Raw genomic sequence first — 54,725 nt, forward strand, 5'->3', positions numbered from 1 at the left:
CTTTACCCGAGGATTACATTGTCACCGAATGGTTACCAAAGGGAACAAAGGGGCTGGTGGTGCGGATGTTGCATATCGGCACCGTGAATCCCGGCGTCGACCGGGGGATCCTGAACTCTGGGCCCCGGATTCCGGGGCTCGAACTTCACGATTCGACCGACCGGCGGCGCCCGCCTGTTCGACGGCACTCCGCCGCACCGTCTCGAGCCGCTCGAACTTCGGCAGTTTCCCAGCGGCGTGGCGCTCCACCGCTACCGCCTCGTCGCCTGAACGTGGAGTCCCGGCTCGGAACACCCGACGCCGAGACTCCACAGCGGGAACGGTCAGTCGCCCACCGTCACCGCCCGCGCCTCGTCGACGCTGTGCGGGGCGGGCTCGTGCTCGTCCACGTGGGCGAGGACGCGGCGGCCGGTGGACAGCACGCCGATCGCCAGGACGGTGCAGGCCGCGCCGATCCAGAACGGCAGGGACGCATGGCTTTCGCCGAGCTTGCCGGCCAGGTACGGGGCAGCGGCACCGCCGACGAAGCGGACGAAGCTGTAGGCCGCGGACGCGGTGGACCGCTCGACGGGCGCCGACACCATGACCGTCTCGGTGATGAGGGTGTTGTTGACGCCGAGGAAGAGTCCGGCGAGGACCACGCACACGATGAGGACCGGCTTGGACTCGGTGAACGCGGCCATGACGGCGAGGTCGGCGGCGAACAGTGCCAACGCGGCCATCATCATCGGCAGGGTGCCGAAGCGGCGCTGCAGTTGCGGGGCGAGAAAGACCGACGCCACGGCGAGGGCGAGCCCCCACCCGAAGAAGATGAACCCGACGGCGTAGGTGCCGAGGTCGAGCGGGAACGGCGTGTAGGCGAGCAGGGTGAAGAAGCCGTAGTTGTAGAGCAGCGCGGTGATGCCGACGGTCAGGAGTCCGCGGTGCCGCAGGGCGCGGAACGGATCGGCCAACGACGTGCGGTGGGCCGGTGCGGGCGTGTCGGGCAGCATGACCACGAGCAGTATTACCGCGACGGCCATGAGGACGGCGACGCCGAAGAACGGTCCGCGCCAGGAGATGCTGCCGAGCAGCCCGCCGACCAGCGGGCCGGTGGCGATGCCGATGCCGAGGGCTGCCTCGTACAGGATGATGGCCCGCGCGACGCCGCCGCTCGCGGCGCCGACGATGGCGGCGAGGGCGGTCGCGATGAACAGCGCATTGCCCAGGCCCCATCCGGCGCGGTAGCCGACGATCTGTCCGATGGTCGACGACGAGCCCGCCAGCGCGGCGAACACGATGATGATGGCGAGCCCGGCGATCAGCGTCCGCTTGGGCCCGAAGCGCGAGGACACGACGCCCGTGATCAGCATGGCGATGCCCGTGACCAGCATGTACGACGTGAAGAGCAGTGACACCTGGCTGGGCGTCGCGTCGAGCTGCTCGCCGATGGGCTTGAGGATCGGATCCACGAGACCGATGCCCATGAAGGCGATGACGCTGGCGAAGGCGACGGCCCAGACCGCCCGCGGCTGCTGCAGCAGGCTGCCCTGCTGCTCCTGATTCACCGATCCGTGCACGACGGCTTCCTCTCTCCTCGATCGACGGGACGAGACGGCATAACGTTACCGACGCTAATGATATTCCTCCGCGTACGGTGACGCCATGCCGGACCGCGCCGCCGTCGGACACGTCACCGCCCTCGCGTACGTCGCCGCCACCGCCGCCACGGTGCTCGGCGCCGTCACCCACCGCCCGGCGCTGCAGTACGTCGCCAAGCCGGCGATGATGCCGATCCTCGCCCTGCGCGTCCTGGCGCACGACGATCCGGCCCTCGCGATCGGGCTCGCCGCGGCCACGCTGGGCGACGTCGCGATGATCGAGCCCGACGACGATCGACGGGTCCGCCTCGGCGCGTCCGGCTTCGCGGTGATGCACGCGGTGTGGTCGACGCGGTTGTGGCGCACCGGTTCCCGTGTCCGCCCGGTGGTGGCGGCGACCCGCGCGGCCGGGTGGGCCGGCGGTGTCGCGATCGCCCGACGACGCGCTCCCGGCATGCTGCCCGTCACCGCGACGTACGGCGGGCTGGTGGCGACGACGGCCACGCTGGGGGCCGACGGCACCCGCGACGCAGCCGTGGGCTCGACCCTGTTCCTGATCTCCGACGCCCTGGTGTTGGCTCGCCGGGCCGGCTCTCCCCGCTGGGCCGATGTCCTCGAAGCCGCGGTTCTGGTGACCTATGCCTCGGCGCAATGGCTGCTGGTGCGGGGCTTGTCGGAGCCCGTCAGAACAGCCGGTCGCCGCTCTCGAGGTCGAGGAGGAACCGCTTCCGGTCGAGACCCCCGGCGAACCCGGTGAGCGAGCCCGACGCACCGATCACCCGGTGGCACGGCACCACGATCGACAGCGGGTTGCGACCGTTGGCCGCCGCGACGGCGCGCACCGATCCCGGCCGACCGACGGCCGTCGCCACCTCGGTGTAGGTCCACGTCGTGCCGTAGGGGATGGTGCGCAGCGCGCCCCAGACGTCGACCTGGAAGTCGGTTCCCGACGGCGCGAGCTCGAGATCGAAGGCGTGGCGCGTTCCGGCGAAGTACTCCGTGAGCTGGGCGCGGAGGTCGTCGAACCCGGTGTCGTCACGCTCGCCCAGCCGCGCGGGCGCGGGGGCGGGTGCGTGGGCGGGGAAGTAGAGACCGGTGATCGCGGCGCCGTCGCGGACGGCGGTGAGCGGACCGATCGGGGACTCGACGACGGTGTGGACGGGCACTCGTCTCCTCCGGTCGTGGCCGGTGCTACTCGGCAGTAAGTTTTCTCGGGCCGAGCTCTGTCGCCCGTGCCGCGCACCCTCTATTGTTCGGAACCATGTCCCAACCTACTGTCTTCATCACCGGCGCAGCAGCCGGAATCGGCCGTGCCACCGCGCTGACGTACGCCGCCGGAGGCTTCCACGTGGGGGCGTACGACATCGACGAGACGGGCCTCGCGTCGCTGGCGAAGGAGATCGCCGCCAAGGGCTCGACGTCCACCACGGGATCGCTGGACGTGACCGATCCGGAGCAGTTCGCCGCGCGGCTGAAGGAGTTCGACGAGGCGTCGGGCGGTCGGTTGGACGTCCTGATCAACAACGCGGGGATCCTGCGCGCGGGCGAGTTCGCCGACCAGGACCTGAAGACCCACCGGCAGCAGGTGGAGATCAACGTCATGGGCGTGATCCACGGTCTGCACGAGGCGTTTCCGTACCTGAAGAAGACTCGGGGCGCGCAGGTGGTCAACCTCTGCTCGGCGTCCGCCATCTACGGCCAGCCGGAGCTCGCCACCTACGGCGCCACCAAGTTCGCCGTGCGCGGCCTCACCGAGGCGCTCGACCTCGAGTGGCACAAGCACGACATCGCCGTGAAGGCCATGTGGCCGCTGTTCGTGCAGACGGCCATGACCGAGGGCGTGACCACGGGCACCACCGGATCGTTGGGCATCAAGCTCACGGCGCAGGACGTCGCCGACGCCATCTTCAAGTCGACGCAGCCCGCCAAGCGGATCTACCACAAGGTGCACTTCCCGGTGGGCCTGCCGTCGAAGGCGCTCTCCATGGGGTCTCGCTTCTCGCCCGTCTGGCTCACCCGCGAGGTCAACCGCCGCCTCTCGCACAGCTGATCGGTGGACTCGGACACCCCCGACTCGAACGGTCCGGACACCGCCGGCGCCACCGAGTGGGGCGAGCATCCGCGCGGCGCGCCGCCGTGGGACGAGGCGCGCGACGGCCCTCGTCCCACCGATCCGCGCTACGACCCGGAGTTGCTCGACGAGGGTGACCGCCGCAACGTCGTCGACGCCTACCGGTACTGGCGTCGCGAGGCCGTCGTGGCCGACCTGGACTCGCGTCGTCACCCGTTCGAGGTGGCCATCGAGAACTTCGAGAACGACGCCAACATCGGCACGGTGGTGCGCACGGCCAACGCGTTCGGCGCCGCGGCCGTCCACATCGTCGGACGACGACGATGGAACCGCCGCGGCGCGATGGTCACCGACCGCTACCAGCACCTTCGTCATCACGACGACGTGGCGAGCGTCGTCGCGTACGCCGGCGAGCACGACCTGGCGGTGGTCGCCGTCGACAACGTGCCGGGGGCCGTTCCGCTCGAGACGACGGATCTGCCGCGGCGGTGCCTGCTGCTCTTCGGACAGGAGGGCCCCGGGGTCACCGACGCCGCACGGGAGGGTGCGCGACTGACGGTGTCCATCGCCCAGTTCGGCTCGACCCGCAGCATCAACGCGGGCGTCGCCGCGGGAATCGCGATGCACGCCTGGGTTCGGCAGCACGCCGACCTCGGCCGCGCCTGGTAGCCGACCGACCCCGTCCGGGCTGCTGGCAAGATCGACGGCATGCACGACAGTTGGTCCCTCCGCGCGGACGCCGCCGAGGAGGCCGTGATCTCCCGCCACGTCCGTCGGCTGTGGGGACTGCCGGGTACCGCGTTGGGAGTGGTCGCCTGGCCGCCCGTCCGTCGGGAACGCGTGTTCGCCCGGTGGCACTACTGGTGGCAGGCACACCTGATCGACAATCTCGTCGACGCCGAGGAGCGAGCGCCCACCGCGCGCCGCCGTCGTCGTCTCGCTCGCGTCGCGCGGGCGCATCGCGTCCGGAACATGACCGGCTGGACCAACTCCTACTACGACGACATGGCGTGGCTCGGCCTCGCCCTCGAGCGCGCCCAGCGGCTGCACCTCGTCGACAACCGCCGCGCCATCGCCGATCTCGAGACCGAGCTGTTCGAGGCATGGGACCCCGCCCACGGCGGCGGGATCCGCTGGTCGAAGAAGAGCGACTTCTACAACGTCCCCGCCAACGGCCCGGCCGCGATCTTCCTCGCCCGCACCGGGAAACCGTGGCGCGCCCAGGCGATGGCCGACTGGATGGACGCCACCCTGATCGACCCGACGACCCATCTGGTGCTCGACGGCATCCACGCGGACGGGCGCCTCGAGACTCCCGTCTACAGCTACTGCCAGGGCGTCGTCCTCGGCGCGGAGACGGAACTGGCCGTACGCGTCGGCGACGACCGCCACCGCGAGCGCGTGCACCGACTGGTCGACGCGGTCGCCGACCACCTCACCGAGCGAGGCGTGATCACCGGCGGTGGCGGCGGCGACGGGGGACTGTTCAACGGCATCCTCGCCCGCTACCTGTCCCTCGTGGCGACGTCGCTGCCCGGCGACACCGACGACGACGAGCGGGCGCGCGCCACCGCGAAGGACATCGTGCTCGCCTCCGCGGACGCCGCCTGGCAGAACTGCCTCTCCATCGAGGGGCTACCGCTCTTCGGGCACGACTGGACCTCGGTGGCGACGCTGCCGTCCTACGGTGCGCCGATCGCGCGGTTCGCCGGTGGCACCGTGCTGTCGTCCGGCGTCCCCGAACGCGATCTGTCGGTCCAACTCGGCGGATGGATGGTGCTCGAGGCCGCAGCCCGCGTGGAACCCTGACGACCCGTCACGCGTCGGCAGCATCACGACGCTCACGCGTCGGCAACATCACGACGCTCACGCGTCGGCAACATCACGACGCTCACGCGTCGGCAACATCACGACGCTCACGCGTCGATGTCGTGGACCTCGGTCGTCACCGCCGGCCGCCGCATCTCCTTGCGGTACTGGTAGATCCCGAACGCCGTGCCCAGCACGATGGAGACGATCATCAGGGTCAGCACGGTCGGGAACAGCCACGGCACCCGGTCGAGCCACGATCCGAAGTAGAAGCCGAGCAGCAGCAGCACCGGCGCCCAGATGAGGGCGCCGAGAGTGCTGGCGACGGTGTAGCGACGGTGGTTCATGTTGCCGGCGCCCGCGACCATCGGGCACAGCGTGCGCACCCACGGAATCCACCGCGCCACCAGCACGGCCCAGAACCCGTGCCGCTCGAGCAGGCGGTTGACCTTCTCGAGGTTCTCGACGTTGATGTACTTGCCGTTCTTGCGCGCGACCAGCCGGTGACCGGTGCGTTTGCCGATGACGTACCCCACCTGGTTGCCCACGATCGCCGCAAGGAACGCACCCGCCGACAGCCCCCAGACGTGCGAGACACCCGAGGCGTGCCCGGCCAGGCCGATGCCGGCGGTGATGAGCAGCGAGTCGCCGGGCAGGAACAGGCCCAGGATGACCGCGCACTCGAGGAACACGAAGGACACCACGATCAGCCAGACCAACGTCGGGCCGGCGGACTCGAGGAAGCCGAGTCCGCCCGAGGCGAGAACGTCCTGCGTCATCGACCCGGTCAGCTCGCGCCGTCGGGACGGGCGGGCGACTGCGGTGCGGCCGGAGTGGACGGCGCCGAATCGGTGGACGACCACGTGGAGGGCTCGACCTTGCCGTCGAGCTTGCCGTCGAACGCGTCGACGGCCTCACCGAGCGGGGTGCGCCGCGAGGAGATCAGGCGTTTGCCCACCTCCCACGCGATGGGCAGCACCGAGACGGCCACGATGAGCAGGAAGATGATGTCGACGTTCTCGCGGATGAACGCGATCTGCCCCAGCAGGTAGCCCAGCAGCGTGACGCCCGCGCCCCAGACGATGCCGCCGACGACGTTGTAGGTGATGAAGACCCGGTAGCGCATGGCGGACGCGCCCGCGACCACCGGGGCGAACGTGCGCACGATCGGGACGAAGCGGGCCAGGAAGATGGTGATCGGGCCGTGCTTCTCGAAGAACGCGTGCGACTCGTCGATGTACTTCTTCTTGAGGAAGCGCGCGTCGTCGTGGAACAGGCCGGTGCCGGCCTTCCTGCCGATGAAGTACCCGGCCTGATCGCCGAGGATCGCGGCGATGGGAATGGTCACCATCAGCACCCACAGGGGTGCGAACGGCGCCACCTCGGTGGACTTCGACGCCGCGATGAGTCCGGCCGTGAACAGCAGTGAATCGCCCGGGAGCAGCGGGAACAGCAGTCCCGACTCGATGAAGACCACCAGCAGCAGACCCACCAACACCCAGGTACCGAACGAGTTCAGCAGGTTGACCGGGTCGAGGAACCCCGGCAGCAGGGCGAGGTCGGTCGTGGAGGCGGCCAGGGTATGCACGGCGACAACCCTACCGGCGTGCGCGACCGACAGCGCCCTGCGCGTGGACTCACAGCGGACTCTCAGCGGGGCTCGCAGCACCCCCGCGCGCTCTACCGACGGGTAGGTCGGGCGCAGGGCGAACCCGCGTCGGCCGGTCTTGCCATACTGCTACCGAGGCACCCGACCCGAGGTGCTCCCGCTCACCGTGGAGGTTTCTTCCGTGCCGATCGCCACTCCCGAGGTCTACGCCGAGATGCTCGGCCGCGCCAAGGAACATTCGTTCGCCTTCCCCGCCATCAACTGCGTGGGATCCGAGTCGATCAACGCCGCCATCAAGGGCTTCGCCGACGCCGGGAGCGACGGGATCATCCAGTTCTCCACCGGTGGCGCGGAGTTCGGGTCGGGCCTCGGCGTGAAGGACATGGTGACCGGTGCGGTGGCGTTGGCCGAGTTCGCGCACGTCGTCGCCGCGAAGTACGACGTCACCATCGCGCTGCACACCGATCACTGCCCCAAGGACAAGCTGGACACCTACGTGCGTCCGCTCATCGCGATCTCGCAGGAGCGTGTCGACGCCGGTAAGAATCCGCTGTTCCAGTCCCACATGTGGGACGGCTCCGCGGTCCCGATCGACGAGAACCTCGAGATCGCGAAGGACCTGCTGGCCAAGGCCGCGGCCGCGCGCATCATCCTCGAGATCGAGATCGGTGTGGTCGGCGGTGAGGAGGACGGCGTCGAGGCCGAGATCAACGACAAGCTCTACACCTCGAACGAGGACTTCCTGAAGACGGTCGAGGCGCTGGGCGCCGGCGACGCCGGGTCGCGCTACCTGCTGGCCGCCACCTTCGGCAACGTCCACGGTGTGTACAAGCCGGGCAACGTGAAGCTGAAGCCGTCCGTGCTGGCCGACGGCCAGAAGGTCGCCACCGACAAGCTCGGCCTGCCCGCCGGCTCGAAGCCGTTCGATTTCGTCTTCCACGGCGGATCGGGCTCGGCCAAGAGCGAGATCGAGGAAGCCCTCGAGTACGGCGTCGTGAAGATGAACGTCGACACCGACACCCAGTACGCCTTCTCGCGCCCCATCGCCGGGCACTTCTTCACCAACTACGACGGCGTCCTCAAGGTCGACGGCGAGGTCGGCAACAAGAAGACCTACGACCCGCGCAGCTACCTCAAGAAGGCCGAGGCCGGTATGACGGCGCGCGTCGTCGAGGCGTGCAACGACCTGAAGTCGGCCGGGCGCAGCGTGTCCGCCTGAGTCAGGCGCAGACCTTCCAGGTCTCGTCCTCGAGGGCCAGGTCGAAGGTCCGCGGGGAGGGAGCGGTCTCGTTCCCCCCGCGGGCCGTCACCTGCGCGATGGCGGTGGTGACGTCGGGTGCCTCGGCCGGCGTGATCTGGATGGTGTCGACGCTCAGGACGTCGGGAATCGATCCCGACGCCACCGCGGCGTCGTGCGTCGCGGCGAAGTCCTCGTCGGAGATGCCGCCGTAGAACGACGCCAGGGGTCCGCAGGTGCCGGACCGCAGAGCGGCGAGATCGCCGTCGCGCAATGCCGTCGTGAAGTCGTCGATCGCGACGCGGATGCGGTCCTCGTCGGAGGCCCCGGTCGTCGTCGACCCGCCGCGCAGCAGGGCGAACGCGACGACGCCGCCGATCGCGACCGCCACGACGAGCAGCGCCGCGACCCATCGGCCGATCGGACGACGCGTCCGCGGCTCGCGGGCGGGCTCGCGCGGCGGAATGTACTGCGGCCGGGCCGGTGGTGGGGTACTGGACGACACGCCCCGCAGCTTAACTTTCACGGTGCCGCCGGCCGTGCACGCGCGCTCGTCGGCGACGGGTGTCGTGGGAGACTGCACCCATGACGTCCTTCGGAGATCTGCTCGGACCGCAGCCCACCTTGCTTCCCGGTGACGACGAAGCCGAGTCGCTGTTGCTCAATCACACCGCCCCCGAGGAGGTGGCGGCCGCCCACCCGACGGCGTCGATCGCGTGGGCGTACCTCGCCGAGGCCGCGCTGGCCGACGAGCGCACGATCACCGCCTACGCCTACGCCCGCACCGGGTATCACCGTGGCCTGGACCAGCTCCGTCGCAACGGGTGGAAGGGCTTCGGTCCGGTGCCCTACAGCCACGAGCCGAACCGCGGATTCCTGCGCTGTGTCGCGGTGCTCGCCCGTGCCGCGCAGGCCATCGGGGAGACCGACGAGTACGCCCGCTGCCTCGACCTGCTCGAGGATTGCGATCCGCGCGCCGCGGACGAGCTCGGCGTCGGCTAGGTCGCGCTGCCGCACATGAGACTGTCATCGCCGTGAGTCCGCTCGGCCTGCGCCGGGGCGCACGGTCGCCGTTCGAGACCGCGCGGCTGCGTCGTCGTGGCCGGTCGCGGTTCCAGGCGTCCGTGGACCGGCTGAAGCTCTCCGGCCTGCCGGTGATCCAGTGCGCGCTCGCGGCGGGCATCGCGTGGTTCGTGGCGACGGAGATCGTCGGGCACGTCACGCCCTTCTTCGCGCCGATCGCGGCCGTGGTGTCGCTCGGGGTGTCCCTCGGCGCCCGGATGCGGCGGTCCGTCGAGCTGGTCGCGGGCGTGACCGTGGGCATCGGCGTCGGCGACGCACTGATCGCGCTCATCGGGACCGGCCCGCTGCAGATCGCGCTGGTGGTCGCGCTGGCGATGGGGACCGCGGTGTTCCTCGACAGCGGCGCGATCATCGCGATGCAGGCCGGATCGTCGGCGGTGCTGGTGGCCACCCTGCTCCCACCCGGCGACGCCGGGGGCTACAACCGCATGGTCGACGCGTTGGTGGGCGGCCTGGTGGGTCTGGCCGTGGTCGCGGTGGTCCCGACGCATCCGGTCCGGCGCGCCCGCGGCGACGCGGCGACGGTGATCGAGACGGCGGGACGGGTGCTCGGGCTCGTTGCCGAGGGGCTGTCCGCGCAGGATCCGAAGTCCATCGAGAAGGCGCTGAAGGCGGCGCGGGCGACGCAGCCGGCGATCGACATGCTGCGGACCGACCTTCGGGGCGGCCGGGAGATCAGCCGGATCTCGCCGCTGTACTGGAACTCACGGCAGCGGCTCGCGCGGCTGGCCGCGACGGCGGATCCGTTGGACAACGCGGTGCGCAACATCCGCGTCCTGGCCCGGCGGTCGCTGTCCCTGGTCCGGGACGACGAGATCCTGGACCCGCGGCTGGTGAGGTTGGTGGAGCAGCTGGCCGAGTCCACCGAGGTGCTGCGGCAGATGATGCTGGCGGATCCGGGCGAGCAACCGGATCAGGCCGAGGCCGCGCGGGTGCTCCGGCACGTCGCGGTGGGCGCGAAGGCGGAGTTGATGCGCGACGCCGGTCTGTCGGCGACGGTGGTGCTGGCACAGATTCGCTCGATCGTGGTCGATCTGCTGCAGGTCGCCGGGCTCTCGCGGATCTCGGCGATGGCGACGTTGCCGCCCACCGTGCCGAATCCCGCGGTCCCGCCGGAACGGCACGACTGACGGCCGTCGACTACACACATGCAGAACTGCGCATGTATGGTCGTCGGCATGGGAGCGGGGCACGGGCACGGTCAGGTGCCGACCGGGGGCGAGGCGCCGACGCGCGGTCGACTGCGCCGCATGGGCATCGCGTGGCTCGTGCTGGTCGCGTTCTTCGCGCTCGAACTCACCGTCGGCCTGGCGATCGGCTCGCTCGGCCTGATCGCCGACGCCGGTCACATGCTCACCGACATCGTCGGGATGAGCATGGGTCTGGCGGCGCTCACCCTTGCCCAGCGGGGCTCGTCGTCCGCCGCCCGCACGTTCGGATGGCATCGCGCCGAGGTGCTCACCGCCATCGTCAACGCCGTGCTGCTCCTCGGGGTGGCCGTGTTCATCTTCGTCGAGGCGATCCGGCGCATCGGGGATCAGCCCGATCTGCCCGGCGGCATCATGATGGCGACGGCGGCCGCCGGACTCGCCGCGAACGTCGTCGTCATGCTCCTCATCCGCGCCGACGCGAAGGACTCGCTCGCGGTCCGGGGCGCGTACCTCGAGGTCCTCGCCGACACCGTCGGCAGCGTCGGTGTCCTGATCGCGGGCGCTCTCACGCTGGTCGGGTGGTCGTGGGCGGACATCGTCGTCGGTGTGGCCATCTCCATCTGGGTGGTCCCGCGCGCGGTACGCCTCGCCGGGGCGTCACTGCGCATCCTCACCCAGGCCAGCCCGTCGTCCGTCGACGTCGTCGCCCTCGACGCCGACCTGCGCGCCCTGCCCGGTGTGGAGGACGTCCACGACCTGCACGTCTGGACTCTCACCACCGGCATGGACGTCGCCACGGTCCACCTGACCTCGCACGGGTCGAGTTCCGTGCTCCTCGCTCGGAGCAAGGAACTGCTCTCCACCTACGGCCTCGACCACGCCACCGTGCAGATCGAACCCGCGGCGCACGGCGCGGTGTGCCGAGACGAGATGACCTGGTAGTTCTGCGGCAGGACGTTCTGTGCCACGATGACCGCGCAGGACCGAACCCGGCCCTGCGCCGTGCTGGTGCGGGAAACCCGGTGCAACTCCGGGACGGTCGCGCCACCGTGAACGACGGAGCCCCTCGGCGGGCGCCGGTCGTGAGTCGGATCGCCGCCCCGGCACGCCTCCCGTCGACCTCGGACGCGTCATCCGAGAAGGGCCCTGTTCATGCATATCGCCGAAGGTTTCCTGCCGCCGGTGCACGCTGCCGTCTGGACCTGCGCCGCGGCGCCGTTCGTCGTCCACGGCGCCCGCGCCGTCGTCCATCAGGTGCGGGAGAACCCCCGTAGCCGACTCCTCCTCGGCGCCGCCGGGGCGTTCACGTTCGTCCTGTCCGCCATCAAGATGCCTTCGGTCACCGGCAGCTCGTCCCATCCCACCGGCACCGGACTGGGCGCGGTGCTGTTCCGACCTCCGGTCATGGCTTTCCTCGGGACGGTGGTCCTGCTCTTCCAGGCGTTGCTGCTGGCGCACGGGGGTCTGACGACGCTCGGCGCCAACGCGTTCTCCATGGCGGTGGTCGGGCCCTGGGTCGGCTACGGCGCGTTCGTCCTGGTCGGGCGGCTCGGCGGCGGCATCTCGCTCGCCGTGTTCTGCGCGATGACCCTGGCCGACCTGGCCACCTACTGCACGACGAGCGTGCAGATCGCCCTGGCGTTCCCCGATCCGCAGAGCGGCATCGCCGGCGCGGTGGTGAAGTTCCTGTCGATCTTCGCGGTCACCCAGATTCCGCTCGCGATCGCGGAGGGGTTGCTCGGGGTGCTGGTCTTCCGCGTCCTGCGGTCGGTCGCAACGCCGGAACTGCGGGAGCTCGGCGTGTTCCGCTTCTTCGCTCGGAAGGAGGCCCTCGATGTCCGGTGAGTCTCGGTCCGGTGAGATGCAGGCCGGATCTCGGCGCAACCGGTGGGTGAACCTGGCCCTCGTCGCGGCCATCGTGGCGATCGTCGGCATCGCGCTGGCGATCGACTCGGGCCGCACCGTCGAGGGTGACCGCTTCGTCGGGAGCGACACCGCGGCCACCGAACGCATCGAGGCCGACCATCCGGACTACCAGCCGTGGTTCGAGTCGGTGTTCGCACCGTCGTCCGGTGAGGTGGAGTCGGGGCTGTTCGCGCTGCAGGCGGCCCTCGGCGGCATCGTGCTCGGGTACGTGATCGCCACGTTGAAGGCCCGTCGCGCCGTGGAGCGGGTGCAGGCGCCACCGGACGGTTCCTGAGGTGCAGGGTCTCGCCGTCGACGACGCCGCCTGGGCCAGTGCGTGGCGCGGACGCGCGGTGGCCGACAAGGCGGTGCTCGCGCTCGGGCTGGTGCTGTGCGCGGCGGTGCTGCCGGCCTGGCCGGGGTCGTTGCTCGTGACGGTGGTCGCGCTGACCGCCGCCACGGCGTTCGCGCGCACCCCGTGGCCGCTGCTGCTGCGCACTCTCGCGGCGCCGGCCGCCTTCGTCGTGCTCGGCGGCGTGTCGGTGGCGATCACGGTGCGCGGCGCGCCGGACTGGGGTGTCGGCGCCACCGACGAGAGCGTGCGTCGGGCGCTCGAGGTGACCGCGCACGCCGTCGCGGGCACGTCGGCGATGATTCTGCTCGCGGTGACCACGCCGATGGTCGATCTCCTGGCGGGCCTGCGGCGAGCCCGTGTCCCGCAGGCGTGCGTCGACGTCGCGGGGTTGGTCTACCGGTTGCTGTTCGTCCTGCTGACGTCGCTGCGATCGGTCCGCCGATCCCAGGTCGCCCGGCTCGGGTACTCCACCCCGCGCCGCTCGATGCAGTCCGCCGCGCTGCTCACCGCGGCCGTGCTGACCTCGGCCTGGGATCGAGCGTCCCGGCTCGAGGACGGTCTCGCGGGTCGGGAGTTCGGGGTGGCCGATCCGGTGGATGCCGTTCCGCCGCCGCGTAGTTCGCCGAGGTTCCTGGCCGGGGCGATCGGGGTGATGGTGGTCGTCGTCGTGGTGTCGGTGGTGGTCTCGTGAGTCATCGCTCGCTCGCGGCGCGGGCGATCACGGTCGGCTACGACGGCCGCGACGTCCTGCGCGGCGCGAACCTCGACGTCCCGGCCGGGCGTCGGACGGCGATCCTCGGCGCCAACGGGTCCGGCAAGACCACACTGCTGCGCTGCCTCGCCGGGGCCGTGCAGCCCGCGTCGGGTGCGGTGGAACTGGACGGCACCGCGTTGCGTCACACCAGGTCCGCGCTGCGCGCCCACCGTCAGGAAGTGCAACTGGTCCTGCAGGATCCGGACGATCAGCTGTTCTCCGCCGACGTCTACCGCGACGTCGCGTACGGGCCGGCCAACCTCGGTCTGCCCCTCGCGGAGGTGCGCGAGCGGGTCGAGTCCGCGCTGACGCTGCTGGGCATCGACGGGCTGAGTCGCCGCCCGGTGCACCAGCTCTCCTACGGCGAACGCAAGCGCGTCGCGACGGCCGGTGCCGTGGCCATGCGTCCGTGCGTGCTGCTGTTGGACGAACCGACGGCGGGCCTCGATCCGCGCGCGGAGGTCGAGATGTTCGACGCCGTCGCTCGGCTCGAGAGCGCGCACACCACCGTCGTCCTCTCGACGCACGACGTCGCCCTCGCGCTCGACTGGGCGCACTCGGTGGCCGTGGTGGTGGACGGCACCGTGGTGCAGGGCGATCCCGTGACGGTGCTGTCGGACGCGGAGTTGTTGTCCCGGGCCCGGTTGCACGTGCCGTGGCCGTTGGCGTTGGCGGCCGAGCTGGCGGCGGACGGGGTACTGCCCCCGGACGTCCGGCCCCGCAACGCCGCCGAGCTGCGCCGCGCCCTCACCGCCGATCGTGTGCAGTAGTCCGCGCTCAGCGCGGATTTCTGCACAGGATTCTCAGCGCACCAGCAACCACTGTTCGTGGTGGCGGTAGATCGTCGAGCGGACCGCGTCGCGCGTCGACGCCACTCCGTCCTTGGTGAGGCGGGCGGCGGGTGTGCCCAGCTGCATCGCGCGCCCGGCGACCCACTTGGCGCGGAACAGTCCGCGCCGACCCTGTACTCGCGCGCGCAGTCCCGGCATCTCGAGCGTGGGGGCGACCTCGACGCCGGGGACCGAGCCGGAGAACAGGCGGGTGTCGTCCACGTACGCCTCGCCCGTCAGCACGCCCGACGGTCCGGTCAACACCGCGCGCCCGACGACGGCGGTCCCCAGATCGTCGCGAATCAGCGGCACCGGCGTCGCGGTACCGGACAGGGCGACCTTGGCGGCGCGGGAGCCGGTGCCGATGCGGTAGAGGTGACTGGCCTCCGACGCCGTCTCCGGGACGTACGCGAGTTCGACGTCGAGACGGTCCTTGCGCATGAGGCGGGTGAGCACCGCGGCCAGGGCGGCGTCGGTGCCGAGCACGACGATGCGGGCGTCGGCGATCCCGTCGATCTCCGACAGCGCGGCGTCGCAGTCCGATCGCGTGGGGACGACGGAGGCCGTGATCAGGGCCAGCGACGACAGTGCGATGGGGACCAGGGTCTGGCCGCACTGCAGGACGAACGGAGTCACGCGGTGGTTTCCTTGTCGGTCGGGCAGGTGCGTCCACCATAGATGCGCACCCGGTACGTCGAGGGACCGGAAACAGGGCGTGGTGGTCTCGATTGCGTGTCGCTTCGACCCGAGCGCCGCGACAGAAGACCGCGGGGTTGGAAAAACCGGGGCGGCTACACTGTGTCACCGGCCACGGTCGGTGGAGCCTGCGTCCTCGCGGCACGCTCCTCGCTCGACGGCCGCAGCCCGGGACACCCGGCTGCACACCCGAGATCGTAGGAGCACACATGCCGGCAATCGTCCTCATCGGCGCCCAGTGGGGCGACGAGGGCAAGGGCAAGGCCACGGACCTCTTCGGTGAGCGTCTGCAGTGGGTGGTCCGCTACCAGGGCGGCAACAACGCCGGCCACACCGTGGTGCTCCCCAGCGGCGACAAGTTCGCGCTGCACCTGATCCCGTCGGGCATTCTCTCGCCCGGTGTGAACAACGTGATCGGCAACGGTGTGGTGGTCGACCCGGGTGTGCTGCTGACCGAGCTCGACGGGCTCGAGAAGAGGGACGTGGACACCTCGCGGCTGCTGCTCAGCGCCGATGCGCACCTGATCATGCCGTACCACGTGGCCATCGACAAGGTCACCGAACGCTTCCTCGGCGCCCGCAAGATCGGCACCACCGGCCGCGGCATCGGCCCGTGCTACCAGGACAAGATCGCCCGCGTCGGCGTCCGCGCGGCCGACGTGCTCGACGAGAAGATCCTCACTCAGAAGGTCGAAGCCGCACTGGAATTCAAGAACCAGGTGCTGGCCAAGATCTACAATCGCCGGGCGCTCGACCCGGCACAGGTGGTCGACGAGGTCCTCGGCCAGGCGGCCGGGTTCCGGCACCGCATCTCCGACACGCGGCTCGCGCTGAACCAGGCGCTCGAGCGCGGGGAGACCGTGTTGCTCGAGGGTTCGCAGGGCACGCTGCTCGACGTCGACCACGGCACGTATCCGTTCGTCACCTCCTCCAACCCCACGGCCGGCGGCGCCGCGGTGGGCTCCGGTGTGGGTCCCGGCCGCATCGAGACGGTGCTCGGCATCCTCAAGGCGTACACGACGCGCGTCGGGTCCGGACCGTTCCCCACCGAGCTGTTCGACGACTCCGGTGAATACCTGGCCAAGCAGGGCGGTGAGGTCGGCGTCACCACCGGGCGCGCCCGCCGGACGGGGTGGTTCGACGCCGTCATCGCCCGCTACGCGACGCGCGTCAACGGCATCACCGATTACTTCCTCACCAAGCTCGACGTGTTGTCGTCGTTGGACACCGTCCCCATCTGCGTCGCGTACGACGTGGACGGCGAGCGTCACGACGACATGCCCATGACGCAGACCGGCTTCCACCACGCGACGCCGATCTACGAGGAGATGCCGGGCTGGTGGGAGGACATCTCGGGCGCCCGCACCTTCGAGGACCTGCCGGTCAACGCGCAGAACTACGTCCTGCGCCTCGAGGAGCTGTCCGGGGCGTACATGTCCTACATCGGCGTCGGCCCGGGCCGTGATCAGACGATCGTGCGGCGCGACATCCTCGGCTGAGCGCCCCCGGCTGAGCTCCCCCCGGCTGCGCAGCGCGGCCGGATCTGCACAGGTTGCAACGCACGCGGATCCAGGTGCGCAGCGCGCCGGACAGCGACACGGTCCGATCTGTCCCGTTCCGGCTGTGAAATCTCACGGCAGCGCGCATACTGTGGCCCAGAGTCCCGGAGAGACCGCCTTGTCGGGTTCGGCCTGGTCGGGACCGGGGTCACTGGAGGCCACCGTGAGCGTTGAAGGCGCCGTCAACTCGTCCGAGACCTATGCGGGTCTCGAGGTCTTCGAGTGCCAGTTCGAGCGGTTCGCTCTGGAACATCCGTGGATCGGTCGGCGGACCGGCGACCTCATGCTCGCCCCGCGCGGCGGTGGCCTGCTCGAGTTCCAGCACGCCACGGTGTTCGCGCTGCCCGACGGCGGCGCGCACGAGGTGCACGGGGAGATCCTGGCCTGGTACCTGGCGCACGGCGGTCCGAGCGGCACGCTCGGTTATCCCCTGAGCAACGAGAAGCGCACCCCCACCGGCCACGGCCGCTACAACTCGTTCGAGGGCGGAACCGTGGGCTGGCTTCCCGGTGTGGGCGCCTTCCTGATGGGCTGAGCGGCGCCGCCCCGCTACGGTGGGGCCGGTGGCCCGTGTGTTGGGAGCGTCGACGCTCGCTCGTGACCTGGGTCAGTGGCGCCCGACGTCGCGCAACCGGCCCGTCTACCGTGCTCTCGCCGACGGCATCCGCCTCCTGGTGAACGACGGCCGCATCCCGCTGGGCGTGGCCCTGCCCAGTGAGCGGGACCTGGCCGGCGTGCTCGCGTTGTCGCGGACGACGGTCACCAACACCTACGCCGCGTTGCGCGAGGAGGGGTACCTGCAGTCCCGTCAGGGGTCGCGCAGCACGGTGGCGCTGCCACCACGGCCGGAGAGGTGGGAGTCGGTTCCGCGGAGCGCCGGGGAGACGACCATCGACATGACCCACGCTGCCGTGACGGCCCCACCCGAGGCGGTGACCGCGGCGTATCAGGCTGCATTGCAGGCGCTTCCGGCGTACTACTCGGGCCACGGAATCGATCCCGTGGGTCTGACGGTGCTGCGCCGCGCCATCGCGCGCCGGTACGAGGAGCGCGGGGTGCCCACGGAGGTCGACCAGATCATGGTGACCTCGGGCGCGCAGCAGGCGTGGCGCCTGCTGCTCGAGGTCCTGGCGTCACCCGGGGATCGCGTGGTGGTGGACCATCCGACGTATCCCAATGCGCTGGAGGCGATTCGGCGCACCGCGGCCCGCGCGGTGCCGGTTCCGCTGCTGCCGGCGGACGCGGCACCCGGCCGGTGGGACCTCGGGTCGATGCACGACGCGATCCGGCAGACCGGCGCGTCGCTCGTCTACGTGCTCCCGGACTTCCACAACCCGACGGGTGCGGTGATGGGCCGCGAGGACCGCGCCGACCTGGTGAGCGTGACGCGCCGCGCGGGGGCGACGTTGGTGGTCGACGAGTCCATGGCCGACCTGTGGCTCGACGCGCCGCCGCCGCCGCCGGTGGCCGCGGCGACGCACGGCCACGGTGTGGTGACGGTGGGTTCGGCGTCCAAGTCGTACTGGGGCGGACTTCGCGTGGGGTGGATCAGGGCGTCGCCGACGCTGATCTCCCGGCTCGCGACGTCTCGCGCAGCGGAGGACATCGGCACGCCGATCATGGATCAGCTGGCGTGCGGGGAACTGATCGCGCGTCACGACGACGTCCTGACACCGCGTCGCGACGTCCTGCGTCGTCGTCGTGGTGCGTTGCTCGACGCGGTGGGCGAGGCGCTGCCGGACTGGCGGGTCGAGTCGCCGCCGGGTGGTCTGTCGATGTGGCTGCGGATGCCGGCACCGGTGTCGACGGCGCTCGCGGCGGTGGCTCCGGCGCACGGGGTGGTGGTGGCGGCGGGGCCTCGGTTCGGGGTGGAAGGGGCGTTCGAGCACTACATGCGACTGCCGTTCACGGAGAGCAGTGACCGCATCCGGGAGGCGGTGCATCGACTGGCGTCGGCGTATCGGACGCTCGATCCCGCGGCCGGAGCGCCGCGCATGGTGCTCTGATCGAGCCGTTTCGAGAACGGCGGGTGGGTCAGGCGGAGCGATGTGGGACGTCCTCGACGATCATGAGGTCCCAATCGCGGTCCGAGCCCAGTTCTTCCTGGTCCGCGCGCCGCACGGAGCGCCCGAGCGCGGCGGCGACAGCCGCGCCCAGCACCACCCAGGCGCCGAGGACTATCAGAAGGACCATCACACGATCGTTTGTAGCACCGCTTGCTGAATAAATGCTGACAATGCGCGCGTTCGTGTCGAATTCGGCGCCTCGATTCACCCTTTGTCTCGAAAAGAGAACGGCGTGGACGCATTTCCATACCACACGGTCGCCATCCTGCCGGTGTTTGCCCGGCGACGACGGCGGGTATGTCGAACGTATGAGCGAGAACACGCAGAACGACACCACACCGGTCGAGCAGAACGCGGAGAAGGACCCGTCGGACTGGGTCACCGGGGACGAGCCGATCACCGGGGCGCAGCGCAGCTACCTCGAGACGCTCGCCCAGGAAGCCGGAGAGACGGTGCCTGACGGGCTGACCAAGGCGGAGGCGTCGCGGAAGATCGACGAGTTCCAGAACGAGACCGGACGCGGACAGTCCTGATCGCCCCGCCCGCGCGGGTGGCTGATCAGCCGCCTGCGCAGGCGGTGCGCCGGTCGTACTCCGCGCGGGCGGTCATCACCTCGTCGATGCGGTGTTCGACCACGCCGATGAGGGCGACCAGAGGGGCGGCGGTGGCCCGACCCAGATCGGTCAGGGTGTATTCGACGGCCGGGGGGATCTGCGTCAGCACGGTTCGGGCGACCAGCCCGTCACGTTCGAGGCGCTGCAGCGTCTGCGCCAGCATGCGTTCACTGACTCCGTCCACCCGGCGACGCAGTTCGCCGAAGCGGTGCGGACCGTCGTGCAGCGCGGCGAGGGCGAGCACGCCCCACCGGCTGGTGATGTCCTGCATCGTCTCGCGCGACGGACATCGGCGCGAGAACACGTCGACGGCGTACTGGGGGTCGGTCACCCCGCCAGCGTACGCCCACCGCTGACGATCGAGCCCGTACTGACGTTCCTGTTTGCACCACACGAAAAGTAAGTGCACACTGGTCGGCGGCAGGGCGCTCGGCCCTGTCGCTACGAGCAGGGAGCGATCATGACGGTCATCGCGGTCACCGGAGCAACGGGACAGTTCGGCTCGGCGGCGGTGCGCACGCTGCTCGGGCGCGGTGTCGCGGCGGACAGCGTCGTCGCCGTCGTCCGGAATGCGGAGAAGGCGGCAGACCTGGCCGCGAAGGGTGTCATCGTGCGGGTGGCCGACTACACCGATCCCGCTGCGCTGCGCACGGCGCTCGACGGAGTGGACCGTCTGCTGCTCGTCTCGGGCTCCGAGGTGGGACAGCGAGAAGTGCAGCACCGCAACGTCATTGCCGCTGCCGAGGAGGCCGGTGTGTCGCTGATCGCGTACACCAGCCTGCTGAGGGCGGACACCAGCACCATCGGACTGGCGCCCGAACACGTCGCCACGGAACAGATGCTCGCGGCCTCGCCGTTGGCCGCCGTCGTCCTGCGCAACACCTGGTACTGGGAGAACTACGCGGCCTCGATCGAGTCCGCCGCGCAGAGCGGGGTGCTGCTGGGCAGCGGCGATGACGGTCGTATCGCGGGGGCGGCGCGCGCCGACCTGGCCGAGGCCGCCGCCCTGGTGATCAGCGCCCCGGACGGCTCGGCGGATATCGAGGACGGGGCCGTGCTCGAACTCGCCGGACCGGCCGTGAACTACTCCGAGCTGGCCGATGCCATCGCCCGGGTGTCGGGCGCCGCGGTCACGTACCGCAACGTCACCTCCGCCGAGCACGCCGAGGTGCTCACCGGCGCCGGACTGCCGGCGCCGGTGGTCGACCTGCTCGTGAACGCCGACGCCGGGATCGCCCGCGGCGACCTGTACTCGGAGTCGGACGATCTCGCGCGAGTGCTGGGCCGCGCGCCCTCGACCGCGGCGGAAGCCCTGCAGGCAACCGCCGGCTGAACGCCGCCGGGCCCCGCCGGTCGAACGCCGCCGGACCCCACCCGGTCAGGCGTCGCTCGACGCCGTCCGTGCCACGTAGTCGCCGAACCATCGCAGGGCGTCGGGATCGTCGATCGATTCGGGGTCGGCGACGACGGCGGGGTCCGCGCCGAGAAGTACCTTCTTGACGGGGATCTCGAGCTTCTTGCCGGTGCGGGTGTGCGGGACGGCCGGAATGGCGACGATGTCGTCGGGCACGTGGCGGGGCGAGGCCTCGGTCCGCAGCGCCGTCGCGATGGTCTCGCGAAGCCTGTCGTCGACCTCGCGGCCCGGTGCGGGGACGACGAACAGCGGCATCCAGTACGAGCCGTCGGCGCGTTCGACCCCCACCACGAGGGCTTCCTCGACGTCGGGGAGATGTTCGACCACGGAGTAGATGTCGGCGCTGCCCATGCGAATACCGTTGCGATTCAGCGTCGCATCGGACCGGCCGTGAATGATCACGCCGCCGCGCTCGGTGACGGTGATGGAATCGCCGTGCCGCCAGACTCCAGGGTAGGTGGAGAAGTAGGCGTCGGCGTAGCGGTCACCGGTCTCGTCGTTCCAGAACCCCACGGGCATCGACGGCATCGGTGCGGTGATCACCATCTCACCGGATTCCCCGATCACGCTCCGGCCGTGGTCGTTCCACGCTTCGAGGGCGACGCCGAGGGCGACGGCGGGGATCTCGCCCGGTCGGACCGGCACGTCGGTGGGCGCGCAGACGAACGCGCTCACCACGTCGGTGCCGCCGGAGATGGACGCGACGTGGACGTGGTCCCCGACGTGCTGCTCCACCCAGGCATGGGCCGACGCGGGCATCACCGATCCGGTCACGCCGAGCATGCGAACGAGGCGGAGGTCGTGCTCGCGGCCCGGCTCGACTCCGGCGGTCTCGCACTGGGCGAGGTACGCGGGGCTGGTACCCAGGACGGTCACGCGGTGCCGGGCCGCCAACTCCCACAGCGTCCCCGTCGCGGGTGCCGCGGGACTGCCGTCGTAACAGACGACGGTGGCTCCGCACAGCAGCCCGGCGAGGAGGTAGTTCCACATCATCCAGCTCGGGGAGGTGTACCAGAAGAACACGTCCTCGGGTCCGATGTCCGATTGCAGCGCAGCGGATTTCACGTGCTCGAGCACCACTCCGCCGTGTCCGTGGACGATGCCCTTCGGCTTGCCGGTGGTGCCCGAGGAGAACAGGATCCACAGCGGGTGGTCGAACGGCACGGGCTCCGGAACCACCGTGGGGACGTCGTCGCCGTCGCGCATCAGGTCGGCCCAGGACGTGGCCCCGGGCACGTCCGTGCCGAGGCGGGAGAAGGCGATGACGTGGCGCAGGCTCGGGACGGCGTCGCGCAGTTCCGCCGCGGCGTCGCGGCGGTCGCGGTCCTTGCCGGCGAAGCGGTACCCGTCGGCGGTGACGAGGACCACCGGTTCGGTCTGACCGAGACGGTCCGCGGCGGCGGCCGGGGAGTAGTCCTGCCCGCACGAGGTCCACACGGCGCCGAGCGACGCGGTGGCGAGGAACGCGATCGCGGCCTCGGCGGTATTGGGAACGTAGCCGGCGACGCGGTCACCGCGTCCGACGCCGAGCGAGCGCAGAGCGTCGGCGATCACCGACACCTCGTGGACCAGGTCGCGCCAGGTCACGGTGCGGGTGTCGGGGCCACCCGGTTCGGCGTCGTCGACGATCGCGACGGCCTCCGGCCGCGCGTCGGCATGGCGCAGGACCGTCTCGACGTAGTTGAGGGTGGTGCCGCGGTAGAACTGTCGGCCGGAGAAGACGCGGGGATCGTCGGACGGAGTGATCACGGCGTCCTCGAGGTGGCCGCCCAGTCGAATGTCGAAGAACGAGCGCACCGACTCCCAGAACGCCGCCGGGTCGGCGACGGACCACGCCTGCAGGCCGGCGTAGTCGGTGACGGCCCCGTCGGCGGTGGACGCCGGGCTGTCGGCCAGGAATGTTTCGAGAACGCTCGTTCGTGACATGCTCCACATCATCTCCGGTCGCCCTGTCACCATTGCCACCGTGACCTGTTCGTGATCTTTCGTGACCCTTTCGTGACATTCGGGGCGGTCGGGACGAGACTCCGGTCGATCAGGATTGCATGCAAGGCGGTCCAGAGACGGGCCGGACGCGTCATGCCCGGCAGCACCGCCGTCGGGTGCAAGAAGAGAGACTCGACATGACCCAGGACTCTCCCGCTTCTCTCGCCACCCTGCTCGCCGACCCGGTGGACACCCCGTTCGACCTGCATGTCAGCGGCAGCACCGTCCACGTGTCCGGCGACATCGATCTTGTCACCGCACCGCGGCTGGAAAACACCGTCCGCGGTGCGGTGACAGCCGGCACCGCCGTTCGTCTCGATCTCTCCGGCGTCGAGTTCTTCTCCAGCGCCGGCGTCACCGCCCTGGAGAACGTCCTGCGTGACCTGCCCGGCGGTATCGAGGCCGTGATCGCACCGTCACCTCGGGTGCTCCGGACACTGACGATTCTCGGCCTGGACCGCAGCGTTCCCGTCGTCGCCGACTCGGCGGACCTCACGACGCACTGACGCGTCGACGACAACGCCCCCGCCTGCAGGCGGGGGCGTTGTCGTCGTTCGGGACCGGCGGACGGTTCGACTACGGAGTGAGAACGACCTTGACAGCGCCGTCCTGCTTCTTCTGGAACACCTCGTACATGTGCGGTGCGTCGTCGAGCGGGACGGTGTGGGTGGCGAAATCGTCCACACCCAGCGGGTCGTCGTCGGTCAGCAGCGGCAGGATGTCGTCGACCCACCGCTTGACGTTCGCCTGCCCCATGTGGAGCCGGAGCTGCTTGTCGAACATGGTCAGCAGCGGCAACGGGTCCGCAGCACCGCCGTACACACCCGACAGGGAGATCGTCCCGCCACGCCGGGCGATGTCGATGGCCGAGTACAGCGCGTCGAGTCGGTCCACCCCGGCGCGCTGCATCATCGGCTTGCTCAGCGCGTCGGGAAGCAGTCCGGCCAGCTGCTGCGTCACTTTCGCGACCGGTGATCCGTGCGCCTCCATGCCCACGGCGTCCACGACGGAGTCGGTCCCGCGCCCGTCCGTCAGATCGCGGATCGCATCGCCGACCCGGCCCTTCGCGTCGCGCAGGTCGACGGTCTCGATGCCCCGCGCGGTCGCTCGGGCGAGACGTTCGGGAACGAGGTCGACGGCGATCACGCGGTATCCGAGATGGGTTCCGATCCGCGCCGCCATGTCTCCGATGGGCCCGAGGCCCAGGACGGCCAGCGTGCCGCCGTCGGGCACGTCGGCGTACTGCACGGCCTGCCAGGCCGTCGGCAGCACATCGGAGAGGTAGACGAAGCGCTGGTCGGCCGGCCCGTCCGGGACCTTGATGTGGGTGAAGTTCGCGTGCGGAACACGGAGGTACTGCGCCTGGCCGCCGGGCACCGAGCCGTAGAGCTCGGAGTAGCCGAACAGTGCCGCGCCCATACCGGTGTCGCGGACCTGCGTGGTCTCGCACTGGGTGTAGAGGAGCTTGTCGCACATGTGACAGCTGCCGCAGGAGATCTGGAACGGGATGACGACACGGTCGCCGGGCGAGAGCTCGGTGACCTCGCTGCCGACCTCGCGCACGATGCCCATCGGCTCGTGCCCGAGGATGTCGCCGGGATTCATGAACGGGCCCAGCACCTCGTAGAGGTGCAGGTCGGACCCGCAGATGTTGGTGGACGTGACCTCGATGATCGCGTCGGTGGGGTGTTCGATGCGGGGATCGGGCACGGTGTCGACACGGACGTCGCGCTTGCCGTGCCAGGTGACTGCCTTCATGGAATGGCTCCTCGGGGGTTGGGTGCGGTCAGAGAATCGGTGACCCGCCGGTCACGCCGATGACCTGGCCGGTGACGTAGCTGGAGTCGTCGGATGCGAGATAGACGTAGGCGGGGGCGAGCTCGGCGGGATGCCCGGCGCGGCCCAGCGGCGCCTGGTCGCCGAATCCCTCGACCATGTCCGGCGGCATCGTGGCGGGGATCAGCGGAGTCCAGATGGGGCCGGGCGCAACCACGTTGACGCGGATACCGCGCGACGCGACGTCCTGCGCCAGGCCCTTCGAGAAGTTGATGATGCCCGCCTTGGTCGTGGCGTAGTCGAGCAGTTCCGGAGAGGGGCTCACTCCCTGCACCGACGAGGTGTTGACGATCGTCGATCCCGGTTCCATGACGGCGACGGCCTTCTTCGACAGCCAGAACAGCGCGTAGAGGTTGGTCTTCAGCACGCGGTCGAACTGTTCGGTGGTGATGTCGGCGATACCGCCGCTCTGCGCCATCTGGAACGCGGCATTGTTCACCAGGATGTCGATGCCGCCGAGGTCCCGGACGGTGGTGTCGATGAGGTCGGCGCAGAACTCCTCCGAGCGGATGTCGCCCGGTGCCCGCACGGCCTTCCGGCCGGCCTCCTCCACCAGACGAGCCGTCTCCTGCGCGTCCTCCTCCTCGTCCGACAGGTAGCTCAGCACCACGTCCGCGCCCTCTCGGGCGAACGCGAGAGCGACGGCGCGACCGATGCCGGAATCGGCCCCGGTGATCAGGGCCCGGCGGCCGGTCAATCGTCCGGACCCGCGGTACGACGTCTCGCCGTGGTCGGGCGTCGTGACCAGGTCACGGGTGAGACCGGGATGGGAAATCGGTTGCTGCGCAGCACGGTCCGGTGCCGGGAAGGCGTGGACGGGGTCGCGCAGGGGGCGGGGAGATGCGGCGGCGTCGTCGGTCATGCCGGGCCGGGTACCCGCCGATCGGCGCGGGAACCGTGATCGGCCGGGTCAGCGTCGGCGCGCGAGCACCGCCGCGAGTCCCGAGGCGTCGTGTTGGACCCGGCCGTCCTCGATGCGGACGAATCCGCCCGCCCAGGACGGGTCGGAATCGGCGGCGGCCTGTGGGTCCGTGGTGCCCTCGGCGTCGGTCCCGTCGTGGGCCGTCACCGTCAGCGCTCGACGGATGGCGTCGTCGACGCCGATCGGGTCCCCCACCGCGTCGGCGAATTCGCTCGTCACGGCGTTGCCGCGCCGCGCGACCATGTCGTGGTGGAGGCTGTCCACCAGTGAGATCACCGTTCCCCGCGGCATGCCGGTGATGGCAGCGACGGCGCGTCCGACCACCGGGGTGGGCACGAACGGCACGCGGAACTGCGGCCGGGCGAGGTCGGCCACCGCGGCATACCGTTGCAGCAGTTGGGGATACGTCATGACCTCGGTGCCGCCGATGTCGAAGGAGCCCGGTACGGGCCGTTCGCCGAGCGCGGCCGCGATCACCTGCAGCACGTCCGCCGTGGCGATGGGCTGGACCTTCTTGACCATCCACGACGGCACCGGGGTGGCGGGAAGTCGTTCCACCATGCGGCGCACCAGTTCGAACGACGTCGAACCCGAGCCGAGCACGATGGCCGCGCGCAGCACCGTCGACGTGACCGAGGACTCGGTGAAGACCTCCTCCACCTGCAGGCGTGAGCGGATGTGGTCGGACAACTCCGTCCGATCGTCCGGCACGTGGCCGGAGAGGTAGACGATTCGGTCGACACCGTGCTTCTCGGCGGCGCGGGCGACGGCCTCGGCGGCCTCGCGGTCCTTGCGGACGAAATCGCCGTCGTCCATCGAATGCACCAGATAGACGACGGCGTCGGCGGTGCGGAGGGCCGAGTCGATCGAGTCGGGGTCGGTGATGTCGAAATGAACCGGCGTGACGCGCTCGCCCCAGCTGAAGGAGTCCGCCTTGCCGTCGTCCCGCATCGCCGCGAGCACGTCGTGCCCGTCCGCGAGAAGGATCGGGACGAGCCGGGAACCGATGTACCCGGTGGAGCCGGTGACGAGAATGCGCACGCAGATGCCTTTCGAGAGGAACCTGCGGAATACCCCCTCGTCACCGGCTCAAGCGGTGGTCAGGAGAATTCGGCGTGGAGCTCGGGCAGGAACCGCGCCAGGTGGTTCATCTCCGAGCCGCAGTGCAACAGGAGGTCCCGGCCCAGCTCGAGGGAGAGGTCCAGATCGCTCGGATCGACGGCCGGCCCGCGGGCGACGGCGCACGCGGCCTGCACCACGTCCGGCACCTTGAGTCCGCGAATGTTGAGGAAGAACCGGCTCCGCATCTCGGCGCCGCCGGGGATCGGACGCACCTGGTGCGCCAGCCAGCCCAGGTCGACCGGGGCGATACTGCTCCCCACGCGGCCGAACACGATGGTCTGATCGGCGGGGACGGTGAATCCGTGGGCCACCGGATCGCGGAAGTTGATGGCGAGCTGCTGCAGCTTCGGTCCCACGTACTCGTCGACGAACGTGGTGTTGCCGATGTACTTCTGCTTGTCCGGAATCGGCCGCCGCGTGCGGTCCTCCGCGAGCGCGGCGAACTGGTGGGCATCGGGGTGCCACAACTTGTAGCGGGCCGCCTCCGTGGAATGCCAGCCGAACCACCAGTCCCACATCGCCGCGGTCACGCGCGGCATCTCGGTGCGCACGGCGACGAAGACCACGCCGTCGGGCGAGCGGCCGTAGCCGGTCTCGACGGGGGACAGTCCCGTCGGGCCGAGATCGCGGGTGAGGCTCTCGAATCGGGGAACGGCCGCCGGGGCCAGCGCGGGGCCGGCGTAGGCCTGCTGGACGACGGCCCGGGGCGGCGCCGTCCGCGGCTCGAAGTACTTGGCGTAGGGCTTCGCGAAGTCCGCGTCCCGGTAGCCGGGGTATCGCGGGGCGCAGGTGGGGGGCAGCAGGGGCCCGGCAGCGGCACGGCCGCCGGTGACGGTGGTGGAGGCGACGCCGACGCTCGCCGCGACGGCGAGACCGAGCGCGGCGCGGCGGCCGATGACGCGATTTCTCAACATCTGTCAAGGAGACGGCGTACGGTGACCCCTGTCAAACCCCCGGCGCGAATTTGTCGCGATTCACCAGGTCGATCGGTCGATCGGCCGCTGACGGGGGGCGCGAGCGGCCCCGGTGTGTGCCACTGTTCGGGACCGCCGTGGGCGGCCGGGGGTGATGATCGCGGTCGGGGGGAGCGGCGGTGACGGCCGGTGGGTCGTCCCCGTCGCTGCGGGTCACACTCGGATTGCAGATGCGACGTGCGCGTCCGCATCGTCGTGCAGGACCGTAGAGTCACGGCCGTGATCACGCGGGACCGAGACGAGGGTGCGACGACGGTGTCGAAGCCCGATCGTCGCGCTCTGATCGCCCGGGCCGCCGTCGCCGTCCTGGCGGAGCGCGGGCCACGCGGTTTCACCCATCGCGCCGTCGACCAGGCGACGGGCCTCGGCGCCGGCGCTGTGAACTATCACGCGCCGGACCGCGCGACACTGCTGTCGCTGGCACTCGAGGAAGTGTTCCGACGAGACATGGCGGTGGCTGCCGCGCACTTCGCCCTCGATCGCTGGGACCTCGACGCCGTGGTCGACGCGATCGTCGGGTTCGTCACCGACATGTGCAGCGACGACCATCGCGCCCGCGTGATCGCCCGGCACCATTTGCTGGGCGAAGGACTGGTCCGGCCCGAGATCAAGGCGGTCTTCGATCGCCAGCTCGCCGCCTTCGTCGCGCTGATCGTCGACAAGATGACCGAGGCGGGTTACCCCGCCACCACCGCCTCGGCCGAGTTGTTCGCCATGTCGGTGGACGGGCTGTTGACCCGTCAGGTGGTGGTGGGGCTCGAACCCCTACCGCCGGAGGAACTTCCGCGCATAGCCGCCCTCATCGCGCGGCGGTGGTGAGCACCGGGACGGGCTCGACCCGCCCCGGAGCTACTGGGTGCACTACCCCGAGGTGACCTCGGTTCGGCCGCCGGTCTCCACCTGCTGAGGCCCGTCGGTGCTGCGTCCGATCTCGATGCGACGCGGCTTGGCCTTCTCGGCGACCGGGATGGTCACGGTGAGCACGCCGTTGTCGTAGGTCGCCGCGATGCCCTCGGTGTCGATGCCCTCGCCGAGGCTCAGCTGACGCATGTACTTGCCGGAGAACCGCTCCGAGGTGATCCACTGGACGCCCTGATCGCTCGGCGCGGTGCGCTCCGCCCGCAGCGTCAGGATGCCGTTGTCGACGTCGACGTCCACCGAGCCCGGATCGACGCCCGGCAGATCGGCCTTGAGAACGTAGTGGTCCCCCGACTTGTAGAGGTCGATCGGCATGAACCGGGGCACGCGCGGCGATCCTGCGGACGCACCGAGCAGTTGCTTGGCCACCGAGTCGATGTCGGAGAAGGGATCGAAGCGAAGCACAGCACTCACCTCCATCACATCAGCGGCCTCCACCCCGCGTGGAGGCTCCTACCAGCTGTGCAGCACCGAGATTAGCACTCTCGGGTGGTGAGTGCCAGATTCGATGCGGGGTTTTTCCGGCGTCGTCGGTTTCGAGCCCCCGGGGCCGGGGCATGCGTGTGACGCCCCGGGGGGACCCCGAGGGTGACCACTCGACACACGGGTGGGCCTGCCCATCAACGGACTCGAGCAAAGGGTGCGGACCGGGAACGGGCGGCGGTGACGCCGCCCGAGCGGACGGTCGCCGGGCGCGAGACCGACGAGAGGCAGCTCTGTGACCACTGTTCGGCACGATGCGATGGACCTTGTCCGAGCGCATCCCGGTGTGTATGCACCGCAGGACGATTCGCGTTTCCTCTGCGATGCCATGGCGGTGGCCGCGGCCCCGCTCGACGCCCGTGTTCTCGATCTGTGCACCGGCACCGGTGTCCTGGGGATCCAGGCCGCCCTGCTCGGTGCGCGCGAGGTCCTCGCGTACGACATCAATCCTCGTGCCGTGGCCTGTGTCGCCGACAATGCCCGACGGGTCGGTGTCGAGGTGAACGCTCGGCTCGGCACCCTGACCGACGCGGTGGCCGAGAGGCCGTTCGATCTGGTGGTCTCGAATCCCCCGTACGTGCCGTCACCGACTCGCCCGGAAGGCGTCGGCATCCACCGCGCCTGGGATGCCGGCGACGACGGACGGGTGGTCCTCGATCCGCTGTGCGACGCCGTCGGTGACCTGCTCACGCCGGACGGGACCATGCTCATCGTCCATTCCGAGTTCTCCGGTGTGCCGGAGACGCTGCGTCGCCTCACCGCCGCGGGTGCCGTCGCCGACGTCGCGGCCCGCCGGCGCATCGCGTTCGGCCCCGTCATGCACTCCCGCGCCGCGTGGTTGGAGGCCTCGGGCAAGCTGGCGCCGGGCCGACGCTCGGAGGAACTGGTGGTCGTGCGAGCTCGTCGTGCCTGACGGGTCGGGCGACGGACGCGAGGCGCGGCGGGTACGGGTGGTGCCCGGCGGGCCGGTGATGGTCGAGGGCCCGGTCGACGTCGAGCTCGACGACGGCACCTCGGTCCGCTCGGATCGATTCATGGTGGCGCTGTGCGCCTGTCGCCGGAGCAAGAACTACCCGTTCTGCGACACCAGCCATCGACGCAAGGTCCGGGCGACTCGCGACAACTCCTGACGGAGGAGTGTTTGGTCGCGTTCGTCACGGCTACTCGGCGCCCGTGGACGTTCATCCGACTGCACCAGCCACCGCTCCCGGTGTGGGGCCGACCGACGCCGAGTGGCGGGAAGTGTTGCACCAGCACGGTCTTCGCGTGACGGTGCCACGACTGTTGGTTCTCGGGGTCATCGCCTCCCATCCGCACGTCGACGCGGGCTTCGTCGCGCGCACGCTCCGGCACCGGGGCCTGTCCCGGCAGACCGTGTACGGCAACCTCGACGCGCTCGAGTCCGCCGGTCTGCTGCGCCGGGTCGAGCCGGCCGATTCGGCTGCCCTGTACGAGCTTCGGATCGAGGGCGACGATCACCACCACCTGATGTGTCGGCACTGTCGGCGCCTGTTCGACACCGCGATCGTGCCGGGGGTGGACCTCGCACCGACCGGATCGGACGTCCCCGATTTCCGAGTGGACGGCGTCGACGTCTTCTTCTGGGGTGTCTGCGGGGACTGCTCCGCGGAGCGGGGCTTGACGGCCGCCGGCGGGGGTACACGGCCGTCATGAGCGACGATCGCGAGAAGATGCTGGCCGATCATCGACGGCCGGACGGGGTCTCGGACGAGACCGTCGAGGCCGTGGGATCGGTCTCCGAGGCGCTGGAATGGGTGGAGCGCGCCCGCGGCGCCCTCTACGACTTCCACCAGATGATGGGTCGAGCGGACCTCACCCTCGGCGAGGCCGCCGACGCGCTGCGCGACGCGGGGCATGCCGACGAAGCCGACGAGCTGGAGCGGAACGTGGTGGGGCGCAACGTGCTCGAAGGCCGGTGGACCTTCCAGATCGTCGAGGACTTCGACGACGGGTACTGGACCACCGTGCGCGATCACGAGCGGCGGATCCGGGAACGCCTGATGGACGGCCGGCGGCACGTGTTCGAGGCCGAGATGAAAGAGGACCGGCGCACCCACGGGCGCCGCGGACACGAGGCCCGGCCGTGACGCCGGAGCCGACCACCGGATCGAGAGGACTGGCATGAGCGAGAGCACCACACCGGACGCGTCGGGATACGGCGAGGCCATGGGTCCACCGGACTTCGGCACCCCGCACTCGGGGTCGCAGGAGCGGCCGGAGGAGTCGTCCGGCGAGCCGTCGGACGAGCCGGAGGGCATCCCCGGATACTCGGTACCGCCGGCCGAGACCGACGACGCCGGCTGAGGCGGTCGATCCGGGTCAGCGGCCCAGCGCGGCCAATCCCGTCGACACGCCCAGGCCGAGCAGGCCGCGGAGTCCCCGTGGAGTCAGTGCGGTGGACCAGCGGGTGGTGTCCGACGGAGCGTCCAGCGGTCGCCCGGCGAACCGGTCCGCCAGCCATTCCATGACCACCGAGGCGGTCAGCGGGTGCAGCGAGATGTGGTCGGCCAACCGGTCGCGGTCGTAGCGCACGTGGGCTCCGGCCTTGCGGTACCGCTGCACCTGGCCGTCGACGTCGTCGCAGGCGATGATCCAGTCGTAGGACGCCTGGTTGATCATCAGCGGGAACGTCGGCGCCGACTTGCCGGGCTGGATGTCCTGGAAGATCTGCACGAGTTCGGGACGAGCCATGATGTCGGCCAACGGAACTCGGGTGTAGCGGTCGAGATCGTGCATCATCAGCGCCAGGGTCGCGTGCACCGTCGTCCGACTCTGCAATCGGCGCAGGATGTCCTGCCCCGGCTCGGCCACCGTCTCGTCGATGATCCGCGCGAGGTCCGGGTAGGTCCGGCGCAGTCCTTCGACCACCATCGTCGGCAACGCGGCGAAGAGTCCTCCGTTGAGGCGCGTGAACGCCGAGGCGGGATCACCCACGGGTGAGCCGAGCGCACCCGCGACGATGTTCAGTTCGGGCGCGTAGGTGCCCGCGGCCTCGACGGCCCAGGACGTCGCGAGTCCGCCGCCGGAGTAGCCCCACAACGCCACCGGATTGGTCGGGCCGAGCCCGGCCGGCCCGAACTGCAGCGTCGCCCGCACCCCGTCGAGCGTGATGTAACCGGGTTCCACCGGGGCACCCCAGCGTCCGTCGGCACCCTCGTGGTCGGGCAGGGTGATGGCCCACCCGCGTCGCAACGCGTAGCGCACCACCACCATCTCCACCTGCGGCAACGAGCCCAGTGCGTGGGCGCCGCGTCGCAACGCGTACGACGGGAAGCAGCGGTCGCTCACGGCGTCGATGGCGCACTGATAGGACACCACCGGCCTGGTCTCGTCCGGACGCGCTCCCGCGGGCAGCAACACCGTGGTCACCGCTGTGGACGGATCGCCGCGCAGGTCGGACGTGCGGTAGAGCAGCTGCCAGGCGTCGATGCGCTGGGGGACCAGCGAGAACAGGCCGACCTCCACCCGCCGCGCCCGCAGCACGTCGCCGGGTTCTGCGCTCTCGAATCCCCGCGGCGCGCGATAGAAGGGGTCCGTCGACGGCAGGCCCACCGGCCGCGGGGAGAACGGCACCTCGTCCGGGGTGCTCGGCTCCGCTGCCTCGTGCTGGACGCTCATGTCGCTCCGCTTCGCTCGGCTCCGAGTGGCAGGGACGGCTTCGGTCCCTCGGGTAACAGTAACCCCGCGTCCCCGGGTGCCCTCTCGTTCCCTTCCCGCCCCTCCCGTCCCGCGGCGGCCCCTCCCCCTTTCCGTTCCCGCGCTGCCAGTGTGCTCGCGCGCTGGTCGTAGGCAGCGCGCGAAACGAACCGAAGCGCGGGAAGGGGAGAGGGGAGGGGCGGGCGTCAGCGCAGGACCACGGCCTCCGTGCCGTCGTCGACGGGCAGTCCGTCCGTCACCACGGCCGTCACCTCGGAGGAGTTCAGTGTCATCGCCCCGCGGTGGTTGGTGAGGAAGGCCGTGTCGGCGGCGTCCCGTCCCGTGGCGATCCGCACCAGCGTCTGCCGCGGGGCCAGCGCCGTCGAGTCGACCACCAGCCAGCGATCACCCACCATCGCCTCGACGACGGCGTGGAAGTCCATGGGATCGCACCCGGGCGCGTAGACGGCGACCAGTCGCGCGGGCACGTTGAGCGCGCGGAGCATCGCCACGACCAGGTGGGCGTAGTCCCGGCACACCCCGGCGCCGGCCAGCAGGGTGTCCGCGGCCCCGTCGATGGGGTCGCTGCTGCCCGGCACGTAGCTCAACCGGGCCCCGACCCAGTTAGCGACGGCGGTGACCACGTCCGCGTCGTCCTCGATGCTGCCGAACTCGGTGGCGGCGAATCCGAAGAACTTGTCCGCCTCGGCGTACCGGCTCGGCCGCAGGTAGGTCGCGCGCTCGAGCTCGGTGGTCGGCGCGGGGTCGGCGAGACCGGTGACGGTGGCGTCGTACCGGACCAGGACCTTCCCGCTCTCGACGGGCAGTCGGTGCACCCGCGTGCCGTGCGACCCGGCGAACTCCGTCACCTCGGCCGGCTCGCCGTCGACGGTGATCGACAGCGTGTCGACGACGTCGGCACCCGGCAGGGGAGCCACCGCGATCTGCAGTTCGAGCGTGGTGGGATCGGTGACCTCGAGATCGAGGTGGGCGGAGACGACGCGTTCGGGCATGGCCGCAGCGTACGGGCGCGGCGCGAACGGGGCCGTGCGAGTGGAGCGGTGGAGCCGATGACGGGAATCGAACCCGCGAACCCAGTTCGAAGAGCGGCGACGGCTGTCCTTCGAGGCTCAGCCTCGCACGTCGTGGCTGGGAGCTGGGGCGTCGTCGCAGTCCGATGCGGTTTAGAGGTCCGAGTAAGAGTTCGAACATCCGCAGCCCCTCCCCTACTCTCTCGGCGCGAGCGCCGCCATAGAGTTACTGATTCGATAAACGTGCGTCGGCGAACCGCACGGTCTGTCACTATTTCTCCCATGATGCAGACCCCGCCGCCCGGGTGGTTCCCGGACCCAGAAGGCGTACCGCAGCTGCGATGGTGGGATGGCCGGCGGTGGACCAAGGAGACGCGACCGTTGCCTCCGAATCTGATTCTCGGCGCGCCTCCCACCGGGCCCAATGTGCCCGGCAGACCGCCAGTGCAGAAGGGTGTCAACTGGAAGTGGCTGGGCGGAGTGGTTGCAGTGCTCTTGGTGATCGGCATCGGAGCGTCGATCGGTAACGATGACGTGCGCTCGACATCGAGGAGTTCTGCGTCATCGAGTACGGCGGCGCGAAGCTCGGTCTCTGCTCCCAGGAGTACGAGTGCTGCCGAGGCATCCGCGTCTGCCGAACGATCCCGCGCCGCTGCCGAGGCATCGGCTGCGCAAGAAGCTGCGCGTTTGGATCGTTCTGCATACGCGCCGATCGACGCTCGTGAATTCGCCCTCATGGCGAAGACGCCGGACAAGTACATCGGGCGAAAGTTCATTGTCTACGGGGTGGTCACCCAGTTCGACGCAGCAACCGGGGACGACCAATTTCGCGCGAACACGGCCGCGTCGCCGCAGGACTATCAATTCGACTATGACGTGAACACGGTGGTCGAAGCCTACGACTCGGCGGTGGCTGCGAACGTGGTCGAGGACGATTACGTGACGATGTTCATCAGTGTCGACGGTTCATTCTCCTACGACACCCAGATTGGCGGCAACACGACCGTTCCGAAGTTCACTGCACACATGATCGATGTGACAGGCTCGGCCGGGTAGAGCGTTTGCTATCGACGTCGCACATTGTGCTGGCGCGTCCTTCATGCCGACACTCGACGCGAGGCGTGGCGACCGAATCCTTTCGACGGAGAAGTCGACTGGTGAAGGCTCAGGCGGCTGTGGAAAAGAAGCCCAGCACCGTGCGTCATGCGTTCTTCGTCGTCAAGAAAATGCGTGACCGACGGGCGCACCGGCACCAACCCGGCCGATTACGTGAAGCTGCCGAGCGAGCGCAGCACCCAGGGCGTGCACCGGGCGTCGTTGACGACCCCCACCAGTTTCCTCGCTGCGGGGCATGTGCAGGCGCTCGTGGCCGCAACGCCCTGGCCGTACAACCTGTACATCCACGTGGCGGCGTGGGCTGGCCTGCGTGCGGCCGAGCTGTGCGGGTTGCAGGTTTCCGACGTACAACGACCGCCACGGTCGCTCAACCCGAACGCAGCGCCCAAGCCGGGCACGTTGCGGGTGGACCGGACCCTTGCCACCGTGGGCGGCGCGCTCACCTACGACACCCCGAAGACGCGCGGGAGCCGGCGACGCGTGCCGCTGACGCCGGCCACGGTGGCCCTGCTGCGGGACTACCTGGCGTTGCACCCACGCGGACACGATCCCACAGCGCCGCTGTTCCCGGGGATGACGTTGGTGGCCGCCAGGCCAGCGGGCCTGAGCGCGGTGGGGGAGGACGGCCAACGCACCAGGCTCACCGCCGCCGCAGCACTGGCCGCACTCACCGTCGGCGAGGCCGAACTGCGCCTGACGCTGGGCTGGGGCCAGCCGCTGCGCCACCGGACGTTCTACAAGGCGGTATGTCGGCCCGCCGTGCTGCAGACCATCCGGCTAGGTACGCCGGTGCCGCCCCACGCTTAAGTTCCACAGCCTGCGGCACACGTACGTGTCGCTGTGCGTTGCCGCCGGCATCCCGCCGCTCAAGATTGCCCGGTTCGCGGGTCACGCCCAGGTCACCACGACTCTGAGCGTGTACGCACACCTGTTCGAGGACGACCAGTCGGGTGCGATGAGTGCGCTCGAAGCGATGGGCCTCTCCACGTCGGTCAATGCGCGTCGCCTGCACTGTTGACCCCAACGTCGGCGATCCTGCGTGTCAGGTTCAAGGACGGTTCGAGCTACCCGTACCGTGGCGTTCAAGAACATGTCTGCACCGTCCGTTACCCTCAGTGCGTTCGAACGCCCGTTCGCGCGACTTGGGATGGGCTGTACACGCCGAAGGGAGCGCCTCAGACGATGGCACGTCGTGACAGCGTGAAGGGTCGTGACCCTATCGCGCCGGAGCCGTATCGCGTTGCGAGCTTCTTTGCAGGTATTGGTGGCTTCGACCTCGGGTTCGAGCGTGCCGGTATCAAGAGCGTGTGGCAGTGCGAGAAGAAGTCGTTCTGCTTGGACATCCTGGCGAAGCACTGGCCAGACGTCCCACGCGTCGCCGACATCACGGAGGTAAAAGCGGATGACATCCCCGAGGCGGAAATCTGGGCTGGCGGGTTCCCGTGCCAAGACATCAGTCTTGCAAGAATGGGTCCTCGAAGTGGCCTCCGAGGAAAGCAGTCGGGGCTCTTCTACGACTTTGCAGAGCTTATTGGCGCGCGTCGCCCCGAACTTGTCATTCTCGAAAACGTTGCGGCTCTCCTCTCTTCCCACGAAGGACGAGATTTCGCAATCATCCTTCGGACGCTGGCCGACTTCGGGTATGGCGTGGCATGGCGAGTGCTTGACAGTCGACACTTCGGCATCCCCCAAAGTCGCACAAGAGTCTTCATTGTCGGATCTCTTGGAGGACCAGAGACCGCCGCTTCGATACTTTTTGAGCCCGAATGCGGCGACCGGAATTCTGAGACGCGCCGACCGGATGGGCCGAAACCTGTTTCCCCCTTTGCGGTCAGCGTTGGAAATCCTAAGCAAGGCTTCGTAAAGAAGCTCGCTCACTGCCTCTACGCAGAGTCTGCGCGGCATACGGGTACGGACTGGTCGAGGAATTACGTTTCTTACCCGGAGGGCGCAGTCCGGCGACTCACTCCGTTGGAGACTGAGCGGCTGCAAGGCTTTCCGGATGAGTGGACAATGCCCGCGCACGAGATGCCAAGCGAAGCGACCCTAGAGTCGGCGCGCTACCACGCCTGTGGCAATGCGGTATCGGTCCCGGTCGCCGAGTGGATAGGCCACCGAGCGGTAAACGCGCTCGACGTGCAGCGCGCGAGCGCTCAGACATCCGACCTAAATGTCACACCCAAGTCAGCGTAGAGGCGCTGCAGGAACGCCGAGCTCGGATGCAAGGCCGTGTCATTGGGCAGCCATTGGTCCGGTATAGGTTGGCCCTCTTTGCCTATGCGTGCGATCTCCTCGTGCCCGAGAAGATCTGCGAGGTTAGTGAAGCGGAGATAGTATCTGTCATCCTCACGCCTTGGCATAATTATTGCTGCGTCGAAGGCCCAATGGTGCAATTTGCATAAGGAGAGACCGTTCGGGACGACGTCGAGATCGTGCTTGCTCCATGCCAGAATGTGGGCCGCGTCGACACCGGACCGAATTCCTGGAATTCCCCCAAATTGTGCGCCGCAAAAAGCGCACCGGTTCGAGTAGGAAGCGCGCACTGCGTTGCTGAAAACTCGCCCAGAAGCGCCACGCACCTTGGCGAGGCGGTATTGGTGGGCCGACCTCGCACTGATGGCGGGAGCGTCCTCACCCAGCTCGTCAGGCGGTGGCAACGTGGGTCCGCTCGGGGGAGAGATCCCCAGCAGCATCTCAAGGGCGGGAAGGGGGTCGGAGCCCTCCTGGTAGGCGAGACCTGGCGTCGAGGACAAGCTGGCCATGATGCCGTTGACCGTTGATGTCAGCGCACGCGTGACCGGATCACCGGTCGCGAGGGAGTCGCGATGGCTTTGCACCAGCGCGGGCAGTGCGCCAGGTAGGAGATCGGACTGAATGTAGACGGCTTCGACCCTCGTCCACCGCGCCGCGACTCCAATACTCTTGGACTCGCCGAGATTGGCTACTGTGATGTACGAGGGAACAAACGTGACCAGGTCGGCTACTCCCGTGAACTCGCTCTCCGTGCCGAAGCCAACGTCCTTGACGATGTATCGCTTCGTCACCGCTATCGGAAGGCTCTTGGGCGTGCTGCGGAGTTCGCGAGTCGGGTCGGGCAGCATCAGCATCGACGTGACGATTCTTGATATCTGAATTGCCGGGGTCAGCATCGACCGCAGCCGTGGCTTCCCGCTCTCGGCAGGGTCGAGCCAGAGCCCCGTGTCTCGGACGAGGCCATCTGGCCACCTCATACTGAAAGTCCAGCCTTCAAGACCGATGGCGTTGTACCCGGAGTGATTGCCTACAACCTCGTACTCGCCACGGCCCCCTGAGGGGCGGAACCCGATGTGCAATTCAGCAACCCTCGCGTCGATGCCACGGTCGCGGCTCATCCGCGATTCAGCCCGAGTGTCTCACCTTGCGGAGTCCGACGCGTGGACCTCAAGACCGCTCGTGTCGTTTAAATGCGAGCTCCCGCCACACTGCCGGGGGCCGGGGTGGCAGGCCTACCGACGACGAACGCCGCGGCGGGAACGGGGCCGGGTGAGAGGGGCCGGTGGAGCCGATGACGGGAATCGAACCCGCGTATTCAGCTTGGGAAGCTGATGTTCTGCCATTGAACTACATCGGCGTGCGCGACCGGCGGGGCCGTGCAGCGCCCAGGTTATCAGGAGGTCGCGGCGGGTCAGTAGCCTGGCCGCGTGCTGCTTTCCGATCGTGACATCAGGGCCGAGGTGACGGCCGGGAGACTGGGTGTCGACCCGTTCGACGAGACGATGGTGCAGCCGTCGAGCGTGGACGTGCGGCTTGATTCGCTGTTCCGGGTCTTCGTCAACTCGAAGTACACCCACATCGATCCGAAGCAGCAGCAGGACGATCTGACGACGCTGGTGGAGCCGGGGGAGGGCGAGCCCTTCGTGCTGCATCCGGGCGAGTTCGTCCTGGGGTCGACGCTGGAGGCGATCACGCTGCCGGACGACCTCGCGGGCCGCCTCGAGGGCAAGTCCAGCCTGGGTCGTCTGGGACTCCTCACACATTCGACGGCGGGGTTCATCGACCCCGGTTTCAGCGGCCACATCACGTTGGAGCTGTCCAACGTGGCCAACCTGCCGATCACCCTCTGGCCGGGCATGAAGATCGGACAGTTGTGCCTGTTCAGGCTGTCCAGCCCGGCGGAGCGGCCGTACGGTTCGTCGACCCTCGGATCGAAGTACCAGGGACAACGCGGCCCGACGCCCTCGAAGGCCTATCTGAACTTCCGAACCTAGACTTTCGGTCGGTTTAGTCCGGCCATTACGTTGAAGCGCCCGGTTTGAGTCCGTACTATCGGTCTGTCCGTATTCGCGACCGATGGTGGTGACTCATGCCAGCCCAACTGTTCGGTGTCACGATGAGCACCGGCCTCGTCCGCGGCGCGACGGTGTCCGAGGCCGGTGAGTTGCTCGAGGTGACCGAGCGTCCCGTGTCCATGGACCGGGCGTTGGACAACGCGTGCGACGCCGCCCTGGAGCTGGCCGCGGCCGCGGGGCACGACGCACCGGTCATGGCGATCGGCGGCGATCCGGAGGACTGGGTCGGCCGCGGCGGAGTGCGGTTGATCGGGGAGTGCGACGCGTTCCTCGCGGCGGCCCGCGTCGAGGGGTGTGTCGACGACGTGCGGGTGGTCGCGGTGGTCGACGTCGGCCGCGTGGGCACGCGAATCCACGTGCTGGACACCCTGACCGGGCGCCTGATTTCCAGCGTCGGCACCGACGAGTTCTCCGGCGACGCCCTCACCATGGCCGTCACCTCGTACCTCTGGTCCACGTACGGCGCCGCCGAGCGCGGCGGGCCCGCCGAGATGTCGAGCCTCGCCGCTGCCTCCGATCGGGCCGTGCGCCTGCTGGGTACCGAGCGCGCCGTCGATCTGTCCGGACCGTTCGTGACCGATCCGGTTCGCCTGCGCCGCACCGAGTTCGACGCCATCGCGGCCGACTGCGCGGCACGCGTCCAGCCGCTGATCGACGACGCGGTGCGCCTCGGCGCGCAGGTCGTACTGCTGGTCGGCGGGGGCGCGGAATCGACGTCGGTGGTCGACGTCGTCGCCCACCGCACCGCCGCCCCGGTCCGTGTGCCGCGGCACCCCGCCGCGTTCTCCGCGATGGGTGCCGCGCACCTGTCCACCGTGATTCCCTCGGCGCGACTCTTCGCTGCGCCGCGCACCGTTCCCGCACAACGGGTTCCGGTGGTCGAGCGCACCGATCCCCCGGTGCCGGCGACGCCCGCGCCGATGGGCGCCCACGCCGCAGCCGGGCGGCGCCGATCCCCCCGTGTCGCCGCCGTCGCCGGAACTGCCGCGCTGGTGGCCGTCGCCACCCTGGGCGCGGCAGCGGGCGCGTCGGAGCGCGGGCCGGTCGATGTCCGGGCGACGGATCGCGTCGTGGCCACCTCGGGTGTGTCGACGCCGGACGCCACGCCCGCGCAGACCCGCCCTCAGGGCGCCGCGCCGGCACCGACGTCGGCCGACACCCCCACGACCACGACGGCCACGACGGCCCCCACCCTCCCCCTGACGGACGTCGCCGGCACGGTCACGTCGCCTCCGCCGGTGACCACGTCGACCGATCCGCGGCAGCCGACCGCCACGGCACCGTCGTCGGGAAGCGCGGCGAACTCGCCCTCGACGGCCGGCAACACCGGGCCCGGACGCTCCTCGGCGGCGAACGGCGGTGGTGGCCGGGACACCCCGCCCACCCGCGACCGTGACGACGACCCCACGCCGCACCCTCCGGCCACCACCTCGGTGCCCAGTACGCCGGCGACGACGTCCGCGCCGCCGGTGACCACGACCGTCCCCAGCACGTCGTCCGCCCCGTCGACGCCTCGCACCACCACCTCGCATCGATGAGGGCCATCGTCACCAGCGGTCACGGAAGGCTGCGCGCATGCACATCGCTCTAGGGGTCGTCGTCGACGAGGATTCGGTCACGGCCGCCCTCGTCGACGTGGACCTGCCGCAGCTCGGCCCGGTGGACGAGCGGACCACCCGTCTCGGCGGCGGGGACGTCGGTGACGCCGTCGCCGCCGCCATCGGCGTCATGTCGTTGCGCGCCAAGCGCGCCGACCTCGGCGTGCACGACACCGCGGTGGCGCTCGCCGACCCGTCGCTGTGGCCGAGCGTGTCTCGCGCCCTCGAGCATCACCTGCTCACCGGCGTCGCACTCGTGGACCTCGACCGTCTGTCGGCCGTCGACCCCGACGGTCGGTACGGCGCACCGGTGGGTGCGGCCCTGTGGGCCGATCGCGGCGCGACCGTCGCCGCCCCGGTTGAGATCGCCGACGCACCCGATGCGCCGGCGCGCACCTCGCCACGGCGTCGCGGCATGGCCGTGGTGGGCGCCGGAGTGGCGGCGGCCGTGATCGCGGCGTCCGTCACCGTGTGGGCCGCCACCACCGCGCCCCGTGTGGTGTCGGAGCCGACGCCGGGTGCGGTCGAGCAGGCGACCTCGAACGGGACGAACGGAACGACCGTCCCGCCGACCCCCGGTGTGGCGACGCCACCGTCGAGCGCGCCCTCGTCGTCGCCGTCCCCCGACGACGGGAACGCGGTGCCCGGGGCCGACGGCGGTGCCGGAGACGTCGCTCCTCGTCCGGCAGTGCCCGCGCCGGCGGGGTCTTCCGCGTCGTCGGGGTCGTCGGGGTCGCCCGGGTCTTCTGGGCCTTTCGCGGCGCGTCCCGACTCGCCGTCGGTGCCGCGTCCGCAGTCCGGTGGCGGGTCGCCGTACGCGGGCGGCGGCACCTCGTCCGGCGGCGGAGGCACGTCGGGCGGTGGAACCTCGGGTGGCGGCACGACGGGTGGCGGCAGCACCGGGACCCCCGGCACCGGCTCACCCGGGACCGGCGGGGGAACGCCGAGCACCGGTGGTGGCAGCACCACCGTCGACCCGCCCGTCGTGACGCCTGATCCCACGGAGACCGACCCGGAACCCGAGCCGTCCGTCCCGAACGACTCCGAGCCACAGTCACGCCCGAGCGACGGGTCGACGGGCGGCGAGTGAACGCCGTGTAGTGAAACAAACCAAAGCTCCGCAAACTGTTGCCAGTGCAGCCGCTGTGCAGGTTTAAGCTTCTCCCGACGGCGCAGGGCGACGACACGGGGCGGACAGATGCGAGCAGTGGTGGGGGTCTCTCTCGGTGCATCCGCAGTTCGTGCGGCGATCATGGACCCGATGGGGCGTGCGCTGCTCGGCACCGAGTCGGTCACGGTTCCTCGGGGGCGTGACCGGCTCGAGGCCGCGGTGGAGGTCGTCGATTCGGTCTGCGCACGTCATGCCGGCAATCGCGAGAGTGCTGTGCTGGTCGTCCCGGACGACCCTCGCTGCCGGGTCGGGTCCGCCGCGACCGTTCTGCACGAGGGTGGGTGCGTGCGGGTCGCGTCGGAACTCGGCGCCCAGTTGACCTACCTGACCCTGCGCGGGCTGGTGGAGCCCCAGTCCACGATCGCGGTGGTCGACATCGGTAAGTCCGGCACGTCGGTGTCCGTGGTCGACGTCGGCAGCGGGATCGTGCACGATGCGGACTGGTCCGACGCGTTCCGCGGGGCCACGGTGGCCGCGGCGGTGCGAGAGCACCTGCTCGCCGCCTACGGCACCTCCGCTCCGCGCACTGCGAGCGCCGACGCCACACTCGACGACGGAGTCGAGTGGGCTCTCGAGATGCTCGCGGTGCACCGTGCGGTGCAGGTGGGCGGGCCGTTCCTCGGTGGCTCGGTGACGGTGTTCCGGACGACGGTCGATCGCCTGGTGCTCGATGCGGTGACGGCCGTGTCCTCGTGGGTGTACGACGTGGTGGCCCGCGGTCGGCGCCGCGTGGACACGGTGGTGTTGGTGGGCGGGCCGGCCAACCTTCCGCTGGTGCGTGGCGTGTTCGCGCAGCAATGGGGTGAGGCGCTGGTGATGCCCGCGGAGCCGCAGTCGTTGGCGGCGCGAGGAGCGGCGGTGCTGGCGGCGAGGACCGCGTTGGCGGGCCGGCAGTACGCGTCCGCGTCGTAGCGCGACGCGAGTTTTCCCGCACTATCGCGGTGACATCGGCGGATCCGCGGATTCGGTCTCGATCGTGTGGCAGAACTCGCGCGGCAACTACAGGTGCCAGCGCATCGTCACGACGGTCCCCTCCGGCGAGGTGTCGACGGTGGCGTGATCGGCCAACGCGTGGATGAGCGGGAGCCCTCGCCCCCGTCGCGGATCGTCCTCGTGGTCCATCCACCGGCCGTGATCGGCCACGTCGACGGCGACGGTACGGTCGTCGGTCACCACGGCATGCAGCGTCACGGTGCAGGCGTCCTCGGGGGCGACGTCGCCGCAGTACGCGTGCTCGACGCTGTTGGCCAGCGCCTCGTAGGTCGCCAGCGTGATGTCCTGACAACGCTCGTCGTCGATTCCGTGGGTCTCGAGCCAGCGCTGCACGTCGGTGCGTACGGACGACAGTCGTCGGGGCTCGGCGGGGATGTCGACCAGGGCGAGTTCGCGGGCGGGCATCGCCTCCGCGGTGTCCGTGTGCTGCGCCAACCCTGCCGTCATGCGCGGTCTGTACCCACTGCGTGAGCCTCTCTCACACGCCCGCTACGGGAAGTTCGTCACAGACCGGTCACAGCGACGGTTTACGACCAGGTAAATTGGACCGTCGACGGAGAAGTGGAAACTTTTTTCTTCCCCGCACCGATACTTCGCAGCGGTGGTACCGAATCCCTGTCCGCGGGAACTCGTGATCCAGGTCACGTGGCCCCGGCGGATGTGATCAGCGAGGCGACCGACGGGACCGAATCGACAGAACGGAGCGGCCGATGCACAGAACGGCGCAGCGCCGTCGCAGCGAGTCGGCACGCAACTACGTCGACTTCTCGGTCGAGGACCCCTCGCTCGACACCCTGCTGTCGCTGGCGGCCACCACCCTGGGCTTCACCACCGCCATGGTGAACATCATCGACGAGGACCGGCAGTACACCGTCGCCCAGCACGGCGATCGCGGGCCGACCGTGATGCCCCGCGACGACGCCACCTGCGCCCTCGTCGTCGACGCGGGTCGTCCGGTCGCGATCAGCGACTGCCGTCGTGACGCGCGGTCGACGGACCCGGTGACCGCCGCCGCGGCGGCCAACCTGGTGCGGCTCGACTACCGGTCCTATGTCGCCGTTCCCCTCGTGGGCCGCGAGGGGCTGGTGATCGGCACGCTCTGCGTCGTCGACGCCGAGCCGCATCCTGCGGGGGAGTACGTCCTGTCGACGTTGTCCGACTTCGCGCGCCTGGTGGAGTCGCACCTCGACTCGATCCGGGGGCACGGCCGGTCCTTGTGGGCGCCGCGGGGCCCCGGCGCGGTCCTGGCGGAAGGCGAGATCGTCCCCTACTTCCAGCCCATCGTCGATCTCGATTCCGGGGACGTCGTCGCCTTCGAGGCTCTGGCGCGTCTGCTGCGCCCGTCGAGTACCGGGGTGGACGTGGTCCCGCCGGAGGACTTCTTCTCCGCCGTCGCCGAGACCGACCTCGAGATCGACGTCGACCACACGGTGCTCGCCGGCGCGCTGACGGCATTCGCCGGGTGGCTGACCGACGTGCCGACGCTCGATCTCCACGTCAACCTCTGCGCTCGGCACCTCGGGGTGGCCCGAGCGGTCGAGCAGCTCGACGAGATCGTCACCGCGTCGTCGGTTCCGCCGCAGCGAGTCGTCTTCGAACTGACCGAGACTCGGTCCTACACGGATTCCCCGCGGGCGGTGGCCTTCGTGCGGGACCTTCGGCTGCGGGGATACCGCGTGGTGTTGGACGATCTGGGAACCGGTCACTCGAGCCTCGAGCGTCTCGTGGAACTGCCGGTCGACGGATTCAAGGTGGACAAGGCCCTGAGCCACCGCATGGGCTCGCCGGACGGGGACACTCTCGTGGGCGCCCTGACGGGTTTCGCCTCGGTGACCGAGCGCAGTGTGGTGGTCGAGGGCATCGAGACGGAGGAACAGGCGCGGTCGGCGCGGCACAACGGATGCACGCTCGTGCAGGGTTTCCTCTACTCTCGCGCTGTGCCTGCAGCCGACGTGCGTGCTCTCGGTCTCGTGTGACCGGAGCGCACAGCGGTGTGAGGGACGGACAGACGTCAAGCGGCTCGAGGAAACGTGGCTGCCGCGTGAACGGGCGCCGTGAACCGGAGCCGGGCGAACCCCACGCCGGGTGGAGGGTCGCGGTGTCGACAGTCGGGAGTCGACGATGAGAAATGCATACACCGCTCAGCTGGGCGATCTGAACGCCGATCTGTGCGAGTTGGCCACCGGCGCCGAGGAGGCGATGCGGGTGGCCAGTCGAGCGCTGCTCGACGCGGACCTGCGGGCGGCCGAGGAGGTCATCGCCCGCGGTGAGGCGCTGGCCGAACTCGGTACCCGTTGCGAGGACGAGGCCGTCAAGGTGCTCGCCCTGCAGGCGCCGGTGGCCGCGGATCTCCGCCGGGTCTTCTCCGCGGTTCGGATCAGCAGCGACCTCGCAAGAATGGTCGGTCTGTCCGTTCACATCGCGGAAGCGGCGCGCCGTCGCTTTCCGGAGCCGATCGTTCCCACCGATCTGATCGAGCCGTTCGAGGAAATGGCGCGACTGTGCCTGGAGATGTGCGCGCGCATCGTGGCAGCGCTGCAGTCGAGCGAGCTCGAGCACGTCGAGGACCTCGATCGGATGGACGATCGGGTGGACGAGCTCAAGTCGGTCGTCGTGGACCGAGTGGTGGCCGAGGACGGACCGGATGTCGTCAACGCGGTCGACGTGGCGTTGTTGGGACGGTATTTCGAGCGCTATGCCGATCAAATAGTGGATGTCGCGTCCAGAATCGTTTTCTTCGTCAGTGGGCGAAAGAACTGAATTGGAAGATCACGTCATTCGTTCGGTTGCTTTTGGTGAGATCCAACGATGTGGGCGCGGCCACTGTGCTCCACTGTGCACGTCCTGCGAACAGGCAATAAGGTAACGGACTGACGAGTCGGATCGATGAACCGGCCGTGCCCGTTCTCGTTTCGAAAGGTTCGCGCGTGTCTGCACCCAACTTCGCGGAAAGTGTGTCGCTCGGCGACGCATCAGGCGAGAATTCGTCGACCTCGGGACGAATTCGCCGCCCCCGCCGGGTGACGTCGCGCCGCGAGTGGGAACGGGGTCTCGTCGATCGCGTGCGGCTGGCCGACACCGTGGTGGTGATCGCTGCCGTCGTCTGCGCGCAGGTGGTGCGGTTCGGTGCACCCCACCTCGCGTCCATCGCGTCCATCGACTACACGGTGGTGTCGGTCCTGCTCGCCGGGACGTGGCTGGCGTTCCTGTCCATCTTCCGGACCCGATCCCCGCGGGTGCTCGGCAGCGGCGCCGAGGAGTACCGGCGCATCCTGTCGGCCACGTTCCGCCTGTTCGGCCTCGTCGCCATCGTCTCGCTGCTCGCGCGCATCGAGCTGGCCCGCGGGTATCTCGCGATCGCACTGCCCTTCGGGCTGATCGGTCTGCTGGTCTCCCGCTGGTTGTTCCGTCGTCACCTCGCCCGGCAGCGGCGCGAGGGACGGTTCACGACGTCGGTGGTCATCGTCGGCAGCCACGCGTCCGCGCACGCGATGGCCCGGTCCTTCGCCCGCGACGCGTCGGCCGGGTACGCCGTGGTCGGCGTGTGCCTTCCGCGAACCCAGCAGGTGGCGGACGAGCAGTTGTCGGTGGACGGGCTCTCGCTGCCGATCCTCGGCGACGAGAACGACGTGCTCGCGGCCATCGAGGCGTCGGGCGCGGACACCGTCGCCGTGACCGCGACCGATCACATCGGCCACGAGGGCATCCGCCGCATGGTGTGGGACCTCGAGAAGAAGAACGTCGACCTGGTGGTCGCGCCCGGCGTGGTCGACGTGGCGGGCCCGCGCCTGCACATGCGGCCCGTGGCCGGCCTGCCGCTGATCCACGTGGAGAAGCCGCAGTACAACGGCGCCAGCCGGTTCGGGAAGACGGCGTTCGACCTGGTCTTCGCCTGCGCCGCGCTGCTGGCGGTCCTGCCCCTGTTCCTGGTGGTCGCGGTGCTGATCAAGGTCACCAGCCGCGGTCCGGTCTTCTACCGCTCCGAGCGCATGGGTCTCGACGGCACGCCGTTCCAGATGATCAAGTTCCGCTCGATGGTGCAGGATGCGGATTCCCGGATCGAGGACCTGCTCGCCCTCAACGACAGCGACGGCGGCGTGCTGTTCAAGATGCGGGAGGACCCGCGGGTCACCGCGGTCGGACGCGTCCTGCGTCGGTTGAGCATCGACGAGTTGCCGCAGCTGTTCAACGTCCTGCGGCGCGAGATGTCCATCGTCGGCCCCCGTCCACCGCTGCGCCGCGAGGTGGAGACGTACGACGGCGACGTGCGCCGACGGCTGCTGGTGAAGCCGGGTCTCACCGGTCTCTGGCAGGTCAGCGGTCGCTCCGATCTGTCCTGGGAGGAAGCGGTCCGCCTCGATCTCAGTTACGTCGAGAACTGGTCGATGACCGGCGACATGCTCATCGTGCTCAAGACGATCAAGGCGGTCGCGTCCAGCGACGGCGCCTACTGATCCGAGGTCGTCGGCCGCCGGTCTCGGTTGAGAAGTCCGTGACCGGGGCACTCGATGGTCGACGAGGCGATCGAGGACTGGGAGCACGGCTATGTGGCGCACCGACGGGGCCCACGCGGTCCGTGCGCTCGCCGATCTCTGTCGTCCGTTGGTCCGCTACACCGCCTGTGACGGCGCGTCGGTGGCGCTGATCAGTCACGCCGCGCACGACATCCTGTACGCCACGGACGAGGTCGCGCTGGCTCTCGACGATCTGCAGTTCGCGACGGGTCACGGCCCGTGTTTCGACGCGCTGCGCACGGGGTCGCCCGTCCTCGTCGACGACGTCGCGCGGGAGGCGGACAGCCGCTGGCCGGGATTCTCCGCCGACGCGACGCGCATCGGCGTGGGCAGCATCGTCGCGGTCCCGTTGTCGGCCGCGCAGGCCCCCATCGGGGTGTTGGAGCTGCACCGCGGAGGTGCGGGTGCGTTGACGGCACGGCAGCTCGACGCGGTGGACCACTGCGCCGCCGAGATCGCCCGGACGCTGCTGGAGATGGTGGCGCACAGCGAGTCCGGCGACCCCGGTTTCCCCCGGCTGCGCCCGCACGTCGACATGGCCGTGGGCATGATCATGGTGCAGTTGTCGGTGTCGCCGGACGATGCCCTCTCGCGTCTGCGCGCGGCCGCCTACGCGGCGCGTCGGCCCGTCGAGGAGCTGGCGGTCGACGTCACCGAGCGGCGGGCGCGCTTCCACCGCGGGCAGGACACCTCGGACTCCACCGGCGGTTGAGTGCCCCGACGCGGCGAGGACCCGTCTACTGCTCGAGCACGCGCTGGTGGACCGTCATGAGCACCTTGCCGAGCTCGTCGGCGAACGCGCCGGGCGCCGTGTCCAGCGTCGCCAGGTCGGTGACGAACTGCTCGGCCAGGTCGCGCACCTTCACGTTGGTGGTCTGGGACCGCCAGAGCAGTAGGTCGAACGCCTTGTCGGCGGTGACGCCGAGAGTGACCATCAACGCGCCCTTGGCCTGCTCGATCGCGGCGCGCGATTCCATGGCGGCGGCATACCCCTCGACGCGTCGAGCGGCCTGCACGGCGCGCTCGTCGGCCGACAGGACGGACTGCGCGGCCCGGACGTAGATGCGCAAGGCCTGTTCGTCCACGGTGTCGAAATCATGCCCGTGGTGGCCGTAGAGGTTGAGGGCGCCGACGTATTCCTCGCCGGCGGTGATGGGGGCGGACAGGAAGCTCGTGACGTCCACGAGCTCGATGGCGCGGGCGAAGGCAGGCCAGCGCTCAGCGGCCTGCGTGCGGTCGGCGCGCACGATGGTGCGGGTGACCGCCGCGTCGATGCAGGGACCCTCCTGCTGCTCGTACTGCGCCGCGTCGATGGCCAGGACGAACGCCTCGGTGGTGGCGGCGGTGGTGGTGGACCCGGCACGCAGAACGGTCACCCCCGCAGCGTCCGCGCCGGGCACAGCGGCGACGACGCGAGTGCAGATCGACGCGAGTTTCGCCTCGGGCGAGTCGAAGGACCGGACCACCGCGTCGAGGTCCTTGATCGCCTCGGCGAGAGCGGTGAGCACCTCACCGGCGGCGCTGAACTCGTGTCCTGCGGTCATGGCGAGCCCTCACGTCGGCGAACTGTTTCACCGCAACGGGATCTGTGTCCGTGCACGGGTGGTGCGACGGGTCACGCTACTCCGCGGGGTCGGCAGCGCGTCCCACCTCTTCCGGATCCAGTCGGGTCAGCAGGCTCTGCAGCCCGGCGTCGAAGTCGGCGGTGCCCGGATCGCGCGACAGTTCGGTCTTCAACCGGACCACCGTCGGGAACTCCGTCGGATCCAGGGAATCGGACTCGGCGGAGTCGACGTCGCCGGTTCCGGCGACCTCGAGCAAGAGGTGACCGAGCAGGAAGCTGGTGTACGAGCGGTAGGCCGATGCCGCCGCCGGAGCGTCGAACCCGAAGCCCATGAGACTGGCGAGGAAATTCTCGAGCCATCGCACACTGCGCAGTGGCGGCCGCACCCACGGGGCCGCGGGCGGGCGGGTCGCGATGAGGGGGAAGACCTGCGGGTGGGCCAGGGCCATGCGGCGTACTCCGTGGGCCAGCCGGGTCAGATAGTCCCGCCACCCGTCCGCGCCCTCCGCGAGCACGTGTGGGTCGCTGTCCAGATCGTCGATGACCTGCTCGACGATGCCGTCCAGCAGATCGTCCTTGCCGGCGAAGTAGTGATAGAGCGCCATGGCTTCGACACCGAGGCTGGACCCCAGCCGCCGCATGGTCAGATCGCGCGCGCCGTGGCGATCGATGAAGTCGATACCGGCGCGGAGAATCACCGTACGGGTCAGCTGACCGCGTCCGGGCGTCGCCGAAGACACCACCTTGCCCCTTTTCTCGAGACGATTGCCGACACTGTATGCCCCGTCTGGCACCGTTTCGGACATGGATGTGTTCGAGGCGATCGCCCGACGGCGTGATGTGCGTCGCGAATTCACCGGCGACGTCGTTGCCGACGACGTCCTGTGGCGCGTTCTGCAGGCCGCCCACCGGGCGCCGAGCGTCGGGAACAGCCAACCGTGGGACTTCGTCGTCGTGCGGGAGCGGGCCACGTTGCGCCGGTTCGCCGAGCACGTCGCGGCGCGTCGTGCGGATTTCGCGGCGTCGTTGCCGCCGGACCGGGCCGCGACGTTCGACCCGATCCGCATCGAGGGCATCGAGACGAGCGGGACGGGCGTCGTCGTCACCTACGACGACGCGCGCGGCGGTGAGCACGTGCTCGGCCGGGCCACGGTGCGCGAGACCGGTCTGCTGTCGGTGGCGTTGGCGATCGAGAATCTGTGGCTCGCGGCGACGGCCGAGGGTATCGGCGTCGGGTGGGTGTCGTTCTACGACGAGGCGTTCCTGCGGGATCTGCTTGGTGTCGACGGGACGCCGCGTCCGGTCGCGTGGCTGTGCGTCGGGCCCGTCGAGGCGCTGCAGGACGTGCCCGACCTCGAGCGGTTCGGCTGGCGGCCCCGGCGACCGTTGGCCGACGCCGTGCGCTGGGAGCGATGGTGACTCGTTGTCACTCGTGCGGCGGCTCGCCGGTCACGACGTGGTCGGCGTGGTTGATGCCTTCTCGCACCAGCCGCGCGAGGTGCCCGTCGCGGATGCGGTAGACCACGCGCCGACCCTCCCGGCGCGTGTCCACCAGTCCGGTGAAACGCAGCTTGGCCAGGTGCTGGCTCACGGCGGTGCGGGAGGCGCCGCACGCGTCGACGAGGGCGGTCACGTCCGCTTCGCCGTCGGTGAGGGTCCACAGGATGTGCAGACGGGTGGGGTCGGCCAGCATGCGAAAGGTGTTGGTGGCGGCGTCGAGTCGCGCTGTGTCGGGGTCGACGGGATGAATCAGGGACGGACGGCGAGTGCGGTCCTGTTCACCGGCCACGGCCGTCACCACCCTGCTCGTCGGAGTCACACGGGGACCGGCTCGGCCACCGTGCGCGGCCAGGTCCGCGCCGCTGCTGCTGCGGTGAGTGTAGCGAGCACCGCCGCCGTGGCCGGGGCGGCGACGGGAGTCGACGCGAGCACGCCCGCCAGGGGATAGGTGACGAGGAAGCAGGCGTGCGAGAGGGAGAACTGGGCGGCGAAGACGAGGGGCCGGTCGGCCTCGGCGGTGCGATCACGCAGGACGCGGCCGCTCGGAGTGGAGATTGCCGACGTCGCGGCGCCGAGCACTGCCCACCCGGTCGCCAGGACGGCCCAGCCGCCGCCGGCGGCGAAACCAGCGGCGACGAGGGCGAGGACGGCCGACACCGCAGCGGCGCCGACGAGCATGACCGGCCGGACGTCGTGCACTCGGTCGAGCAGCCGGGGGAGCGCGAGGGCCGTGACCATCGACCCCGCGCCGAAGCAGGCCAGGGCGAGGGCGACGGCGGTCTCGCCGCCGCCTAGCTCGTCGCGGACGATCGTGACGGTGGCGACGAGCACCACGGCGGTTCCCGACGCCACCACGGCGTTCAGCCAGAGCAGCCCGCGGAGCACAGGGTCGGCCAGCATGATGCGGGCTCCCGCGGTGACGCGGGCGCGGCGGTTCGTCGCGTCGACCCGGTCGGCGGGTATCGGCGCGTCGGCCCGCCGGGCGAGACCGCGCCACACCAACAGTCCCGATCCGAGGAATCCCACGAGCGTGCCGACGAACAGCGAGTGGTAACTCGTCACCAGCAGGGCGGCGGCGGCGAGGACGGGGCTGAGGACGGATTCCAGGTCGTAGGCGAGCCGGGAGAGGGAGAGGGCGCGGGTGTAGTCGCGCTCGTCGGGCAGGACGGTGGGGATGACGGCCTGGAACGCGGGCGTGAAGGTCGCAGAGGCGGATTGGAGGACGGCGATCAGGACGTAGATCTGCCAGACCTGGTCGACGAACGGCAGGGCGAGAGCGACGGCGGCGCGCACCGCGTCCGCGCTCACCATGAGCGTGCGTCGCGGAACCCGGTGTGCCGCAGCGGACATGACCGGCGCGACGACGACGTACGCGATCATCTTGATGGCCAGCGCGAGCCCGAGGACGAGACCGGCGTCGGTGCCCGCGAGGTCGTAGGCGAGCAGGCCGAGGGCGACGGTGAGCAGTCCGGTGCCGACCAGAGCCACCACCTGGGCGGCGAACAGCGGGCGAAATCGCGGATTTCCGAGGACGGACCACATGGCCGCGACTGTACTCACGTGTTCGCACGTGTGCACACGAGAACGCGTGGTGCGGGCGCGGAAGTCGGCGGCCGCCGTCGTGGGATCGACGAAGGGTCTGGTGCTCGGGCCCGGTTACCGACATAATCCGTTGCGTGAACGATGTAGGTGTTACCTCGAGTAACCTGATCGCCGCCGCACCGCAGGGCGGCGGGGCCGCGCTGGATCAGGTCATCGGCATGAGTGCCGCGGCCGGCGTGATCTCCCTCTTCCTGCTGTATCTGGCGGTGATGCATCGCACGCGCCGCATCACGTGGCTGCAGCGGCTCGCCGACTACGCGGGGGAGAAGACCAACCGACCCGGCTGGGTGGCGCTGCCGATGGTCATGTTCATCTCGACCATCCTCACGGCGTTCTTCGGCTTCATCTGGGACGTCAGCCTGCACATCGGCCGCGGCCGCGACGAGGGTCCGCTGGCCAACCCGGCGCACTACTTCATCCTCGTCGGGCTCTTCTTCCTCTTCATTGCGGGCTGCCTCGCGATCATTTTGCCGCTCGACGGGAAGCCCGGCCCGTCGGCCGTGAAGATCACCCGCACCTGGTACGCCCCCACCGGCGGTCTGCTCATCGCCGGCTCGGGCCTCTACGCGCTCATCGGCTTCCCGCTCGACGACATCTGGCACCGCATCTTCGGTCAGGACGTCACCCTCTGGGGCCCGACGCACCTCATGCTCATCGGCGGTGCCGGACTCTCCCTCGTCGGCGTGCTGCTGCTCGAGCACGAGGGGCGCGTCGCCATGGCCGGCAACGTCGCCACCGACCCCGCATCCGCCGGTGATCCCACCGGCGACACCGAGGCCCGCCCCGCCGTCGGCGTCGAATCGGGACGCCGCGCGATCATCACCTGGTTCATGCGTGCGTCGGCGTTCGGTGGCCTGGTCATCGGTCTGTCGGTGTTCCAGATCGAGTACGACTTCGGCGTCGAGCAGTTCCGCCTCGTCTTCCAGCCGCTGCTCATCACCGCCGCCGGTGCGTTCGCCCTGATCGCGGCCGTGCTCATGGTCGGCCGGGGCGCCGCGCTGTTCGCCGTCGCGTTCGCCGCGGTCGTCCGCTGGATCACCGCGCTGATCGTCGGGCCCGTGCTCGGCGAGCCGCACAGCACGTTCGCGCTCTACCTCGGCATGGCCGTCGTGGTCGAGGTCCTGGGCCTGACCGCGCTGACCAAGCGCCGGTTGCTCTTCGGCGCCGTGGCGGGCCTCGCCGTCGGCACCGTCGGCGTCTACCTCGAATCGCTGTGGGTCGAGGCCATGTACCTCTACCCGTGGCCGACGAGCATGTGGCTCGAAGCCCTCGCCACCACGATTCCGACGGGCGTCCTGGTGGGCCTCACCGCCGGCCTCTTCGCGCAGGCCCTCAGCGGAGACGGGCTGCCCCGCCCCGCGATTCGTCGCTCCATCGTGCTGGGCATGGTGGTGGTCTGCTCGGCGAGCGTCGCCAACGGGCTCATGATCGACGTGCCGCAGAACGCGCAGGCGACCGTGCAGCTCACCGATGCCCCGCGGGAGGACGGCTTCCGCATGGTGAACGCCACCGTGCAGATCAGCCCGTCCGATCTGATCTCCGACGACCCCGAATGGGTCTCGCTCCTCGCCTGGCAGGGCGCCGGCGACACGCTGCGCGGCCTCGTCGTCGACAATCTCGAGCGCACCGGCCCGGGCGAGTACCGGTCCACCCGTCCGATGCCGGCCGACGGCACCTGGAAGACCTTCCTGCGCGTGCAGGACGGCCGCACCATGGCCGGCGCGCCGATCTTCATGGCCGCCGACGAGGGCATCGGTGCCGAGGAGGTGCCCGCGCTCGCGGAGTTCACCCGTCCCCTCGAGTACGAGACCAAGCTCCTCCAGCGCGAGCGCAGTTTCGATCACCCGGCCTGGCTGTTCACCGCGGCCTCGTTGGTGGTGCTCGCCTGCTCCCTCGCTCTGCTGTGGTCGCTGGCCTGGGGTGCCGCGCGCATCAGCCTGCGCTCGCCCGGCAACACCGCGAGTACCGACGAGCGTCCCCGGACCCGCGTATGACGGTGACCGGACCACCGCCCGGCACCGTCTGGATGGCGGACCACCCGCTGATCCTGGCGGTGCCGGCCTTCGTCCCCGCCTTGATCATCGCGGGGGTCGTGGGATTCATCGTGGTGCGCGACCGACGTGCGGAACGCGCCGAGAACGAGGAGGCCGCGGCGCAGGACGACCTCGCCGCCGCCAACGACCGAGAAGAGGGCCGGAATCGGCCCGATCAGGGGGACACGTGAGAACACGCCGACTGGTGACGACGGTGGCCGCGGTGGGACTGCTCGCCGCCGGCTGCGGCGGCTCCGAGAGCGAGACGCCGGCCGCACCGAACGACGTGTCGGCGACGGTGGACACGACCGTCGTCCAGAGTGACAGCGAGCAGGCGACCGACACGGACTCCACCGACATCGACGTCAGCATCGCCGGTGGAGAGGTCACGCCCACCGACGAGCGGATCGAGGGCACCGTGGGCCGGGAGATCGTGCTGACCGTCGACAGCGACGCGGTCGACGAGCTGCACGTTCATTCCGTCCCGGAGTACACCTTCCCCGTCGCGGTCGGTGAGGACCAGGAGTTCCGCTTCACCGTCGACGTGCCCGGTTCGGTGGACATCGAACTGCACGACGCGGGCGTCACCGTCGCCACGGTGCTCGTCCGGCCGTGAGATCGGTCCACACCGACCTCCTCGCCCA

Annotated in this window: 63 protein-coding genes and 1 tRNA gene (1 of these 64 only partly in view); 41 read left to right on the top strand and 23 right to left on the bottom strand. The window is 69.9% G+C overall.

Annotation, left to right across the window (positions count from 1 at the left end):
• Positions 1-323 precede the first annotated feature (323 nt).
• On the bottom strand, positions 324-1,559 hold the full coding sequence (locus RC2_RS00535; protein ID WP_068147347.1) for an MFS transporter: 1,236 nt from the start codon (positions 1,557-1,559) through the stop codon (positions 324-326).
• An 85-nt stretch (positions 1,560-1,644) separates the two neighbouring features.
• Here RC2_RS00535 and RC2_RS00540 point away from each other — a divergent pair, with 85 nt between their 5' ends.
• On the top strand, positions 1,645-2,337 hold the full coding sequence (locus tag RC2_RS00540; RefSeq protein WP_072680885.1) for a lysoplasmalogenase family protein: 693 nt from the start codon (positions 1,645-1,647) through the stop codon (positions 2,335-2,337).
• Here RC2_RS00540 and RC2_RS00545 read toward each other — a convergent pair.
• Positions 2,264-2,746, bottom strand: coding sequence for a methylated-DNA--[protein]-cysteine S-methyltransferase (locus RC2_RS00545; RefSeq protein WP_072680886.1), 483 nt, complete (start codon positions 2,744-2,746; stop codon positions 2,264-2,266). The genes RC2_RS00540 and RC2_RS00545 overlap by 74 nt on opposite strands.
• A gap of 95 nt (positions 2,747-2,841) precedes the next feature.
• On the opposite strand from RC2_RS00545, the gene RC2_RS00550 reads away from it, so the two are divergent.
• The 3 genes from RC2_RS00550 to RC2_RS00560 are packed head-to-tail and all read left to right on the top strand — an operon-like array spanning position 2,842 to position 5,460.
• Positions 2,842-3,630 carry an SDR family oxidoreductase gene (locus RC2_RS00550; protein ID WP_068151163.1) on the top strand — a complete coding sequence of 263 codons (789 nt, stop codon included), beginning with the start codon at positions 2,842-2,844 and terminating at the stop codon, positions 3,628-3,630.
• Between the two features lie 3 nt (positions 3,631-3,633).
• Positions 3,634-4,320 (top strand): TrmH family RNA methyltransferase, encoded by a 687-nt coding sequence (locus RC2_RS00555; protein ID WP_068151165.1) that lies wholly within the window; start codon positions 3,634-3,636, stop codon positions 4,318-4,320.
• Positions 4,321-4,359: 39 nt separating this feature from the next.
• On the top strand, positions 4,360-5,460 hold the full coding sequence (locus tag RC2_RS00560) for a glycoside hydrolase family 76 protein (RefSeq protein ID WP_068151168.1): 1,101 nt from the start codon (positions 4,360-4,362) through the stop codon (positions 5,458-5,460).
• Positions 5,461-5,567: 107 nt separating this feature from the next.
• Here the strand turns inward: RC2_RS00560 and RC2_RS00565 are convergent, their stop codons facing one another.
• Positions 5,568-6,239 carry a DedA family protein gene (locus RC2_RS00565; RefSeq protein ID WP_068151171.1) on the bottom strand — a complete coding sequence of 224 codons (672 nt, stop codon included), beginning with the start codon at positions 6,237-6,239 and terminating at the stop codon, positions 5,568-5,570.
• Positions 6,240-6,247: 8 nt separating this feature from the next.
• Positions 6,248-7,048 (bottom strand): VTT domain-containing protein, encoded by an 801-nt coding sequence (locus RC2_RS00570; protein WP_139277206.1) that lies wholly within the window; start codon positions 7,046-7,048, stop codon positions 6,248-6,250.
• Between the two features lie 202 nt (positions 7,049-7,250).
• Between RC2_RS00570 and fbaA the strand changes: the two genes are divergently transcribed.
• Positions 7,251-8,288: a class II fructose-bisphosphate aldolase gene (fbaA, locus tag RC2_RS00575; protein ID WP_072680928.1), complete on the top strand. Its 1,038-nt coding sequence runs from the start codon at positions 7,251-7,253 to the stop codon at positions 8,286-8,288.
• A 1-nt stretch (position 8,289) separates the two neighbouring features.
• Here fbaA and RC2_RS00580 read toward each other — a convergent pair whose 3' ends face one another.
• The gene (locus tag RC2_RS00580) at positions 8,290-8,889 is read right to left on the bottom strand and encodes an Rv0361 family membrane protein (protein ID WP_082895616.1); all 600 of its coding nucleotides are present in this window, start codon (positions 8,887-8,889) and stop codon (positions 8,290-8,292) included.
• 2 nt (positions 8,890-8,891) lie between these two features.
• Here RC2_RS00580 and RC2_RS00585 point away from each other — a divergent pair, with 2 nt between their 5' ends.
• The 7 genes from RC2_RS00585 to RC2_RS00615 all read left to right on the top strand — a co-directional run bounded on the left by RC2_RS00585 (position 8,892) and on the right by RC2_RS00615 (position 14,324).
• A complete protein-coding gene (locus RC2_RS00585; protein WP_068103525.1) occupies positions 8,892-9,308 on the top strand; it encodes a DUF3151 domain-containing protein in 417 nt (138 codons plus the stop codon).
• A gap of 86 nt (positions 9,309-9,394) precedes the next feature.
• Positions 9,395-10,519, top strand: coding sequence for an FUSC family protein (locus RC2_RS00590; RefSeq protein ID WP_068150323.1), 1,125 nt, complete (start codon positions 9,395-9,397; stop codon positions 10,517-10,519).
• Between the two features lie 48 nt (positions 10,520-10,567).
• Complete coding sequence (locus RC2_RS00595) at positions 10,568-11,482, top strand: cation diffusion facilitator family transporter (RefSeq protein WP_068150324.1); 915 nt, start codon at positions 10,568-10,570, stop codon at positions 11,480-11,482.
• A gap of 210 nt (positions 11,483-11,692) precedes the next feature.
• A complete protein-coding gene (locus tag RC2_RS00600) occupies positions 11,693-12,385 on the top strand; it encodes an energy-coupling factor ABC transporter permease (RefSeq protein ID WP_068150286.1) in 693 nt (230 codons plus the stop codon).
• Positions 12,375-12,740, top strand: coding sequence for an energy-coupling factor ABC transporter substrate-binding protein (locus RC2_RS00605; protein WP_245810892.1), 366 nt, complete (start codon positions 12,375-12,377; stop codon positions 12,738-12,740). Before RC2_RS00600 ends, RC2_RS00605 begins: the two co-directional genes overlap by 11 nt.
• A 1-nt stretch (position 12,741) precedes the next feature.
• Entirely contained in the window at positions 12,742-13,491 is a 750-nt protein-coding gene (cbiQ, locus tag RC2_RS00610) for a cobalt ECF transporter T component CbiQ (protein ID WP_072680888.1), read from the top strand.
• Positions 13,488-14,324, top strand: a complete 837-nt coding sequence (locus RC2_RS00615) for an energy-coupling factor ABC transporter ATP-binding protein (RefSeq protein WP_068150290.1) — start codon at positions 13,488-13,490, stop codon at positions 14,322-14,324. Before cbiQ ends, RC2_RS00615 begins: the two co-directional genes overlap by 4 nt.
• A 33-nt stretch (positions 14,325-14,357) precedes the next feature.
• Here RC2_RS00615 and RC2_RS00620 read toward each other — a convergent pair whose 3' ends face one another.
• On the bottom strand, positions 14,358-15,020 hold the full coding sequence (locus RC2_RS00620) for a hypothetical protein (RefSeq protein WP_068150293.1): 663 nt from the start codon (positions 15,018-15,020) through the stop codon (positions 14,358-14,360).
• 269 nt (positions 15,021-15,289) lie between these two features.
• Between RC2_RS00620 and RC2_RS00625 the strand changes: the two genes are divergently transcribed.
• From RC2_RS00625 to yczR, 3 genes are all read left to right on the top strand, one after another.
• On the top strand, positions 15,290-16,579 hold the full coding sequence (locus RC2_RS00625; RefSeq protein ID WP_068150296.1) for an adenylosuccinate synthase: 1,290 nt from the start codon (positions 15,290-15,292) through the stop codon (positions 16,577-16,579).
• Between the two features lie 223 nt (positions 16,580-16,802).
• Positions 16,803-17,174, top strand: a complete 372-nt coding sequence (locus RC2_RS00630) for an LGFP repeat-containing protein (protein WP_068106393.1) — start codon at positions 16,803-16,805, stop codon at positions 17,172-17,174.
• Positions 17,175-17,202: 28 nt separating this feature from the next.
• On the top strand, positions 17,203-18,645 hold the full coding sequence (gene yczR / locus RC2_RS00635; RefSeq protein WP_068150298.1) for a MocR-like transcription factor YczR: 1,443 nt from the start codon (positions 17,203-17,205) through the stop codon (positions 18,643-18,645).
• 28 nt (positions 18,646-18,673) lie between these two features.
• On the opposite strand, the gene RC2_RS18780 is transcribed toward yczR, so the two are convergent.
• Positions 18,674-18,832: a hypothetical protein gene (locus tag RC2_RS18780; RefSeq protein ID WP_169846836.1), complete on the bottom strand. Its 159-nt coding sequence runs from the start codon at positions 18,830-18,832 to the stop codon at positions 18,674-18,676.
• Positions 18,833-19,013: 181 nt separating this feature from the next.
• Between RC2_RS18780 and RC2_RS00640 the strand changes: the two genes are divergently transcribed.
• Positions 19,014-19,238, top strand: coding sequence for a DUF3072 domain-containing protein (locus tag RC2_RS00640; protein ID WP_068150304.1), 225 nt, complete (start codon positions 19,014-19,016; stop codon positions 19,236-19,238).
• Between the two features lie 25 nt (positions 19,239-19,263).
• Here the strand turns inward: RC2_RS00640 and RC2_RS00645 are convergent, their stop codons facing one another.
• Positions 19,264-19,590: a winged helix-turn-helix transcriptional regulator gene (locus RC2_RS00645; protein ID WP_082895619.1), complete on the bottom strand. Its 327-nt coding sequence runs from the start codon at positions 19,588-19,590 to the stop codon at positions 19,264-19,266.
• A 189-nt stretch (positions 19,591-19,779) separates the two neighbouring features.
• Between RC2_RS00645 and RC2_RS00650 the strand changes: the two genes are divergently transcribed.
• A complete protein-coding gene (locus RC2_RS00650; protein WP_068150310.1) occupies positions 19,780-20,652 on the top strand; it encodes an NmrA family NAD(P)-binding protein in 873 nt (290 codons plus the stop codon).
• Positions 20,653-20,697: 45 nt separating this feature from the next.
• Here RC2_RS00650 and RC2_RS00655 read toward each other — a convergent pair whose 3' ends face one another.
• Positions 20,698-22,692 (bottom strand): acetoacetate--CoA ligase, encoded by a 1,995-nt coding sequence (locus RC2_RS00655; protein WP_068150312.1) that lies wholly within the window; start codon positions 22,690-22,692, stop codon positions 20,698-20,700.
• A gap of 164 nt (positions 22,693-22,856) precedes the next feature.
• Between RC2_RS00655 and RC2_RS00660 the strand changes: the two genes are divergently transcribed.
• A complete protein-coding gene (locus RC2_RS00660) occupies positions 22,857-23,225 on the top strand; it encodes an STAS domain-containing protein (protein WP_169818398.1) in 369 nt (122 codons plus the stop codon).
• A gap of 70 nt (positions 23,226-23,295) precedes the next feature.
• Here RC2_RS00660 and RC2_RS00665 read toward each other — a convergent pair whose 3' ends face one another.
• From RC2_RS00665 to RC2_RS00680, 4 genes are read right to left on the bottom strand one after another with little or no spacing between them, the layout of a single operon-like run.
• A complete protein-coding gene (locus RC2_RS00665; protein ID WP_068150315.1) occupies positions 23,296-24,477 on the bottom strand; it encodes a zinc-dependent alcohol dehydrogenase in 1,182 nt (393 codons plus the stop codon).
• A gap of 28 nt (positions 24,478-24,505) precedes the next feature.
• Positions 24,506-25,417, bottom strand: coding sequence for an SDR family oxidoreductase (locus tag RC2_RS00670; protein ID WP_068150318.1), 912 nt, complete (start codon positions 25,415-25,417; stop codon positions 24,506-24,508).
• Between the two features lie 48 nt (positions 25,418-25,465).
• Positions 25,466-26,518 (bottom strand): NAD(P)H-binding protein, encoded by a 1,053-nt coding sequence (locus RC2_RS00675; RefSeq protein WP_068153590.1) that lies wholly within the window; start codon positions 26,516-26,518, stop codon positions 25,466-25,468.
• Positions 26,519-26,577: 59 nt separating this feature from the next.
• A complete protein-coding gene (locus tag RC2_RS00680; protein WP_169846837.1) occupies positions 26,578-27,513 on the bottom strand; it encodes a DAPG hydrolase family protein in 936 nt (311 codons plus the stop codon).
• Positions 27,514-27,792: 279 nt separating this feature from the next.
• Here RC2_RS00680 and RC2_RS00685 point away from each other — a divergent pair, with 279 nt between their 5' ends.
• Entirely contained in the window at positions 27,793-28,392 is a 600-nt protein-coding gene (locus tag RC2_RS00685) for a TetR/AcrR family transcriptional regulator (protein WP_169818370.1), read from the top strand.
• A gap of 42 nt (positions 28,393-28,434) precedes the next feature.
• Here the strand turns inward: RC2_RS00685 and RC2_RS00690 are convergent, their stop codons facing one another.
• Positions 28,435-28,896, bottom strand: a complete 462-nt coding sequence (locus tag RC2_RS00690; protein WP_068147289.1) for an Hsp20/alpha crystallin family protein — start codon at positions 28,894-28,896, stop codon at positions 28,435-28,437.
• Positions 28,897-29,233: 337 nt separating this feature from the next.
• Here RC2_RS00690 and RC2_RS00695 point away from each other — a divergent pair, with 337 nt between their 5' ends.
• The 5 genes from RC2_RS00695 (at position 29,234) to RC2_RS00715 (ending at position 31,299) form a co-directional block, all read left to right on the top strand.
• On the top strand, positions 29,234-29,887 hold the full coding sequence (locus RC2_RS00695; protein ID WP_139277209.1) for a HemK2/MTQ2 family protein methyltransferase: 654 nt from the start codon (positions 29,234-29,236) through the stop codon (positions 29,885-29,887).
• 58 nt (positions 29,888-29,945) lie between these two features.
• The gene (locus RC2_RS00700; protein WP_082895445.1) at positions 29,946-30,104 is read left to right on the top strand and encodes a CDGSH iron-sulfur domain-containing protein; all 159 of its coding nucleotides are present in this window, start codon (positions 29,946-29,948) and stop codon (positions 30,102-30,104) included.
• Between the two features lie 136 nt (positions 30,105-30,240).
• Positions 30,241-30,648, top strand: coding sequence for a Fur family transcriptional regulator (locus RC2_RS00705; RefSeq protein ID WP_245810894.1), 408 nt, complete (start codon positions 30,241-30,243; stop codon positions 30,646-30,648).
• Positions 30,645-31,082, top strand: a complete 438-nt coding sequence (locus tag RC2_RS00710; protein ID WP_068147280.1) for a hypothetical protein — start codon at positions 30,645-30,647, stop codon at positions 31,080-31,082. Before RC2_RS00705 ends, RC2_RS00710 begins: the two co-directional genes overlap by 4 nt.
• A 34-nt stretch (positions 31,083-31,116) precedes the next feature.
• Positions 31,117-31,299 carry a hypothetical protein gene (locus RC2_RS00715; RefSeq protein ID WP_068147283.1) on the top strand — a complete coding sequence of 61 codons (183 nt, stop codon included), beginning with the start codon at positions 31,117-31,119 and terminating at the stop codon, positions 31,297-31,299.
• Between the two features lie 15 nt (positions 31,300-31,314).
• Here RC2_RS00715 and RC2_RS00720 read toward each other — a convergent pair whose 3' ends face one another.
• Positions 31,315-32,613: a lipase family protein gene (locus tag RC2_RS00720; RefSeq protein ID WP_072680891.1), complete on the bottom strand. Its 1,299-nt coding sequence runs from the start codon at positions 32,611-32,613 to the stop codon at positions 31,315-31,317.
• A gap of 224 nt (positions 32,614-32,837) precedes the next feature.
• A complete protein-coding gene (locus tag RC2_RS00725; protein ID WP_072680894.1) occupies positions 32,838-33,644 on the bottom strand; it encodes a transglutaminase-like domain-containing protein in 807 nt (268 codons plus the stop codon).
• 300 nt (positions 33,645-33,944) lie between these two features.
• Between RC2_RS00725 and RC2_RS00730 the strand changes: the two genes are divergently transcribed.
• From RC2_RS00730 to RC2_RS00745, 4 genes are all read left to right on the top strand, one after another.
• Complete coding sequence (locus tag RC2_RS00730; protein WP_082895620.1) at positions 33,945-34,718, top strand: DUF2510 domain-containing protein; 774 nt, start codon at positions 33,945-33,947, stop codon at positions 34,716-34,718.
• 147 nt (positions 34,719-34,865) lie between these two features.
• A complete protein-coding gene (locus tag RC2_RS19100) occupies positions 34,866-35,585 on the top strand; it encodes a site-specific integrase (protein ID WP_245810895.1) in 720 nt (239 codons plus the stop codon).
• 25 nt (positions 35,586-35,610) lie between these two features.
• A complete protein-coding gene (locus RC2_RS19105) occupies positions 35,611-35,796 on the top strand; it encodes a site-specific integrase (protein ID WP_245810896.1) in 186 nt (61 codons plus the stop codon).
• Positions 35,797-35,960: 164 nt separating this feature from the next.
• Positions 35,961-36,971 carry a DNA cytosine methyltransferase gene (locus tag RC2_RS00745; RefSeq protein WP_072680897.1) on the top strand — a complete coding sequence of 337 codons (1,011 nt, stop codon included), beginning with the start codon at positions 35,961-35,963 and terminating at the stop codon, positions 36,969-36,971.
• Here RC2_RS00745 and RC2_RS19110 read toward each other — a convergent pair.
• Entirely contained in the window at positions 36,932-38,149 is a 1,218-nt protein-coding gene (locus RC2_RS19110) for an HNH endonuclease (RefSeq protein ID WP_082895621.1), read from the bottom strand. The two genes, RC2_RS00745 and RC2_RS19110, sit on opposite strands and share 40 nt — an antisense overlap.
• A gap of 165 nt (positions 38,150-38,314) precedes the next feature.
• A tRNA-Gly gene (locus RC2_RS00755) sits at positions 38,315-38,388 on the bottom strand.
• Between the two features lie 70 nt (positions 38,389-38,458).
• Here RC2_RS00755 and dcd point away from each other — a divergent pair.
• The 4 genes from dcd (at position 38,459) to RC2_RS00775 (ending at position 42,787) form a co-directional block, all read left to right on the top strand.
• Complete coding sequence (dcd, locus tag RC2_RS00760) at positions 38,459-39,025, top strand: dCTP deaminase (protein WP_068153540.1); 567 nt, start codon at positions 38,459-38,461, stop codon at positions 39,023-39,025.
• A 95-nt stretch (positions 39,026-39,120) separates the two neighbouring features.
• Complete coding sequence (locus RC2_RS00765; RefSeq protein ID WP_072680900.1) at positions 39,121-40,644, top strand: Hsp70 family protein; 1,524 nt, start codon at positions 39,121-39,123, stop codon at positions 40,642-40,644.
• Positions 40,645-40,681: 37 nt separating this feature from the next.
• Complete coding sequence (locus tag RC2_RS00770; RefSeq protein WP_068147771.1) at positions 40,682-41,794, top strand: hypothetical protein; 1,113 nt, start codon at positions 40,682-40,684, stop codon at positions 41,792-41,794.
• 171 nt (positions 41,795-41,965) lie between these two features.
• A complete protein-coding gene (locus RC2_RS00775; protein WP_169818373.1) occupies positions 41,966-42,787 on the top strand; it encodes an Hsp70 family protein in 822 nt (273 codons plus the stop codon).
• Positions 42,788-42,874: 87 nt separating this feature from the next.
• Here RC2_RS00775 and RC2_RS00780 read toward each other — a convergent pair whose 3' ends face one another.
• Positions 42,875-43,315: an ATP-binding protein gene (locus RC2_RS00780; RefSeq protein ID WP_068147778.1), complete on the bottom strand. Its 441-nt coding sequence runs from the start codon at positions 43,313-43,315 to the stop codon at positions 42,875-42,877.
• Between the two features lie 263 nt (positions 43,316-43,578).
• Between RC2_RS00780 and RC2_RS00785 the strand changes: the two genes are divergently transcribed.
• The 4 genes from RC2_RS00785 (at position 43,579) to RC2_RS00800 (ending at position 48,094) form a co-directional block, all read left to right on the top strand.
• Positions 43,579-44,844 carry a sensor domain-containing phosphodiesterase gene (locus RC2_RS00785; RefSeq protein WP_068147780.1) on the top strand — a complete coding sequence of 422 codons (1,266 nt, stop codon included), beginning with the start codon at positions 43,579-43,581 and terminating at the stop codon, positions 44,842-44,844.
• 145 nt (positions 44,845-44,989) lie between these two features.
• Positions 44,990-45,628 carry a phosphate signaling complex protein PhoU gene (gene phoU / locus RC2_RS00790; protein ID WP_068147795.1) on the top strand — a complete coding sequence of 213 codons (639 nt, stop codon included), beginning with the start codon at positions 44,990-44,992 and terminating at the stop codon, positions 45,626-45,628.
• Positions 45,629-45,795: 167 nt separating this feature from the next.
• On the top strand, positions 45,796-47,322 hold the full coding sequence (locus tag RC2_RS00795; RefSeq protein WP_503487595.1) for a sugar transferase: 1,527 nt from the start codon (positions 45,796-45,798) through the stop codon (positions 47,320-47,322).
• Between the two features lie 91 nt (positions 47,323-47,413).
• Positions 47,414-48,094: a GAF domain-containing protein gene (locus RC2_RS00800; protein ID WP_068147788.1), complete on the top strand. Its 681-nt coding sequence runs from the start codon at positions 47,414-47,416 to the stop codon at positions 48,092-48,094.
• Positions 48,095-48,119: 25 nt separating this feature from the next.
• On the opposite strand, the gene RC2_RS00805 is transcribed toward RC2_RS00800, so the two are convergent.
• Together RC2_RS00805 and RC2_RS00810 are read right to left on the bottom strand one after the other, a co-directional pair.
• On the bottom strand, positions 48,120-48,926 hold the full coding sequence (locus tag RC2_RS00805; RefSeq protein WP_068147791.1) for a GAF and ANTAR domain-containing protein: 807 nt from the start codon (positions 48,924-48,926) through the stop codon (positions 48,120-48,122).
• A gap of 76 nt (positions 48,927-49,002) precedes the next feature.
• Entirely contained in the window at positions 49,003-49,752 is a 750-nt protein-coding gene (locus tag RC2_RS00810; protein WP_371829116.1) for a TetR/AcrR family transcriptional regulator, read from the bottom strand.
• On the opposite strand from RC2_RS00810, the gene bluB reads away from it, so the two are divergent.
• Positions 49,751-50,365, top strand: a complete 615-nt coding sequence (bluB, locus tag RC2_RS00815; RefSeq protein WP_072680902.1) for a 5,6-dimethylbenzimidazole synthase — start codon at positions 49,751-49,753, stop codon at positions 50,363-50,365. The genes RC2_RS00810 and bluB overlap by 2 nt on opposite strands.
• A gap of 7 nt (positions 50,366-50,372) precedes the next feature.
• On the opposite strand, the gene RC2_RS00820 is transcribed toward bluB, so the two are convergent.
• Both RC2_RS00820 and RC2_RS00825 read right to left on the bottom strand, forming a co-directional pair.
• Entirely contained in the window at positions 50,373-50,735 is a 363-nt protein-coding gene (locus RC2_RS00820; RefSeq protein WP_068153281.1) for an ArsR/SmtB family transcription factor, read from the bottom strand.
• 26 nt (positions 50,736-50,761) lie between these two features.
• Positions 50,762-51,988 (bottom strand): MFS transporter, encoded by a 1,227-nt coding sequence (locus tag RC2_RS00825; protein ID WP_068153279.1) that lies wholly within the window; start codon positions 51,986-51,988, stop codon positions 50,762-50,764.
• A 134-nt stretch (positions 51,989-52,122) separates the two neighbouring features.
• Here RC2_RS00825 and RC2_RS00830 point away from each other — a divergent pair, with 134 nt between their 5' ends.
• The 4 genes in view from RC2_RS00830 to RC2_RS00845 are tightly spaced (each overlapping or abutting the next) and all read left to right on the top strand, a layout consistent with a single transcriptional unit that may run on beyond the window.
• Entirely contained in the window at positions 52,123-54,042 is a 1,920-nt protein-coding gene (locus tag RC2_RS00830; RefSeq protein ID WP_068153277.1) for a hypothetical protein, read from the top strand.
• Positions 54,039-54,272, top strand: coding sequence for a hypothetical protein (locus RC2_RS00835; protein ID WP_068153273.1), 234 nt, complete (start codon positions 54,039-54,041; stop codon positions 54,270-54,272). The genes RC2_RS00830 and RC2_RS00835 overlap by 4 nt, the downstream gene beginning before the upstream one ends.
• Positions 54,269-54,697, top strand: a complete 429-nt coding sequence (locus RC2_RS00840) for a hypothetical protein (RefSeq protein WP_068153270.1) — start codon at positions 54,269-54,271, stop codon at positions 54,695-54,697. Before RC2_RS00835 ends, RC2_RS00840 begins: the two co-directional genes overlap by 4 nt.
• Positions 54,694-54,725, top strand: partial view of a hypothetical protein gene (locus RC2_RS00845; protein ID WP_072680904.1) — the start only. Its footprint extends 1,297 nt past the window's final position; only the first 32 of its 1,329 coding nucleotides appear in the window; it begins with the start codon at positions 54,694-54,696; its stop codon lies off the right edge, out of view. The genes RC2_RS00840 and RC2_RS00845 overlap by 4 nt, the downstream gene beginning before the upstream one ends.

The sequence above is a fragment of the Rhodococcoides corynebacterioides NBRC 14404 genome (assembly GCF_001894765.1).
Classification (GTDB): Bacteria; Actinomycetota; Actinomycetes; order Mycobacteriales; family Mycobacteriaceae; genus Rhodococcoides; species Rhodococcoides corynebacterioides.

Bases quoted from the DNA above. Each gene is read 5' to 3' on its own strand.
- RC2_RS00770 (WP_068147771.1), top strand. From the start codon at position 40,682: ATGCACATCGCTCTAGGGGTCGTCGTCGACGAGGATTCGGTCACGGCC.
- RC2_RS00720 (WP_072680891.1), bottom strand. From the start codon at position 32,613: ATGAGCGTCCAGCACGAGGCAGCGGAGCCGAGCACCCCGGACGAGGTG.
- RC2_RS19110 (WP_082895621.1), bottom strand. From the start codon at position 38,149: ATGAGCCGCGACCGTGGCATCGACGCGAGGGTTGCTGAATTGCACATC.
- RC2_RS00605 (WP_245810892.1), top strand. From the start codon at position 12,375: ATGTCCGGTGAGTCTCGGTCCGGTGAGATGCAGGCCGGATCTCGGCGC.
- RC2_RS00680 (WP_169846837.1), bottom strand. From the start codon at position 27,513: ATGTTGAGAAATCGCGTCATCGGCCGCCGCGCCGCGCTCGGTCTCGCC.
- RC2_RS00745 (WP_072680897.1), top strand. From the start codon at position 35,961: ATGGCACGTCGTGACAGCGTGAAGGGTCGTGACCCTATCGCGCCGGAG.
- RC2_RS00585 (WP_068103525.1), top strand. From the start codon at position 8,892: ATGACGTCCTTCGGAGATCTGCTCGGACCGCAGCCCACCTTGCTTCCC.
- RC2_RS00800 (WP_068147788.1), top strand. From the start codon at position 47,414: ATGTGGCGCACCGACGGGGCCCACGCGGTCCGTGCGCTCGCCGATCTC.
- RC2_RS00730 (WP_082895620.1), top strand. From the start codon at position 33,945: ATGATGCAGACCCCGCCGCCCGGGTGGTTCCCGGACCCAGAAGGCGTA.
- RC2_RS00600 (WP_068150286.1), top strand. From the start codon at position 11,693: ATGCATATCGCCGAAGGTTTCCTGCCGCCGGTGCACGCTGCCGTCTGG.
- RC2_RS00625 (WP_068150296.1), top strand. From the start codon at position 15,290: ATGCCGGCAATCGTCCTCATCGGCGCCCAGTGGGGCGACGAGGGCAAG.
- bluB (WP_072680902.1), top strand. From the start codon at position 49,751: ATGGATGTGTTCGAGGCGATCGCCCGACGGCGTGATGTGCGTCGCGAA.
- RC2_RS00595 (WP_068150324.1), top strand. From the start codon at position 10,568: ATGGGAGCGGGGCACGGGCACGGTCAGGTGCCGACCGGGGGCGAGGCG.
- phoU (WP_068147795.1), top strand. From the start codon at position 44,990: ATGAGAAATGCATACACCGCTCAGCTGGGCGATCTGAACGCCGATCTG.
- RC2_RS18780 (WP_169846836.1), bottom strand. From the start codon at position 18,832: ATGGTCCTTCTGATAGTCCTCGGCGCCTGGGTGGTGCTGGGCGCGGCT.
- RC2_RS00725 (WP_072680894.1), bottom strand. From the start codon at position 33,644: ATGCCCGAACGCGTCGTCTCCGCCCACCTCGATCTCGAGGTCACCGAT.
- RC2_RS00560 (WP_068151168.1), top strand. From the start codon at position 4,360: ATGCACGACAGTTGGTCCCTCCGCGCGGACGCCGCCGAGGAGGCCGTG.
- RC2_RS00835 (WP_068153273.1), top strand. From the start codon at position 54,039: ATGACGGTGACCGGACCACCGCCCGGCACCGTCTGGATGGCGGACCAC.
- RC2_RS00700 (WP_082895445.1), top strand. From the start codon at position 29,946: ATGGTCGAGGGCCCGGTCGACGTCGAGCTCGACGACGGCACCTCGGTC.
- RC2_RS00810 (WP_371829116.1), bottom strand. From the start codon at position 49,752: ATGTCCGAAACGGTGCCAGACGGGGCATACAGTGTCGGCAATCGTCTC.
- RC2_RS00650 (WP_068150310.1), top strand. From the start codon at position 19,780: ATGACGGTCATCGCGGTCACCGGAGCAACGGGACAGTTCGGCTCGGCG.
- RC2_RS00655 (WP_068150312.1), bottom strand. From the start codon at position 22,692: ATGGTGACAGGGCGACCGGAGATGATGTGGAGCATGTCACGAACGAGC.
- RC2_RS00780 (WP_068147778.1), bottom strand. From the start codon at position 43,315: ATGACGGCAGGGTTGGCGCAGCACACGGACACCGCGGAGGCGATGCCC.
- RC2_RS00695 (WP_139277209.1), top strand. From the start codon at position 29,234: ATGGACCTTGTCCGAGCGCATCCCGGTGTGTATGCACCGCAGGACGAT.
- RC2_RS00660 (WP_169818398.1), top strand. From the start codon at position 22,857: ATGACCCAGGACTCTCCCGCTTCTCTCGCCACCCTGCTCGCCGACCCG.
- RC2_RS00665 (WP_068150315.1), bottom strand. From the start codon at position 24,477: ATGAAGGCAGTCACCTGGCACGGCAAGCGCGACGTCCGTGTCGACACC.
- RC2_RS00805 (WP_068147791.1), bottom strand. From the start codon at position 48,926: ATGACCGCAGGACACGAGTTCAGCGCCGCCGGTGAGGTGCTCACCGCT.
- RC2_RS00785 (WP_068147780.1), top strand. From the start codon at position 43,579: ATGCACAGAACGGCGCAGCGCCGTCGCAGCGAGTCGGCACGCAACTAC.
- RC2_RS00765 (WP_072680900.1), top strand. From the start codon at position 39,121: ATGCCAGCCCAACTGTTCGGTGTCACGATGAGCACCGGCCTCGTCCGC.
- RC2_RS00710 (WP_068147280.1), top strand. From the start codon at position 30,645: ATGAGCGACGATCGCGAGAAGATGCTGGCCGATCATCGACGGCCGGAC.
- RC2_RS00565 (WP_068151171.1), bottom strand. From the start codon at position 6,239: ATGACGCAGGACGTTCTCGCCTCGGGCGGACTCGGCTTCCTCGAGTCC.
- RC2_RS00670 (WP_068150318.1), bottom strand. From the start codon at position 25,417: ATGACCGACGACGCCGCCGCATCTCCCCGCCCCCTGCGCGACCCCGTC.
- RC2_RS00775 (WP_169818373.1), top strand. From the start codon at position 41,966: ATGGGGCGTGCGCTGCTCGGCACCGAGTCGGTCACGGTTCCTCGGGGG.
- RC2_RS00550 (WP_068151163.1), top strand. From the start codon at position 2,842: ATGTCCCAACCTACTGTCTTCATCACCGGCGCAGCAGCCGGAATCGGC.
- RC2_RS19100 (WP_245810895.1), top strand. From the start codon at position 34,866: ATGCGTTCTTCGTCGTCAAGAAAATGCGTGACCGACGGGCGCACCGGC.
- RC2_RS00640 (WP_068150304.1), top strand. From the start codon at position 19,014: ATGAGCGAGAACACGCAGAACGACACCACACCGGTCGAGCAGAACGCG.
- RC2_RS00540 (WP_072680885.1), top strand. From the start codon at position 1,645: ATGCCGGACCGCGCCGCCGTCGGACACGTCACCGCCCTCGCGTACGTC.
- RC2_RS00645 (WP_082895619.1), bottom strand. From the start codon at position 19,590: ATGCAGGACATCACCAGCCGGTGGGGCGTGCTCGCCCTCGCCGCGCTG.
- RC2_RS00715 (WP_068147283.1), top strand. From the start codon at position 31,117: ATGAGCGAGAGCACCACACCGGACGCGTCGGGATACGGCGAGGCCATG.
- RC2_RS00825 (WP_068153279.1), bottom strand. From the start codon at position 51,988: ATGTGGTCCGTCCTCGGAAATCCGCGATTTCGCCCGCTGTTCGCCGCC.